We start from the raw sequence: 43,872 nt of genomic DNA, 5'->3' as shown, positions 1-43,872 counted from the left end.
CTTTTAAAACCATTTTAATTGCTTTAACTTTAAATTCATTTGAGTATTTAGTCATAAAAAAACTGCACCTCCAAAAGTTGTTTTTTGTCCAACTTTTGGGGTGCAGTTCAGTTATACTATGCTTTTTTTATTGCAAAAACTATTAAATAATGAATTTTTATTTTATAATATAAGTAAAATAAAATTCAAGGAGATAAAAATAAAATGAAAAATGCATCTCTAGAAGAACGATTTTTATCTACAAAAGGTCGCATAAATCGTAAAATATTTATCTTATATGCAGTATGTTTTATCTTATTTTGTCTATTTTTGATAATACCAACGTTTTTAGTGATTATCAGTACGACAGATGGAACAGTAGTTGATATTAGTATAAGTATAGTATCTACATTGATTGAATTAGCATTATTACCTAGTTTATTTTTAGGAATTAAACGTTTGCATGATTTAGATAAATCGGCTGTATGGATAATTTTATGTGTAATTCCATTGATAAATATGCTATTTTTGGCTTATTTATGTTTAATAAAAGGGACTGATGGTGATAATAAATATGGAAAAGACCCTTTAAGTTTGGATTTATAAGGAGTTTTTTATGAATTTAGAAGAAAAATATTTTTCTACAGAAGGTAGATTAAATCGAAAGCCATTTATTCATTATATAATCTTTTTGATTGTCATATCATTGGCTTTTATAGGGATTATTACTTTATTAGGTTTAGCTAGTGCATTATCTATTGCTATTTTAGGCGAAAATGTAAATGATTTAAATGTTTTATCACAAATAGAAGTAATTCCTATTTTGCTTATTTTAGTAGCTTCTTTAATTTTAATAATATTATTTTTACCACTTAATTTTTTGATGATACGACGTTTGCACGATTTGAATTTTAGCGGTTGGTGGATAATATTTCCTATTGTTTTTCCTTTTGGCTATTTCATTTTTATTTTGTATTTGATTTTGGCTAAAGGAACAAATGGTCCAAATAAATATGGTGAAAATCCTTTAGAATTAACAAAAAGCAGTAATGTTTAAATACATTACTGCTTTTATCATTAGTAGAAACTTTTTATCAAAAAAATAGAGTAGAGAAGACTTTCTACTCTAAAAAATATATAAATTTGTTTGAGTTTGTATTATTCAACTAAATCAAGATTTACTTCTGGATTTACGTCAGCATCATAATCTACATTATCAAAACCAAAGCCAAAGAGATTGTAGAAGTCATTCCAATAACCATCTACATCAGCATATTGAGTTAAGTTTTCAGTAGTTACTTTATCCCAGTATTCAAAAATAGTATTTTGTACATCGTCTCTCATTTCTAAATCATCAATGCGAATACGGTGTTCATCATCTACTTTTGGTTGTGGTTGAGAGAGGTATTCATGCCATAAACGATACATTTGTTCGATAGTACCTTCATGAACATTTTTATCTTTCATTACACGATACATTACCGCCACATATAAAGGAACAATAGGAATAGCAGAACTAGACTGTGTAACTAAAGCTTTATTTACAGAGATAATAGCATTAAAGCCTTCTTGACGTAAAGTTTCAGCTGTTTTATAAAGATGTTGTTTAGCAGCACCGATAGTACCTTCATAATATATTGGGTATGTAATCTTAGAACCAATATAAGAATATGCTACAGTGCAAGCATTTTCAGTTAAAACATCAGCAGCTTTTAAAGCATGCATCCAATCTGCCCAATCTTCGCCACCCATAACTTTAATAGTAGCTTCTACTTCTTCAGGAGTAGCAGGTGGTAAAGTAGCTTCAGTTAATTCATTTGTTTTTAAATTTAAAGTCTTAGCAGTGAAAGGTTCATCAACAGTTTTTAATACGGAAGAATACATAGTTCCATCAGCTGTTGTACGACGAGGAGCAGCTAAGGAATAAACGACCATATCAATTTTGCCTAAATCTTTTTTTATAAGTTCAATAGTTTTTTCTTTAATAGCTTGAGAGAAAGCATCACCATTTATTGTTTTAGCATAATAGCCATCATTTTTTGCAAATTCTTCAAAAGCAGCTGTATTATACCAACCAGCAGTTGCAGTTCTTTTACCATGTGCTGGTTTATCAAAAATAACTCCAATTGTAGAAGCACCGCTCGCGTATGTTGCACAAATACGAGATGCTAAGCCATAACCTGTAGAAGCACCTAATACTAATACACGTTTACCAAGTTCAACCTTTGGCTGACTTTTTACATATTCGATTTGACGGCGTACGTTTTCTTTACAGCCTTCAGGGTGAGAAGTTAAACAGATAAAATCTTTTACTCTTGGCTTGATAATCATAAAATATTCTCCTTTACTTAGTTATCGCTAAGTTTTATATTATATTATTTTAATTAATATATAGGATTATTAATTTGAATAATATTAATATAAATATATATATTATTTATATTATACAACTTAGACTCAATAATAACAAATGATATTTAGATTAAAAATAAATTAAGAAATAATATTTTATTATAATTAATAAATAAAATAATTATTCTCGAGGGGAGAAATAAAAAAAATAGACGCTTACAAGCGTCTATTTTCATGAATTTTTATCAAAAAATCATCTATTAACAATCTTTAATTATTTTCAGTATTATCAACAATAATATCGTTATCAGAAGATTCGACTTCATCATTGATTTTTAAATAAATGGGCGAAAATATACTTGTCTGATATACTGTTATTCTCTTTATTTTAATCAATTCTAACATAGCTAAAAAAGTAGTGATTAATTCAGATTTAGAAATCTTATGCTCACTATATTGAAATACAGTGTTAAAACAAATATTTCCGCCATGTTGTTTAAGCAAAGCCAATAAAGAAATGATTTTATCTTCAATAGTATATTTTTCTCGAGCAACATTAGCTACAAGAGGTTCATTTTCAATTTGGCTTTCTAGCACATTTTGAAATGCTTGCCACAAAAGTTTTACATCAAGCCCTTTAGGTGGCAAATGTTTTGTCGGTAGATTAGAAGCTTCACGAAAAAATCTTTTGCCAGCTTCATCTGCCATTTCACCTAAAATACTGCTGACTTCTTTATAACGACGATATTCTAATAATCGTTCGACTAATTCTTTTCGTGGGTCAACCTCATCAGTATCATCTTCATTTACTTCTTCTACCTTAGTATCAGGTAATAAAATTTTGGATTTGATTTGTAATAATGTGGCTGCCATGACTAAAAACTCACTAGCTACTTCAATATTAAACTCTTTAAATTTAGCAAGATAATCCATATATTGTTCCGTCAATAGAGCAATAGGAATATCATAAATATCAATACGATTTTTTTCAATCAAATGCAATAATAAATCTAATGGCCCTTCAAAGGATTCTAAATGTACCTTATATTGTTCTTGTTGCATAAAAAACTCATTAAATAATAATAGAAATAATAAGATTTAAAATGCTTATAATAAAGTTACTGATAGGGTGAATGATAAAACCCAATATTCCAGTAAAAACAAGAGCGATTAGAATAAAAAAGCTATAACGATTAATTACAGAAGATTGATATTTATAAGCTAATCTACCTGGTAACAGAGAAGATAAGATTTTAGAACCATCAAGTGGTGGAATAGGTACTAAATTAAAAATAGCAAAATTTACATTATAAATAATAATTAATTGTAATACCATAACAAGCCAATGAGGAGCAAAACTATACTTAAAACAAAGAGCAAAAAATATTGAAGCTACAAAAGCTGTGATTAAATTAGCTAATGGTCCTGCTAAGGAAACTTGCATTTCACCTTTACGCCAATCATCAAAATTATTTAAATTAATTGGTACAGGCTTTGCCCAACCTATTTGAGCAAAAAATAACATAATCAATCCAATAGGGTCAATATGAGCTACAGGATTTAAAGTTAATCTGCCATTCATACGAGGAGTGAAATCTCCTAAATTATCAGCAACCTTAGCATGGGCATATTCATGAACAGTCAATGCAATCAACAAACCTGGGATTGCATATATCATATCTGGACCAAAACCAAACATTAAATACCTCCTAAATTTTTAAATAACAAATATAAATAAATTATTGTTTACACAATTTTTCTGCCATTAAAATAGCAACAACAGATTTAGCATCAAAGATTTCACCTTTATTAACTAAATCGACAGCTTCGCTTAGTGGCATTTCTACTAGATTTATAAATTCATCATCATCAGTATGTTGTTTACCTTTTACTAAATCTTGTGCTAAATAAATATAAATCCATTCATTAGAGAAACCAACAGTAGTAGCTAATTTATGAATTTGTGTGTATTTATTAGCAGTATAACCTGTTTCTTCAGATAATTCACGTTTAGCACAAATTAATGGGTCTTCGTCAACACTATCTAATTTGCCAGCAGGAATTTCTAAAGTTACTTTGCCAATAGGATAACGATATTGACGCACTAAAATAATATTACCATTTGGCAATACAGGAATAACAGCAGAAGCACCTTGATGTTTTATCCATTCACGAACAGCTTTATTACCATTTGGTAATTTTACATAATCACGCTTTACATGAAGTAATACCCCATCAAAAATATCTTCGGAAGAAACTTTTTCTTCAATTAAATCTTCATACATGAAAATCCCTCTCTTTATATTATAATATTGATAACAATTATAAATTTTATATTCATAATTATATCATCTATAAAAACAATAAGCTATGAGAAAAATAATATACAAAAGTCTATTGTAAATAGATTTTTTGTGGCTATAATTTTTAAATATTTTTATCAATCCGCCAATAAGTTAACAACTTTACAAAAACTATATATCTTATATAAAGTTTTTAGTAATAATAAAATTAATGAAATTTATTATAAAATAATTGACAAAGATTATCACTAATGATAACATAAAACATAAGTAATAAAATATAGATAGAATAGGTGTCTATACAGACTTAATAGGGAATTCGGTATAAGCCGAAGCGGTCCCGCCACTGTAAAGACGAGCGATTTCACAATTATGTCACTGAGAATAAATTATCTTCTTGGGAAGGCGTGAATAGCTATGACTCTAAGCCAGGAGAACTGCCTATTTAATAATCACCGTTATTACCTGCGAGCGATGGGAAGGCGATTTTGTACGAATATAAATTTGTATAATACTGCCTAATTCTATGGAATTAGGTTTTTTTATTATATTTTATATTTGTATATAATCATATTTAAGTCTGCTTGTTAAAGCAGACTTTTTTGTTAGGGATAAACAAGAAAATAAAGAAAGGAGCTAAAAGATAATCTACTAAAAAAATAAACAAAATATAAAGGAGGCTTTTTATTTTGAAACGATTAATAAATCGTTTAATTCAATTAGTAATTACTTTAATTGGAGTCAGTTTTTTAACATTTTGTTTAACTTATTTATCACCTGGTGATCCAGCCACTATGCTCTTAGAAGCATCAGATACTATTGTTTCTCAAGAAGTAATTGAGCAAACTCGTGAAGAAATGGGACTTAACGATCCATTTCTTGTACAATATGGTAATTGGCTTTTAGGTGTAGTGCAAGGCGATATGGGAATTTCTTATTCAGCTAAAAAACCTGTTATGGAGAAATTAATAGAAGGCTTTGCAGGGACTGTTTTATTAGCATTAACTACAATTATTTTAATTATGGTCATTTCCATTCCTTTGGGAATTTTTTCTGCTACGCATCGCAATAAAATTCCTGATTTTTTAGTGAGAATATTTTCTTTTATTGGTGTATCTATGCCAAGCTTTTGGGTGGGTTTGATTTTATTATATATCTTTGGCTTAAAGCTGGGTCTAGCTCCTATTGCTACAGCAAAGGTCAGTTTTTCAGGTTTAGTATTGCCCGCACTTACTTTAGCTATTTATCAATCAGCGAAATATACTAGACAAGTGCGTACTGTCATTTTAGATGAATTACATCAAGATTATGTAATTGGCGCTAGAGCTAGAGGATTGTCTGAAAAAGCTATTTTATGGAAACATATTTTACCTAACGCCATTTTACCTTTAATAACTTTATTAGGTATGTCCATCGGTTGGTTATTAGGTGGTGTTGCTGTTATTGAAACTGTTTTTTCTTGGCCAGGTATAGGCAAAATGGCAGTTCAAGCGATTACTATGCGTGATTATCCATTAATTGAAGGGATTGTTTTATGGATTGCCACAGTATATACAGTAATTAATTTTTTAGTGGATTTATCTTATAGTTATCTCGATCCAAGAATAAAAAAGGAGAATTAATACAATATGATTTTTAATTTTATAAAACAAAATAAATTATTCTCCATATATTCTTTTTCAGTCATTTTAATAATCTGCATTGCTCTATTAGCACCAGTTTTAGTGCCACATGATCCTTATGAAGCCAATATGTTGAAAGCATTGCAAACGCCAAATAATGAATATTTTTTAGGTACAGATAAATTGGGCAGAGATATTTTTTCACGCATAATCTATGGTATGCAAATATCATTATTTATGACGATTTGCATTGTGATTTTGACAGCAACTATAGGTTCAATCATAGGTATAATTGCTGGTTATTTTGGCGGTAAAATAGAACTTATTTTAATGCGTTTGGCTGATATTATGCTTTCTTTTCCAGGAATTATTCTAGCTATCGCTATAGCTGGCATCATGGGTGGAAGTATTATAAATACGATTTTCGCCTTAGTCGTTGTAAGTTGGGCAAAATATGCTCGCTTAGTACGAAGTTTAGTTATTAAATTAAAAAATAATGATTTTATCATAGCTAGTAAAACTAGTGGAGCAACTACATTTACAATTATGTATCATCATTTACTACCTAATATTTTACCGTTGATAGTGATTACGGGAGCTATGGATATTGGCACTATGATGATGGAAATAGCGGGTCTATCTTTTTTAGGTTTTGGTGCTCAACCACCTACACCAGAATGGGGATTAATGCTCAATGAAGGTCGTCAATATATTCAAACTGCTCCATGGCTGATGATTTATCCAGGGTTAGCTATTTTTATAGTAGTAGCTATATTTAATCTTTGGGGAGATAGTTTACGTGATATTTTAGACCCTAGACAGGATTGATAGATTTTATTGATAAGAAAAGAGGTTAAATATGAAAAGTTTTAGAATGAAAAAATTATGGAAGGCTATTAGTTTAAGTCTATGTGGTATATTGACTGCAGGTATAATAGCTGGTTGTGGCTCTGAAAATACAGTAGATAAAACTACTTTAAAATTTGGAGTTACAAATTTTGCAGATACTTTAGAGCCAACACAAAATTATTTTGGCTGGGTTGTGATGCGTTATGCTATTGGTGAATGTTTGGCAAAATTTGATGAAAAAATGAATGTTCAGCCATGGCTTGCGGAAAGTTGGTCTATTAGTGATAACCATTTAACATGGACTTTTAAAATCCGTGATAATGTAAAATTTTCTAATGGCAATCCAGTAACATCTGAAGCTGTAAAAAAATCTATTGAACGTGCTTTTGCTAAAAATACTCGAGCAAAAACTTTCTTTGAATACACAGAAATGAAGGCTGATGGTCAAAATCTAATAATCACAACAAGCAAACCTCAACCTAATATGCCTGGATTTTTGGCTGACCCATTATTTATTATTGTAGATGTTAGTGCAGAGGAACAAGGTAGAGATTTTGCCAAAGAAGGTCCAATTTGTACTGGTCCATATAAAGTGGAATCTTTTGTAAAAGAAAAGGCTGTAATGGTGAGAAATGAATATTATTGGGATGGTGAAGTTCCATTCGAGCGTGTAGAAATACCATCTATTGATGATCCTAATACTCGTGCTATGGCACTTCAATCTGGTGAAGTTAATTTTGCTGTAAATATCGCAGCTGGAGATATAGATTTATTTAGAAATAATGATAAATTCTATATCGATGAAATTTCTTCATTACGTACAGTACTTGCTCGTATTAATCAAAATGGTATTTTAGGCGATGATAAAGTTCGTGCTGCCTTGATTTCTGCTTGTGATCGAGAAAATTATAATAAAATATTACTAAAAGATACTTTTATCACAGGTAAAGCACCAATACCGCCATCTATGGATTATGGCTTTGATGAGTTGACAGATCCAAATGCATATAATCCAGAAAGAGCTAAGCAATTATTAGCCGAAGCTGGTTGGAATGATAGTAATGGAGATGGTATTTTAGATAAAGATGGCAAGGACTTAAGTCTTGATTTTGTCGTGTATAATAGCCGTGCAGAGCTTCCTTTATACGCTGAAGCTGTACAAGCTGATGCTAAAAAAGTAGGAATTAAGATAAATATAAAAAGTGTAGATTATAACCTTATTGATAAAATGGGTATTGATGGCGATTATGATTTACTTATTTCTAATATTACAACTGCTAATACTGGAGATCCTGAAATTTATTTAAGTTGGTATTGGAAAACTAATGTAAATGGAGATAATCCACAAAATGGTTCTGGATATAGTAATCGTGAATATGATGAGATTTTAAATCAATTATCTGTCGAATTTGATAAAGAAAAACGTCGTCAATTAATTATTGAAGCGCAACAAATCTTATTAAATGATGGTGCAGCATTATTCTTAGGTTATCCACAGACTAATATTATCAGCACCAAAGGCTTAGAGGGTGTAGTTATGTATCCATCGGATTATTATTGGCTTACTAATAAAATAAAACCAGCTAAAGCATAAAAGGGGTAAATTAATGTTACTTGATGTATCTAATTTAACTATTCAATATAACAAAAATATAGAAGCTACAGTTAAAAATATTAATTTTTCTTTGGATAGAGGAGAAATTTTGACCATAGTTGGTGAATCTGGCTGTGGTAAAACTACAGTGATTAGAGCCATATTAGGTTGTTTACCTAATAGCGGAAAGATTATAAATGGAAAAATTCTTTTTGAAAATCAAGATTTATTGAAATACAACCATAAAGATTGGCTATCTTTAAGAGGAAAACATATTGCTATGATTTTCCAAGATAGTGGTAATATGTTAAATCCTATCCAAACTATTGGTAAACAATTTATAGAATATCTACAAATTCACGATGATCTTACTAAAAAAGAAGCATATTCTTTTGCTGTAGAAATGCTTACTCGTATGAATTTAGCTAATCCTGAAAATATCATGAAATCATATCCATTTGAATTATCTGGCGGTATGCGTCAGCGTGTTGGTATCGCTATGGCAATAAGTTTTAAACCATCTTTATTATTAGCAGATGAGCCTACTTCTGCCCTTGATGTTACTACGCAAGAACAAATAGTTAAAGAATTGATAGAAATTCCTCGCAGTTGTGGTACAGCAATGATTGTAGTAACTCATAATATTGGTGTAGCTGCGTATATGTCAGATAAAATTATGGTAATGAAACAAGGCAAAGTTGTAGAATATGGTAAAGCCGAAGATATAATTAATTCACCACAGGCAGAATATACTAAAACTTTACTTGCTTCAGTTCCACAAATAGGAGGACAGCGCTATGTCTAAAGTTATTATGCAGGTAAAAAATATAACTAAAAAATTTCCAGCTAGTAATAATAGATTTTTAACAGCTTGTGATGATGTTAGTCTTAATATTAATGCTGGAGAAACAGTAGGCATTGTTGGCGAATCTGGTTGTGGTAAATCTACACTGGTAAAAACTATTATGAATATGCACGCACCAACTTCTGGTGAAGTTATTTTTCATAATCAAGATATTACTAAATTAACAGGAGAAAAACGTCGTCAAAATTGTCGTCATATTCAAATGGTTTTTCAAGACCCTACAGCAGCGTTTAATCCTAAAATGAAAATCGGCGATATTATTTGTGAACCGCTATTAAATTTTAATTTAATAAAAAAATCACAAATGAAAGAAAAAGCTCAAGAATTATTGCGATTAGTAGAGTTGCCAGATGATTTTGTATATAAATATCCGAATAATATGAGTGGCGGTCAACGTCAACGTGTAGCTATTGCCAGAGCTTTAGCCCTAGAGCCTGAAATTATTGTTTGTGATGAAGCCACTTCTGCTCTTGACGTATCTGTTCAGGCTAAAATCATTAAATTATTAGTAAAACTTCAACGAGAAAAAAATATCACCTATATTTTTATTTGTCATGATTTAGCTTTAGTTAGTTTATTTAGTCATCGTATAGCCGTGATGTATCTAGGCAATATCGTTGAAAAAATTGATGGTGATAAATTGATCGAAGCAAAGCATCCATATACTAAAGCTTTATTAAAAGCAGTTTTTTCTCTAGATAATGAGCAAAATAAAAATATAGAAACTCTTTTTGGTGATATCCCAAGCCCTTTGGACTTGCCAAAAGGTTGTCCATTTCAAAATCGCTGTAAATACTGCAAAGATATTTGTAAACAGGAAAAGCCAAAATTAAAAGAGATATCAGTTAATCATCATGTTGCTTGTCATTTATTTTAAATAAAATAATATAAAAATTTTAATAGATGGGAGATTTTATGCTATCACAATTAACTTATAAAGAATATCTAAAAGTAACTACTCCTTTTATGTTATCCACAGCTACACAGCCTCTATTAGGAGCTGTAAATACTGCTGTTATGGGGCATATGTCAGAAGCTTTTTATATAGCTGCTGTTTCTTTGGGAGTAATTTTATTTAACAATATATATTGGCTATTTGGATTTTTGAGAGTGTCTACTACAAGTTTTTCCGCTCAAGCTTTGGGCAGTGAATCCGCCAAAGATAAATTTTTAGCTTTAGCTAGACCACTACTTATAGCTATAGTAATAAGTTTAATATTTTTAATCATTTATCCGTGGATTTTCAAATATTATGCGTTGCTAATGAAGCCTGAAAGCCAAGTTGTTGAATTGATGAAAAATTATTGTGATATCATTATATGGGGAGCACCATTTGTTTTAATCAATTATGTAACGCTAGGCTGGCTCATGGGACAGATGATAATTCGCTATACTATGTTTATGCAAATATCCATGAATGTATTGAATATCGTCTTATCTATCGTATTTGTATTTATCATGGATATGAATATTCAAGGTGTAGCCTATGCTTCTTTGATTGCTCAAATATATGGTTGTATGATAGGTTTTATCGCTATTTATAAACGAGGGAACTTAATCATTTGCAGTGAATACATTCAAAGTTTAAAAACTTTACAACCATTTTTAGCCATGATGAAGGTAAATGTGGATTTAATGTTTCGCACTGTTTGTTTATTGACGATAAATAATTTGTTTGCCATAGCTGGGGCAAGCATGGGAACTGTTACACTAGCAAGTAATGCTATTATCTTAGAAATCATTTTTATCGTGGTCTACTTTATTGATGGTATGGCAAATGGTGTGAGCGTATTTTCAGGAAAAGCAAAGGGATATAAGGATATAAATTTATTAAATTCAGTATTAAAGATAAGCTTAAGATGTTTAGCTGTATTTATAATTTTTATTTCAGTGATTATGTATATCACTAAATCGTATTTTATAAATATGATGACTGATTTGGCAATTGTGGCTAATTATGCTAACGATTATAGTATCTATCTGATTTTGCATCCAATATGTGCTTGTGTGGGATTGCTTTTATATGGTATGTATACAGGTATTGGTAATACAGCTTCTATCAGAAATATGATGTTTGTCGCTGTGATATTTTTTTATATCTGCCAAAAAATATTGATGTCTTATCTAGGTAATGATGGTATATGGCTAACATATAATTTAACGTATTTATTAGAATCAATTATTCTCATTTTGTATTTACCGTCGTTAAAGAAATATTTTAATTAAAGAAAACCTACTATAGATTACTTTTAAATAAGGTAATTTATAGTAGGTTTATTTTTATAATACGTTATATTGTTTTAAAGCATAAGCTACGCCATCATTATCTACATCTAAAGTGATGAAATCTGCTATCTGTTTTAAATTCTCATTAGCATTTCCCATAGCTATGCCATATTTTACAGCTTCAAGCATTTCCACATCGTTTCCGCCATCACCAAAAGCCATGGCTTCATTGATATCTATACCATAGTAAGCTAAAACTTTTTTGATGCCTGTGCCTTTACCGCCATCTTTAGGAATAATATCTGTAAAATATGGGCACCAACGAACAGCTTTGCAATTTGGCAAATATGGTAAGACTTCTTGTTCTTCATCTTCATTTAAGAAAATATTCAATTGATATGTTTTATGATTGGATACACGACTTACGTCATCAAATGCTCTATCAGGTGCAGTATCTCCTAAAGTTTCTTTTAATTTTGCTAAACGGTCATTATAGAGATTAAAATAAAAATAATCTATTTCCATAAAGCCACAAGCGATATCTTTATCTTTGATGTAATTTGTAAATTGGATTAAATCTTCACGATTTAAATATTCTTCGTGTAAGATTTTCCCTGTACTATCATAACAATATTGACCATTAAAAGTAATATAACCACTGAATAAATCGCCAAATTCATCAATTAAAAATTTCAAGTCATATGGCGGACGACCAGTTGCGATAAATAATTTTATTCCTTTTGCTTTTAAAGTATGTAAAGCTTGTATCGTAGATTCAGGAATTTTATGTGTTTTAAAGCTAACTAAGGTACCATCAATATCAAAGAAAATAGCTTTTATCATCATATCACCGTACTTTCATTAGAATTATAAAATATAAATCAATTATAACAAATTTTAAGCTAGTACGTATATTGTTTTTATGCTATATTATAAACAATAATTATTGACTAGATAAATATAGAAAGAGATGTGAATGATTTTCATGAATGCAACTTTAAAAAATATTACGGCTATGCTTGTTTTTGGTAGTATTGGTTTATTTGTACGCAATATAGAACTTGCAAGTTCACAAATAGCCCTAGTACGTGGTTTTGTAGGTGCTTTTATTTTATTTATTGCTATGGTATGCTTGCACAAAAAAATAAATCGAAATGCTTTGATAAGAAACTTACGCTATTTATTAATAGCTGGCGTAGCTATAGGTTTTAACTGGATTTTTTTATTTCAAGCATATAATTATACAACGATAGCTACAGCAACACTTACATATTATTTAGCACCTACTTTTGTAGTATTATTATCTCCATTTATATTAAAAGAAAGTTTATCTCTCTTTAAAATCATCTGTGTAATTTTATCTTTATTAGGTATGGCATTAGTCGCTGGCATATTCAATGATAACCAATCTGGTGTAAATGATTTTATCGGTGTACTCTATGGAATATCTGCTGCATTATTTTATGCGATTGTAGTCTTAGCAAATAAATTTTTCAAAGATATTTCTGCCATTGATAGCAGTATTGCTCAATTATTATTAGCTTCAATAATTTTATTGCCTTATGTAATCTATCAGGGAAATTCATGGAGTATGAGTGGTTTTTCGTTATTATCTTTGGCTATATTAGGTATTATACATACAGGTATAGCATATCTATTATATTTTTCTTCACTACAAGAATTACCAGCACAAAAAGTTGCTATTTTTAGCTATTTAGACCCAGTAACTGCGATTATTTTATCCACAGTTCTTTTAGCTGAGCCGATGAGTATTTCTCAATGGATTGGGGCGGTTTTGATATTAGGTTCTTTACTTGTCAGTGAGTTGTTCAAGAAAAATAATTAAACTTATTGACAAATGATAATTTATAAATTATATTGTATATATAAATTAATAACAGGGAGCTAGTAAACTGGCTGAGAGGAAGTTGTGAACTTCGACCTATGACCTGATTTGGATAATGCCAACGTAGGATAATAATTATGATGTATTTGCAATTAGAAGAGATGGCATTTTGTCATCTCTTTTTTATTTTAACACACATCTATATATTAATTTTTAAAATCACATAGAGTTGACCATGTGATTGAACAGGAGTTCATGAAGGGGTGCACCACCGCGGGTGTATCTTTTTGTGGACTCCTTTTTTAATAAAATTTCTCAAAAGATAAAAAATAAGGAGGTCTTATTTTGATAATAGTTAATGGACAAAATCAAGAAATATCTTTGCCTATGGATTTAGTTACTTATTTGCAAGAAAATAATTATCCTTTAGATAAGATAGCTATAGAGTTAAATGGTCAAATAGTCCCAAAAGCAAAATATGCGCAAACTATTTTAAATCCTAATGATAAATTAGAAATCGTAACTTTTGTTGGTGGTGGCTGATAATGGCAGACATTTTGGCAAAAGAATTAATTTATCAAACTTTAAATGACCGCCATGGCATAGTCAATCAAGAAAAATTGAACAATGCTAAAGTTGCTATAGCTGGGCTTGGTGGTTTAGGCTCTAATATCGCTGTGGCACTGGCTAGAATAGGTGTAGGTCATTTACATTTAATTGATTTTGACAAAGTAGATATCAGCAATCTCAATAGACAACATTATTTCATCTCACATCTAAATAAATATAAAACGCAAGCTCTAGCCGAGCAATTACAAATGATAAATCCTTATTTAAATATCGTTACTGATTGTATAAAAGTAACAGAAGATAATATTTTTTCATTGTTTAAAGATGAAGATATCATCTGTGAAGCTTTTGACGTTCCTGAAAATAAGGCGATGTTAGTAAATAAGATATTAGAACTTTTCCCCGAAAAATATATCATTTCTGGAAGTGGTATGGCAGGTTTTGGTCATAGCAATGAAATTCATACTCGTAAGGTGATGGGCAAATTTTATATCTGTGGTGATGAAAAAACTGCATTATCCAATGAAAATAGTTTAATGGCTCCTAGAGTAGCTATTTGTGCTGGTCATCAAGCAAATTTAATCACTCAATTGATTTTAGAAAATAATTTATAAAGAAGGTATCATATTATGTGGCAATTAGGAAAACATCAATTCAATTCAAGATTTATTTTAGGTTCTGGTAAATATTCTTTAGAATTAATTCAAGCAGCAATCAATGAAGCAAAAGCTGAAATCGTAACTTTAGCACTTCGCCGTGTAAATAATGGTGGTATGGCTAATATTTTAGATTACATTCCTAAAGATATAGCACTACTCCCTAATACTTCTGGAGCTAGAAATGCTGATGAAGCAATTCGCATAGCTCGTTTATCTAAAGAACTTTGTGGCAGTGATTTAGTAAAAATTGAAATTATGCGTGATAGTAAATATCTTTTACCTGATAATTATGAAACTATCAAAGCTACTGAAGTTTTAGCTAAAGAAGGCTTCACTGTTATGCCTTATATGTATCCAGATTTAAATGTAGCTAGAGATTTAGTAAATGCTGGTGCTAGTTGTGTAATGCCTCTTGGGGCTCCTATCGGCTCTAATAAAGGTTTATGCACAAAAGAATTTATTCAAATTCTCATAGATGAAATCGACTTACCGATTATTGTAGATGCGGGTATCGGTAGACCTTCTCAAGCTTGTGAAGCTATGGAAATGGGTGCCACTGCTATTATGGCTAATACTGCTATAGCAACAGCAGGTGATGTCGTTCGCATGGCAAAAGCTTTTAATTATGCTATTGAAGCAGGACGCCTCGCTTATGAAGCCAAATTAGGTCGTGTAAAAGCACAAGGAGCAAGTGCATCTTCTCCATTGACAGGATTTTTACAAGATTAATTATTAATTTAATCAGTAATAATTGTGAGGTAAGATGAATGAATAAAGATAATCATATTAATGAAAGTATTATTAATGATGAAGTAAGAGCTGAATTAAAAAAAGAACGTATTGACCATATGGCATATTTACCAGATATGGAAGTCATACCTAGCGATATTTTAGATAAGGTTATAGCTGATATGGATAGTTATGATTATGATAAATATACTGCTCAAGATGTACAAACTGCACTTAGTCATGACCACATTACACCAGAAGATTTTAGAGCTTTATTATCTCCAGCAGCACTCCCATTTCTTGAACAGATAGCACAGAAAGCTCAAAAAACTACTAAGAGATTTTTTGGTAATTCTATCTATATGTTCACACCAATATATATTGCCAATTACTGCGAAAATTATTGTATCTATTGTGGTTTTAATTGTCATAATAAAATTAAACGTGCTAAATTGAATTATGATGAAATCGATAAAGAAATGCAGGAAATTGCTAAATCTGGATTGCAGGAAATCTTGATTTTAACAGGTGAAAGTCGCAAACAATCCAGTATAGAATATATAGGTGAAGCTTGTAAAATAGCTAAAAAATATTTCCGTGTTATTGGACTTGAAATTTATCCATTGAATACAGATGAATATGCTTATCTACAAAAATGTGGTGCGGATTATGTAACTGTATTCCAAGAAACATATAATAGTGATAAATATGAAACACTTCATTTAGCTGGACATAAACGTATTTTCCCTTATCGTTTCTATGCTCAAGAAAGAGCAATTCGTGGCGGTATGAGAGGTGTTGGTTTTGCTGCACTTTTAGGCTTAGATGATTTTAGAAAAGACGCTTTGGCTACAGGTATGCATGCATATTATTTACAACAAAAATATCCACATGCAGAGATTGCATTTTCTTGCCCTCGCCTTCGTCCAATTATCAATAATGATAAAATCAATCCTAAAGATGTACATGAAGCACAGCTTTTACAAGTTGTATGTGCTTATCGTTTATTTATGCCATCTGCTAGTATCACTATATCTACTAGAGAATGTGCTAGAGTTCGTGATAATCTCGTAAATATCGCTACTACAAAAATTTCCGCTGGTGTAAGTACCGCCATCGGTGAACATAGCCAAGAAAGCGAAGATAAAGGCGATGCTCAATTTGAAATTGCCGACACTCGTTCTGTAGACGAAGTATATCATGATTTAATTCATAACGGCTTACAGCCAGTTATGGCAGATTATTTATACGTATAGAATATTTTATAAATTAGACACTAGACAAAACTATATTTCTAAAGTACACTTTAATCAAAGTAAATATTTCTCTTTAAGAAAATTTAGGAGGATTTGATTCGTATGCTAATATTAAAAAAGCTATCTTTGCTAGTACTTTTAATATGTTGTTTATGTTTAGTGCCAACTCCTGCTAAAGCAGCTCCTACAGATACTAGTAATTTGGCAATCAGTACGATTACTGGCTTTTTAAATCCCGAAAATGCTGCTATAAGGGATGATTTACTAGAATTATTGAAGGATTCACAGCATAGACAAGAGTTGATTGATTATATTGAAGCTACTAGACCTGTAATTGAAAAATATAAAGGCTATTTTGATACAGCTTCTAATGTAGCTATATGGTCAGAAGAAAATATACCTATTATCGGTCATTTAATAGGTAATGTAGCTATCAGTGTTACTAATTATTTTTATCAACAGGAATTGCAAGAATTAGCGACTACAGAGGTAGCACAAAAATTTGCGGAGCTTCGTCAATCAGGTATAAATATCGAGATAGATATTTTTCAGAGGGCATTATCTAATTATGTTTTAAATGATGGTATAGATTTATCTTTGATTATGAATTTACAAGAAATTATCAATGAAAGATTAGAAGTTCATAATTTTTTAAAGTCTATAATTGAAAGCTCAGATTTAGAATATAATATCATTGATGATGGTAATATCATTCCTAAATTAGATACTAGAATTAATTTCAATAAATAAAAAAATCCTATCTTTAAGTGATTTCTTAGAGATAGGATTTTTTTGTTAAATTAATTTTTCAAAACGATATTTTTGGGAAACATCAGGGTATTTTTGGCGGTCAACTTCACTCATAAACATATCTAAAGGTCTAATATAATCTTTAAAATCACCATATAAAGCTTTATAAACTACGAATTGTTCATAAGTTTCTGTATGTGTAGCTACAGTAATAATCAAATATTTTTTATCTTCACCTTTGAAGTGAACCCATATTTCTCCTGCTTTAGGTAAAGCTCTCATTATATTGTGTTCTCCTTTAATTTTTAATTATCAAATGAAATTACTAGCCATATGGCGGAGATGATATAAATCTGCATATAGATTTTCACCAGGACAAGCAGTGGCATTAAAATCACGATGACCAAATACTGTATTTTCATTTGGACTTAAACTATACATTTGACATAATAAACCAATCAATTTACTTGCAGAAGCAATTTGCATATCTGTAGGCATTTCATCATTAAAATTACCAGATAAACAAATACCAATACTACTATTATTATGTTGATAAGTATGTGCACCAATATCTTCTAATGGTCTGCCTGTTTCAATTAAACCACTTTTGCGAATAAACATATGATAACCTATACCAGACCAACCATTTTGTAGATGAATTCTATGGATATCTGCAGCTGTGATATCGTCGTTTCCGCCAATAGCAGAATGATGAACTATGATTTGTGAAGTTCTAGGTCTAGTAGATAAAGAAGTAAAATTGAAATAATTTTCAACAATTGGTAAATCAGAAGCATATAATGTATAATCAGCTGCTTTAGCTACATTATTATTAATATTTGCTATAGAATTTAAAAAAGTGGAAATATTTGCTCCTGCAAGTAATGCTCCACCTAATTTTAATCCTTTAATTATAAAATCACGTCTATTCATATAATTTGTCCTTCCCTAAGTAGTGTATCTATAATATAGCATCTTGAGTTAACTATAAGTCTAGTAGAAAATTTCTCTAATATAATATATTAATTGTATTGAAATGTATTTTCAAGTGTTTTAGAGAATATTTCTCAATTAATTGCAAAAAATAAAACTAAAAAGTATCTTATTTACTACACTTTGAAATTTGTAGTTGCTTATGATACAATAAAAATTAGTTTTTATAAAGCCTTGAAATATAAGGATTTATTTCTAATTTGGACTCATTTATAATGGATTATTTTTATGTTAAATTTTTAGGAGGAATTTTTTAATGGCACACCGTAAGACTAAACAACATACTGTAAATGTTGTAAAAGCTCAATTTTGTGCACCAGAAAACATATCATATTTGGATTTATTTGAAGGATTTAATGAATTATATACTATAAATATAGCTACTAATATAGATTTCTTAGCTAATCTTTTAGAATTATTCACCAAAGTAGAGATTATTTTTGGCAACCTTGCACTTGTACCATCTACTTTAGAAAATACATTTGCTATGCAAAAAAATACTTTGCAAGAATTATATAAAACAGAACATTATACTAATTTTAAAGAAAAATATACTCAAGGTAATTTAAATATATATTTGGCAGATGCGCCATTATATCCTGAAAAATTATTTTGCTTGAAAAATACACAGACAGGAGCAACTAGAGTAATTTTAGGCAGTAATAATCTTGACCAATTACCAGCTAATAGTGATCGCAATCAAGCTTTAGTTTATTTTGATGATGAAAATGCTTTCAATTATTATATGAACATATATAATGATTTTAAACAGAATAATAGCGAAATAGTAAATGAAAATGCATGGGAAATAACATATGAAGATACTCAAATGCTCGAAAATTTACCTATTTTGCATAAAGCTAAACAAGATAGCGAACATATCTATCCAGCAGTTAGCAAGACAACTATCGTAAAAACAGCAGAATATATTTCAGATATCGAGCGTTTAGCGAAAGATTTTGTAGATATTCCTAAGGCAGACCGTAAAGGACAGGCTAAAATCACAAACGATAAGATAGATACTATTAAACGTAAAACATTAGAAAATATTCAAGTTCGCCGTGCTAAATTTGAAAAATTTATGCCACAATTAGTTATTGAACCAGAACGCAATCGTGCTTTTTATAATGAACGCGAATTTAATTTCCGCCCTTATCGTGGCGATGTAAAACGTGATGCTGAAACTTATTTACAATATATGGAAGGATTTAATACAGCTGTACCAGCTAAAAATATTGAACCTTTAAAATTTGAGTATTTCAAATTGATGTCATGGTGCTTTTTATCTCCATTTTTAGCACGTGTGCGTACTACAATTAGAGAAGCTACTGTAACTGATGAAGTATTTACATATCCGATAGTAGCTTTATTATGTGGTCAATCAAATGCAGGAAAAACAATCTATGCTTCTTTATTAATGAAAATGATGACTGATTCTGCTTTGTATAAAGCTTTTGGTCAAAATAACTTCACGAAGACACGCATTGATTCACTTCTCTGTGATATAAAAGGTTTACCTATATTAATTGATGATATCACTCAAACTCAATTTACTAATAACAGTGGAAATATCATCAAACAAGAAGAACGCATCATTCGTGAAACTAAACCAGAAAACTTAAATTATTATTCAGCTATTTTACTTACAGCTAATAAAGATTTAAATAGCTTAAAAAATGAGCTTACTAAACGTATGGTCGTTTTCCATGTAAATGCCAGCTGGAATAACGAATTTACACGTCAACAAAAAAGTCCATGCTCCGAATTAATTCAAAAAATGAGAAATAATTTCTATAGCGAATATCTAGCAAAAATCATTCCTCATATTAATTTGTATTTAAGTCAAATTAATGATTTAGGCTCTAGTAGCATAGATTTATATAATATAAGCTCTGAAGTAATAATATCTATCTTTAAAGAATGTGGTTTAGATATTCCAAGCTATATGAGACCTCTTACTATGAAAGATTATTTTGATAGTAGAGCTGTAAATGAAATCATGATTAAATTCTTCCAAAGACAATATCGTCTAAATCGTGATTTCTTTGAAGTTAACAAGAAAAATAATCAGTTGATCTTTGAAGATAAAAGCTTATCTTCTGTAGGTAAGATGACCCCTATGCGCATTGCTGAATCACTTCCACCTGAATTGGAAGCAGATGTAGTCGGCGATAAAGTGATTATGCGATTGGATAGTGCAACTAAATTCTTTAGCACAGAATTCAAAGAGCAAGGTCTTTTGAATAAATTATTTGGTAGATAAATTAATAACAAATTAATAAAAATAAAAAAGCACACATTTATTTGTGTGCCTTTTTTTTATCTTCAGTAGTTATGTTTTCATTTAAATTAATGCCAGTAGTATAACGCTTATCCATTTTATTATAGATGTGAGCATATTTACTAGTTATATTAACATTGCTATGACGCAAAACCTGCTTTACTATTTGTAAATCTTTTGTATCTTTATAAAGTAAAGTGCCACATGTATGGCGGAGCATATGACAACTTATACCTTCTTTTTTTAATCCTGCTTTAGTCAGCCATTTATCTACATTATAGCGAATACCTCGTCTATCCATTCTTTTTCCTTTTACTTGATTAGTCAAAGTTGTAAATACTGGCTCTCCAAATTCATCAATAAAGGCAAATTCAAATGGTCGTATTTTTAAATACTCTTGTAATAAAATTAAAACATCATCACGCGGATAAATAAAATCATTATGCCCTTTACCATGAATATATATTGTCTTCATCTCCCAATTTATATCATTAACAGACATGCGATGAACTTCCACTGTTCTCAATCCTTCTAATGCCATAAGCATAATGATGATTTTATCTCTTAAATATTCAATATGTTTTTCATCGTAATCAGGTATAATATTTAATAAATCTCGTAATTGTTCTAATGTAAGAAATTTCATAGGAGAGATTTCACTTGCTTCATGTATTTTCACACCTACATCTTTAGCAGGGCTATTTTCTATCAATTTTAATTTTACAGCAATATTATAGAATTGTTTTATCGCATTTAACTTTACTTTAATGCTACCTTTTTTCATATTCATTTTTATTAAAAAATCTCGATAGTACATAAATTGATATTCTGTTATCTTTAATGGATGCACTTTATTTGTTAAACACCATTTTATATAACTATCAATAGCAGAACAATAATTTCTTAAAGTGTCTTCTGATGGTTCACCTTGAGAAAGATATCGTTTCAATAAAGTTTTATAATTCAATAATAAAGTATTTTCATTTATCTCTTCTTGTCGTAAATAATCTTTTACTAAAAAATCATTATCATCTATTTTTATTAAATTTGCCAAAAATCTCACTCCTATTCCAATATAAGATAAAATTATTTATTATATATCAATTTACCCATGCAATAAAAATAATAATAAATATTGATTTAAATTTATTTTTATTACATATAAATTATTATTTTTATATAGTTATCTATTTTATATTAATAATTTATTGATTTTAAATATTTATAAAAATTATTTATTATAATTATAGCAGTTTTGAGCATTTTATTTTTCGTTTTAATATAAATATATGCAAAAGAAAATAAAACCTCTTAAAATCGATTTTAAATAAAATTCTTATATATAATGAATTTATTTTTTCAAAAATAAGTTTGCCTTTTAAATTAACTTCCTATTTTTTATGAAATAGGAAGTTGATTTAATTATATCATCAATTTATATAATTAGTAAATAATAACAAATAAAATCCGCCAACAATATATTCAATTTTCTGTATATTTTACTTTTAGTTTATTAATAATAATTATTTAATTAATACATTTATCTAAAATGTAAAAAATATATTTAAATAACAATTATTAAAATTTAATTATTATTAATTTTAAATATATAATAAATTTATGTATTATATATGATATACCTATATAAAAATAGAGGTAATATTTTATATAATAAACAAATATGATAAAATATTTACGAGGTGATTATTATGGCAAAACGCCCTAAAATAAAAATAACATTAATCGATAGAAAAGGACCTTGCGGTTGTCATCGTGGTCATAAGATAGGTGATAGTTTTGATTTTGATACACAACGCGGCGAATTATGCCCTATGGCGATGCATGTAGCATTTCCTTATATTGATATATTGAGATATGGTGGTTCTATACCTAATCAACCAAAAGGCACAGCTGTATTTTGTTGCCCAGATATAGACACCATAAACGTCTTTAGAATAGAGAAGGAAGATATTTAATATATAAATTAATTGTAGGCATTTAACATAAGATAAATTTATATAGTTATAATAAATAAAAAAACAATAATAGAAATTAATTATATATCAAAAGGATTGATTAAAATAATACGTTTAAAATCATTAGATATTCATCAATTTAGAAACTTCCATAAAGAATTAAAATTGAATATAAATCCTAATTTAACACTAATTGTTGGTCAAAATGCAACATCGAAATCAACTTTGCTGGGTATGCTTTGTCAACCTTTCGAATTTACAGCAGAATATAAAGTTTATACTAATGTATATGATAATATAAAAAAATCTGAGGTAAAAACAATACTAGGCAAAACATTTGAATCTCAATTTTCAGATGTATTTAGAATGTCACCTATTTATGATAATCCTAAAGATAAAAAATATTTTTATGACATAGAATTAGAACTAGATGATAAAATATTAAAACTTCCAGTACAAACAAAATCAAGACCTACAACAAATAATAATGATAATAATATACGATTTGTTGTAGGAAAAACTAGACATAGAGGAGAAGGTAATTTCCCACATCCCGTAATTTATTTAGGTTTAAATAGATTATATCCATTAGCTAATAGTAAAAAAATTGAATTAGATACATCATATAAACTTACTAAAGATGAAATTAGCTTTTATTCAACATGGCAAAAAAACATTACTGTTCTTCAAGAAAATGTTTCTCCAGAATATGTATCTACTGACATTAAAGACTTTTTAGGATGTAAAACTTCTTTTTATGATGCAGAAACAAATTCTGCAGGACAAGATAATATTGGACAAATAATATCAGCTATTTTGTCGTTTAAAAGATTAAAAGAACAATTAAAAGATAATTATCAAGGTGGTATGTTATTAATTGATGAAGTAGATGCTACATTACATCAGTTAGCAAAAATAAAATTACTTGAATTTTTAATTGAAATGTCTGATATTTATTCTCTTCAAATTATTTGTACAACACATTCAACTAAAATGATAGAATTATGTAGTCAAAAATATAAAAATAAATCATCTATTATTGCATTATATAAACGAGGAAATAATATTTACGCAAATAGTAATGTTTCTTTTGATGATATTTGCGCAGAATTATCAGCAAATACCATAGAAAGAAAAATATATCTTACTACTACAATATTTGAAGATAGTACCGCTGCTCAATTTTTTAAAGCAATAACTTTTAATATGTATAATGATTTTTTAAAAATAAATAATGATGTTAAAAAGAATGATGAAACCGCATTACCATCTGATGTATGTTTAAGATTAGCTTCAAAAAAAATACCTGAATTTGAAAAGATATTATTTATCATTGATGGCGATAAAGCAAATCAAATTACCAAAAAACATCATAATATAATTGCTCTTCCTGGGAATAAAGCTTTAGAAATTGAAATGTATTATTTTTTAAAGTCATTACCTACAGATGATGAATTCTGGTCTAAGGATATAGGTAAATATAATTACCAAATGTGTTTTAAAGATTATAATTCTTTAGAAATTCAATCTAATAATATTCAAGCATTTAAAAATTGGTTTATTTCACAAAAAAAAGAATGGGGTCGTTCTAATAATAAATTGTATAAAAGATGGATAAAAGCTAATAAAAATATAGTACTAGATTTTAATGAAAAGTTTTTTAAACTGCATAATAAAATAGCTAAAATAAAATCTACTGATGAAATTTTAACTACAATAAAAAACAAAATAAATGCTTTATAAAAATTTATGGCCAAATGAAAATAAATATGTTATCTTATTTATAAGGAGGTGCATATATTATGCCTATAACTAAATCACCATTACGATATCCTGGTGGTAAAACACAAATGTCAAAGTTTGTAGAACACACAATTGAAATAAATAAATTAAATAATGTTATTTATTGTGAACCATTTTCTGGTGGAGCTGGTGTGGCCATGGAATTGTTACTTACAAATAAAGTTAATTCTATAATATTAAATGATTTAGATATTGCTATTTACTCTTTTTGGTATGCACTCCTTAATGAAACAAAAAAGTTTATAAAAACTATACAAGAATTACCAATAAATCTAAATACATGGTATGCGCAAAAAAATATTTATAATAATTTAAAAGATAGTCATCAATATAAATTTGAATTGGCCATAGCAACTTTTTTTCTAAATAGAACAAATCGTTCTGGAATAATCACAGGTGGTCCAATTGGTGGATATGAACAAAATGGAAAATATAAAATAGACTGTAGATTTAATAAAACAAAGCTTATAAAAAAATTTGAAGAAATATCTAAACATGCTAATCATATTCAATTATATAATTTAGATGCCATAAGTTTGATTAATGACATTTTATTAAAAGAACTGTATAGCAATCTATTTATTTTTTTAGATCCACCATATTATAAACAAGGAAAAAATTTATATAAAAATTCTTTTAATCATGATAAACACATTGAGTTATCTAATACTATAAAAAAGCTGAATAAATATCATTGGATAACTACTTATGATAATAATAAACATATAGAAGAAATATACCGTGATATTCATATATTAAAATATACTTTACAGTATTCTGCTAATAAAAAAAGAAAAGAACAAGAAATTTTTTTCCATAATCCTAAAACAAAAGTAGAATCTTTTGATAAAGTATTCTTTAATGATTAATAAAAAGTATAGTCATCTAACTTAATTATATATTGACAAAATAATATTTATCCTTATATAATTAAACTAGATAAATATAAAAATATAATAGTAACAAACTACATTAATCCCTAAAATACTTGCTTCTACTGACCACTTTTGTAGAAGCTTTATTTTTTATCTAAATAAAAAAAGATAGACAGAAGATCTTCTGTCTATCTTTTTTCTTTATTGAGGGATTTATTTTTTATTGATATATTCAATAATTACATCTGCAATATCTTCAAGGGATTTATGGCTAGTATTAACACTTAAATCATAATTTTTAGGATTTCCCCATTCTTTGCCTGTATAATAAGCATAATACTCAGCTCTTTTAGCATCTTCTTGATTTAATTCAATAACAGATTTTCCATCATATACTGTTCTACCGCGTTCTTCACGATATTCATCATTTGCACAAACAAATACAGAACATACATTTTCATTGCCTTGTAAAACAGCATCTGCACATCTACCAAGAATAATACAATTACCATCTTTAGCTAAACGGCGAATAATTTCAGATTCTTGTTCAAACATTTTGTGGTTCATTGGTTTAGCACCACTCATACCAAAAATGTAAAATGGCATGAATTTTAGAGAAAGTGGTGGCACATTATCTTCAAATTCTTTTAACTCTTGTTCGCTCATGCCACTAATACCTAATTGAGCAGCAGCCATATGCACGATTTGTCTATCATATAATTTATAACCTAATTTTTCAGCTAAAATATTTGCGAGTTCACGACCGCCACTACCATATTGACGACTGATTGCTATAACATTATTTTTCACAAAAAGACCCTCTTTCAAAATTATTTATTAATTAATCATTTGTTTTGCGGAAAGCTAAAGAATATCCTAAAACAACTGCAAAACATACTACAGGTAAATAGAATGCTGTTCTAATAGCTGCTTCTGCTGCGGAGAAACCACTAACCATGAAGCTTAATGCACTAGAGTCAACTAACCACCCCATGATAGGAGTGATTATTGCACCACCTAAGATAGCCATGATTAAACCTGCTGCACCGAATTTTACTTCAGCACCGAGACCACGAAGAGCAATACCATAAATTGTTGGGAACATTAAGCTCATGCAACCAGAAATTGCAATTAAACAATATACAGAAAAATCTCCTTTAATATATATTGTACCTAAACAACATAAAATACCTGCCAAAGCAAATACAGCCATCATTTTTGCAGGAACAAAATACTTCATTAAATATACACATATCCATCTAAAAATAATAAATAAAACCATTGCTACAATGAAATAATCTACAGCTTCATGTTCTACCAAACCTTTAGTAATCATTATATATTTGATAGTCCATGTCCAAACTGCAATCTGTACACCTACATAGAAGAACTGAGTGATAACACCACAATAATATCGAGGATTAGAAAATAACTTTTTAAAAGCTTCAATAACAGTCATTGCTACACGACCATCTTTTTCATTTAATTTACTTCTAAAGAAAATAACCCAAATGATGAATGCAATTAAAATCAAACCAACATAAGGAACACACACCCAGAAAAGTTCTGTATGTCGTATTTCTGCAAGTTGTTCAGATGACATAAGTAATCTTTCATCTAAATCAGCAGGATTTAAATTTGCTAATATTAAATATTTAGCTAAAAATAAGCCAGCCATTGAACCTACAGGGTTGAATGCTTGGGCAAAGTTCAATCTACGAACACTTGTTTCTGGAGCACCTAAAGATAATACGAATGGATTACATGTTGTTTCTAATACAGATAAACCACTAGCTAAGATAAAGATTGATATTAAGAATAAATTATAACTTTGTAATAAAGCTGCTGGGATATAACCAAATGCACCTATCATATAAAAACCAAGACCTACTAAAACACCAACACGATAAGAATATTTTCTAACAATAAAGGCTGCTGGCATAGCGAGTACAGCATACGCTCCATAGAAAGCAACTTGTACTAAAGAAGAATCAACTGCTTTAATCATAAAGATTTTAGCAAAAGCAGGAACTAAAGTATCATTCATGTTATTTAACATACCCCAAAGAGCAAAACAAGATACTAGTAAGAAGAAATAAATTCTATATTGGGCAGGAACTACTGGTATACTGCTGCTATTATTTGCAACATTTTTTTCACTTAATGTATTTGCATTATTTTCCATGATAAAACCTCTCTTAAATATTTATACACGAACAAAAATCACATAATTAATCTACTACAACACCTTTTTGCAACATGATATTAGCATAAAGAGCTTTTTCACTTGTAGCGATAATAGCATAAGCTGTTTTAGCTTCTTCGTAGAAAGCAAATCTTTCAATATTGCCGATAGCATTTGCTCCACGTTCATCATGTTTAGCTACGATTTCTTTATAAGTATCCCAAATAGGAGTTTCTACTGTATCACTAGGCATTACTTCCATGAGATTAACAGGTTTATCAACATAAATATCTAATGGGAAAACTTTTAAAATTGCATCTAATAATTCAGGAACACCATGTCCATCACATCTGATTACTATTGCATTTTTACCCATGGACTCTGCTGGGAAATTTCCATCAGCGATAACAATTCTATCGCTATGACCCATTTCACAAAGTACTTTTAATAATTCAGGTGATAATATTTTAGGAATATTTTTTAACATAATAGACTCTCCTTAACATTTTTATATATTTCGTTCCAATTTTCATCTTTTTGAGGTTCATAAACAGTAACATTTTCAGAATTAGCAATTATCTTGCGTGCTTCTTTAATATCTTTTATTTCACCTAAAGCCATTAACTGTAGCGCAATATTTCCCATTACTGTAGCTTCTACAGGGCCTGCCACTACTTTTCTACCACAAACATCAGCTGTTAATTGACATAATAATTTACTTTGAATACCGCCACCAATGATGTTTAATGTATCATATTTTTTGCCAGTAGCTATTTCAATCTGTTCTAAAGCAAATCTATATTTAACAGCTAAGCTCTGATCTATACAACGAACGATTTCTGCTTCATTTTGAGGAACATATTGACCTGTGCGTTTGCAATATTCTTGAATTTGTTTTGGAATATTACCTGCTGGAATAAATTCTTCACTATCTGTATCAATAAAGGAATTTATCATGCCCACTTTACTAGCCATCTGTTCGAGTTCACCGAAGCCATATTCCTTACCTTCTCTAATCCATTGACGACGACTTTCTTGAATGAGCCATAAGCCGATGATATTTTTTAAGAAGGAAGTTTTATTATCTGCTCCACCTTCATTAGTAATATTCAAACTTGCGGAAGTTTCGTTGATTATAGGTGTTTTTAATTCTGTTCCTAATAAGGACCATGTACCACAAGATAAGAATATGAAGTCATCTTCTTGAGTTGGTACTGCTACCATAGCTGATTGAGTATCATGTCCTGCTACAGCAATTACATCTATTTCATTTATTCCTAATTCTTCACTGATTTGTTTGCTCAACTTACCAATTTTTGTTCCTGGTTGAACAATTTTAGTGAATATATTTTTCGGTAAATCCAAATTTTCAATAATTTCTGAAGACCAAGTTTTGTTTTTAGCATCTAATAATTGAGTTGTGGATGCTATTGTATATTCCGTACATTTTTCATTAGATAAGAAATAATTTAATAAATCCGGCATTAATAATAAAGTTTCAGCTTTTTGCAATAATTCAGGTTGATTTTCTTTCAATGCCATCAATTGGAAAAGAGTATTTAATTCCATAAATTGGTTACCTGTAATGCTATAAACAGTATCTTTATCCAATTTATCAAAAACTTTTTCCATCATACCTTTTGTTCTAGCATCTCTATAATGAACAGGATTTTCTAAGAGTTTACCATCTTTATTTAAAAGACCAAAATCCACACCCCATGTATCTATACCTAGGCTTTTTATTTCACCTTCTTGTTTTGCTTTAATCAAACCAATTTTTATATCATGAAATAATCTTAATACGTCCCAGTACATAGTATCTAGTAAAATCACAGGATCATTTGTGAAGCGATGTATTTCTTTTAAAGAAATTTTTTCACCATCAAAACTACCAATGATAGCTCTACCACTAGAAGCTCCAAAATCTAAGGCTAAAACCTTAACATCTTTTTTCATGTTTTCACTCCTCACTGTTAACTTTTAACCTTATTATATCAACACCTAGGTATTAAATCTTGTTATATTATCACCAAAAATAGAATAATATTCACTTTTAATAAATTATTTGAAAATTTTATATAAAATCATAAAACAAAATAAATTAACAAAATAATACATAATATTTAAAGTTAATATATATAAAAAAACAGCCCAATAATATATTGGGCTGTTCGTAAATAATTAGTCTTCTTTATAATGTTTATAACCTGGGTGTCTGCCTTTTACGCCATAGTAGCTGCGTAAGTTGATGAGTTTATCAATATTTTTACGAGAAATTTCTTTTGGTCCACCTAAAAGATAAGCATTTAAGTTGATTTTAGCAAATAATTCTAATGTTTCCATTTTGTAATAAGCTTCCACCAAATTAGAACCAACAGTTAATGCACCGTGATTTTCTAATAATACAGCATCATGTTCTTGAATGTAAGGTGCAATAGCTTCAGGTACCTCGTAAGTAGAAGGTGTTCCATAAGGGGTGATAGGAATAGAACCTAATGCTACTACTGTTTCAATCATATCATATCTATCTAAAGGTACATGAGCTACAGCAAAGCCAGTAGCTGTTGGGGGATGTGCATGAAGCACTGCACCTACATCTTCACGGTCAGCATAGCAACGTAAATGCATTTTGATTTCAGAAGATGGTCTATATCCTTCATTTGCTTCTAAAATTTCGCCTTCTGCATTAATACGTACTAATTTTTCAGGAGTGATGAAACTTTTGCTAATTCCTGTTGGTGTAGCAAGGAAAGTACCATCATCTAATTTTACTGTTATATTACCATCATTAGCAGCAACCCAACCTAATTGCCACATTTTATGACAAATATCGCATATCTGTTCTTTTATTTCTTCGTAAGCCATAATAATAAGCTCCTCCAATTAATCTATATTATATTCTAATTATTTATATAAAGGACCATAGTTTTTGCAAGCTCTATAGTCTTGACCTTCTTTATCCATACCAAAAGCATTCCAAGCAGCAGGACGGAAGATTTTATCTTCAGGAACGTTATGCATGCATACAGGAATTCTGAGCATAGAGCATAATGTAATGAGGTCTGCACCGATATGACCATAGCTGATAGCACCGTGATTTGCACCCCAGTTATTCATTACATCATAAGCAGATTTGAATGCACCTTCACCCGTTAAACGTGGAGCAAACCAAGTGCAAGGCCAAGTATAGTCAGTACGTTTCCAGAGTTTATCAGATACTTCATCTGGTAATTTTACAGTCCAACCTTCTGCAATCTGTAATACAGGGCCTAAGCCTTTTACAAGATTTAAACGAACCATAGTTACAGGCATTTCGCTATTTGTTAAGAAACGGGAACTAAATCCGCCACCTCTGAAGTAACCATTATCAGCAGGGCACCATTCAGTTGCCTCAAGGCAAGCTTTTTGGTCTTTTTCAGTCATTTCCCAGAATGGTTTAATTACGCCATTACCATTTTCATCTTTTGCTTCACCACAAGCATCGATACAAGCAGCACCGGAGTTGATTAAGTGAATAAATCCTTTGGATTCTTTAGCAACGCCTTCTAATTCATAACCAGTAGCCTGTTTAACTGCTTCAGGGCTCCAGTATGTTCTAACATCAGCGAAGATTTGTGCAGTATTTGTTAATAATTTACCAAAGAGCATACCTACGCCGTTTAATGTATCATTTTCTGTAGCAAGTACATATGGTTCTCTTGCACCATTCCAGTCAAAGGAAGAATTCATCATTGCTTCTGGGAAGTCGCAGTTTGGATAAAAATCTGTCCACTGTCTTTGACCTTGGAAACCACCAGCGATTGCATTGTGACCTAATTGTTCTTCTTCGCAACCTTCTGGTAAGTTTTTATTACCATTGTAAAGGTCTTTAATGATACACATCATTTTTACAACAAATTCCCAAGCTTCTTCTTTTTCAGCATCTGTTTTACGGCAAAAATCTGGGTTTTTATCAAAGCCTTGTTTGCAGTTTTCTTTAGTCCATTTTAAAGCTTTTTCAAATTCTGCATGGTCATAAATACCTTCTGTCATACGACGGATAATTTCAACTTCATCTACAGATTCAACTCTCATACCAAGATATTCCTCAAAAAATTCTGTACTAATAATAGAACCTGCAATACCCATACAAATAGAACCAATTTGTAAGTAAGATTTGCCTCTCATTGTAGCAACAGCTACAGCTGCGCGACCAAATCTTAAAAGTTTTTCTTTAACATCTTCCGGAATTTCTGTAGCATCTGCATTTTGTACATCATGACCATAAATACCAAAAGCTGGAAGACCTTTTTGCGCATGGCTTGCAAGCACAGAAGCAAGATATACAGCACCAGGACGTTCAGTACCGTTAAAACCCCAAACGCCTTTGATTGTTTTTGGGTCCATATCCATTGTTTCAGAACCATAACACCAACAAGGAGTTACTGTTAAAGTGATATCTACACCTTCTTTTTTAAATTTTTCTGCACAAGCAGCACTTTCTGGCACACGACCAATTGTTGTATCAGCGATAACTACTTTTACTGGTTCACCATTAGAATATTTGAGGTTTTCTGTAAATAATTTAGCAGCAGCTTTTGCCATGCCCATAGTTTGTTCTTCTAAAGATTCTCTAACTTTTAAAATGCCTCTACGTCCGTCAATTGTAGGGCGAATACCAATTACAGGATAATCTCCAATTAATCTGTTTGTTGCCATTATAAAATTCCTCCTAAGAAATATTTTTAATATATTTATTTTATGTTTTGGTTTGTTGTTTATTTCATGATTAAATTATAACAACTAAATATTAATAATACTTGTTATATTATCACTAAAAATATAATAATATTCACTTTTTAAAAATTGTATGAAACTTTACATTTTTAGAAATATAAGTATAATAGTAATATAAAATCTTATTTATTAGGAGAATAGTTATGAAACATGATAGTTATAATGAACAAAGAGAACGTGGTAATTTTTCATTTCCTGTAGAATATCATTATGTAACTAATCATCATCCACGCTATAACATGCCATATCATTGGCATATTCAATATGAGATTATTCGTGTATTAGAAGGAAAAATTGTAATTTCTATAGATGAAAATGAATATACAGCTAGTGCCGGAGATATAATTTTTATCACAGATGGTTGTGTTCATGGAGGAAAAGCTTTTTTAGAAAATACTATATATGAATGTATGGTATTTGATAAGAAATTATTTGAAACAAACGTAGGCGATAAAAATATTCTTCAAAAATTTTTTGAACATCATTTAATTATCAATAGTTATTTTAATAATGAATATACCGATATTCACCGCACCATATGGACTATATTTGATGCATTGAAGACAAAATCCAGTGGATATGAATTTATCGTACTTGGCTGTTTATTTAATTTCTTTGGTTTAGTTTTAAAACATAATCTCTATACGAAATCTTTTACAAATTTTATAAGTAGTAATCAGAAAAACATTCATAAATTGAAAAAGGCATTTCATCTTATTGAAACTTCATATAGTCAACCATTAACTTTAGAAGATTTAGCTAATACTTCTGGATTATCACCGAAGTATTTTTGCCGATTTTTCCAAAGTATGACCAATAAAACACCTATTGCTTATTTAAATTATTATCGAATTGAATGTGCTTGCAGTAAATTAATCAGTGATAAAGACCAATCCATCACTGATATAGCTTATAGTTGTGGATTTAATGATTTATCTTACTTTATAAAAACATTCCGTAAATACAAAAATACAACACCAAATAAATACATCAAATCTTATTTTGAATTAACCAATAAATAGAAAAAGCTCTTATTAACCTTATAATCAAAGTTAATAAGAGCTTTTTTATTTAATAAAATCATTATTATTCGCTAACAGTTTCTGTTCTTTTATTATCTTGAAAAGAATTTTTCAATGGCTGTAAAGGGCTAATAGTAGAAATAGCATGTTTATAAACCATCATCTGTTTTCCAGCAGAATCCAAAATAACCGTGAAATTATCAAAACCTTTTACATTTCCACGTAATTGGAAGCCATTTGTTAAATGGATAATAACTCCTACATTTTCTTTTCTCACTTGATTTAAAAAAACATCTTGTAAATTTATTGTTTTGTTTGGCATCTTAAGGATCCTCCAATTAAAATATAATTCTTTTCTTAACTAATTTAATTAGTTTATTTATAGTGCTTTTATTATCTCAATAATAAAATTATATGTCAATTATTATAAGATATTAAAATGTGCCTTACAGTCATTCAATACAGTAGCTAACAATTCATTTTCACTTAATTGCTCTACATCATACCAAGAAATATATGGCATTTTCTTATACCATGTAAACTGTCGTTTAGCAAAATGACGAGTAGCTTTTTTCATTTCATAAACAGCAGTATCTAAATCAATATCTCCATTTAAATAACTAGCGATTTCTCGATAGCCAATTCCTTTCATGGATTGCCAATCAATCTTCGCGCCATTTTGTAATAGAGATTTTACTTCATCTACAAATCCACAATCCATCATAATATCAACGCGTTGATTAATTCTATCATATAGATTTTGACGACTGCGGTTCAAACCTACAATATGGGCATCATAAATTAATTCACCAGTCAATTCATAATGATTTTTTTGTGAAATCTGCTCTTTCCCTAAATGATAGACTTCTAAAGCACGAATAATGCGATTGAAATTATTAATATGCAATCTTTGAGCCGTCTGTGGGTCTACTTCTTGTAACATTTTATAAACATATTCTTTGCCATGTTCGCTTGCTAGTTTTTCTAAATGCTTCCTATATTCAACATCACCAGAAGTTTCGTTAAAAATATAGCCTTCAAGCAAAGATTTTACATATAAGCCTGTACCGCCAGCTAAAATAGGAATTTTCCCTTCATTATTTATCTGTTCAATTAAAGGTTTAACCTTATCATGAAAATCACTTACATTAAAATTTTCCCAAGGCTCTAAAATATCAATGATATGATGTTTTATTCCCTTCATTTCTTCTAATGTAGGTTTAGCCGTACCTATATCAAAACCCTTATATACTAACATACTATCGCCAGAGATTATTTCTGTGGATAACTTTTGAGCTAAAGCTATGCTAAGATTTGTTTTGCCTACAGCAGTTGGCCCTAAAATAACGATTAATTTAAATTTTTCCATCTTATTTTACTAAATCCAAAGATGAACCAACAGGCACGATATCTACACTAGCATGTGAAATACTTTCTGCATAGGATTTAAAAGTTTCAGGATTTTCAGCAATAACAGGCCATGTATTATAGTGAACAGGAATAGCATGTTTTGCATTCAATAATTGAACAGCTTTAGCTGCATCTTTAGCGTCCATAGTATAATTACTGCCAATTGGTAAAATAGCATAATCAATTTGTTGTTTTTCACCGATAAGAGCCATATCGCTAAATAAAGCTGTATCACCAGCGAAATAAACTACAGTATCATCATTGAATTTAATTACAAAACCGCAAGGTATTCCACCTTCTACGCCTGCACTATGTAATGCAGGCACCATAGTTACTATACCAAATGGGAAAGTAAACGAACCACCTAAATTCATACCATGAACATTTGCATAATCACTTGGTAATTTTGTCAAAACTTCTGGAGTGGAAATAACTTTCGCACCTGTTTTTTGTGCAATCTGTGTAGCATCTCCATAATGGTCTCCATGAGCATGAGTCAATAAAATATAATCACATTCTACTTCATCAGCAGAAATACTTGCTACTGGGTTTCCTGTCAAAAATGGGTCAAATAATAATTTTTCATTATCTGTTTCAAGCAAGAAACAAGCATGTCCATAATATTTAAATTTAATCATTTAAAATCACCTTCTCTGAATTTATTCATCAAAATGTAATAATTCTTTTCGCTTTCTAGCATTAGTCAACATTTCTTCAGCATTTTCAAGCGAAGCTTGTGTTAAATCTATGCCTGATGACATTCTAGCAATTTCAGCGAGTTTAGCATCATAATTAATTTCATCAATAGTAGTAAAGGTTTTATTATTTTTAGTCTCTTTACTGATATAAAAATGAGCATCTGCCATCGCTGCAATCTGTGGTAAATGAGTGATACATATAACTTGTCTATATAGGGCAATGCGAGCAATTTTTTCAGCCATCATTTGAGCTGTTTTCCCGCCAACACCTGTATCCACCTCATCAAATACCATCAAATCAATATCATCTTTTTTTGCGGTAATAGTTTTTAAAGCTAAAGCAATACGAGACAATTCCCCACCTGAAACAATTTTAGCTAAGGATTTTAAATCTTCGCCTAAATTAGCAGAAAATAAAATTTCCACATCATCTGCTCCATTTTCAGTGAAATCATCATTCAAGGTTAAATTTATGACGAGTTTCGCATCAGCCATAGATAAAGAAGCTAATTCTTTCATGATTGCCATTTCTAAAGCTTTGGCACTTTTTTGACGTAATTCATGCAAAATTAAGGCTTCTTGGGATACATCTTTTGCTAATAAAGATAATTCCTGTTCTAGTTTGGCAAGATTATCATCATAATTTTCAATATAGGTCAATTCCTCTTTTGCTTTAGCTAAATAATTCAATATTTCCTCAATAGTATTGCCATATTTTCTTTTCAGCTTGTCGATATCATTCAATCGAGATTGCATCATATCTAACTTTTGAGGATTATAATCTATACTTTCACCATAACTGCGGATTTCATCTGCACTATCTTGTATTTGGAAATAAGCTTCATCTAATATTTGATGAACTTTAGCCATATTTTCGTCATATTGAGCTAAGTTTTCTAAATCTTTGCGTACTTGGCTCAATGAACTTAAAATAGCAAATTTACCATTTTCACCTTCATAAAGCAATTTATATGCATCTTGTGTCAATAATGATATCTTCTCTGCATTAGCTAAGACTTTTATTTCAGACTCTAATTTCTCATCTTCATCTAAAATCAATTTAGCATTTTCAATCTCGTTGATTTGCCATTTCAGCATATCTAATCGCTGAGCCATTTCTTGTGTATTTATTTTACTATCAGCTAATTTTTGTTTTATTTGTAACCACTGATAATATTTTTCTAAATACGCTTCTTTTTGCTTTTGAATAGCGTCGCCATCATACATATCAATAAGTGATAATTGCTTTATAGGTTTTAGTAATGCCTGATTAGCATGTTGACCATGTATATCTACTAATAACTCACCTAGTTGGCGTAAAATAGCCATTGTTGTATGACAATTATTAATCTGTACGCTATTTTTACCATTTATATTTATCTGTCTAGTTATGATTAAATCATCATCTTCAACTAAGATATTATATTTAGTTAAAAAATCTTTGACTAAATTGTTATCCAAAGTAAAAACAGCTTCTACTCGCATAAATTCACAACCACTGCGAATAGCATCAATATTTGTTCTTCGTCCAATAACCATACCTAAGGCACCTAATAAAATAGATTTACCAGCACCTGTTTCACCAGTAAGTATATTAAGACCTTTATCAAAATCTATTTGTACATGCTCAATCAAAGCAAAATTCCAAATTGATAGTGTTTTTAACATGAATATCCCCCGAATTAATTAAGCATATCCTGTAATCTTTTCATTATATCTTCTACAGCAGATATAGGTTTTACTACTATAAAAATATTATCATCACCTGCTACTGTACCTATGATTTCAGGCCATTTAGCATAATCTAAAGTAGAAGCTACTGCATTAGCTGCACCAGGAAGAGTTTTTACTACAATGATATTTTCACTGAAGTTCAAACCAACTACAGAATCTCTAAATAAATTTAATAAACGATTTTTAGAATACATCAATTCCTTATCTGTAGGATAAGCATAACGATATCTTCCATCACCTGTAGGAACTTTTATTAGCATTAACTCTTTAATATCACGAGAAACAGTAGCTTGTGTTACTACTATATGTTGTTCTCTTAAAGCATTTGCTAATTCTTCTTGTGTTTCAATAACGGAGTGTTCAATAATTTCCTTAATTCTTGCATGGCGTGTAGCTTTCATGCATATTCACCAACTTTCTCAATCCAACATAATGCTGGAGCATTAAAATTATGATTTATCATTTTATACCAACCTACTGTAAAAGATTTTTTAGGTAAATCCTTTACAAATAGTTTTATAGACTGATACTCTTTTAAGCCTTCTTCATGACCTGGATACATAACAATTGCAACATAACCATTTATATTTAAATTGTTTAATATTTTATCTATGGTCTTTAATGTTGTATCGTCTTTTGTCGTGAATTTATGATCTCCACCTGGTAAATATCCCAGATTAAAGATAGCTATATCTACTTTTGTCTGTATATAGTTATCAATATTTTCATGTGAATCATGAATAAATGATATATTTTCTAGTGGTAAATTTATATTATCTTTATTTTTTATCAATAAAGCTTTTGTATTTTCTATAGCTTCTTTTTGGATATCGAATGCATATATCTGAGCATTATTTAAGGCATTTTGAGCTAGAAACAGTGTATCATTGCCATTTCCAGCTGTAGCATCAACTATTATTTTTGCTTCATTTAATCTATCTTTTAATAAGCAATGTGCTAACTGAATTGAGTTACTGAGCTTTTGCATGGAAAATTCCTCTTTTATTATAATTTAAAATAAAAATCTATCTATTATAAACATAGTTTATTCATAAATGTTTGATAGAAATTTTTATCTTCAAATCTAACTATCTGTGCTGGAAAATTCGCTTTTTCAATTATAATTTCATCATCTGGCTCAATATCAACGCCTTCTTGTCCATCTAATGTTAAATTTACGCTTCTTTTTGTCATGCTAATGATATTGATGATATTCAAAGCGACTTTTTCACTTTCATCAATAACCATAGGACGAATGAAGCAAGAATGTGGGCATATTGGTGTCAATATAATTCCTTTTACTTTAGGATTTACAATTGGTCCGCCAGCAGATAGAGAATATGCTGTTGAACCTGTAGGAGTCGATATTATCAATCCATCAGCTTTATAATTTGTTACCATATAATCATTGATAGCTACACCAAAATGTAGCATACGTGATACACCGCATTTACTTACAACTACATCATTTACAGCACTGCCAATATAGTTTATTTTCCCTTGTCTTTTTATATATGCAGACAACATTAATCTCTCTTCTATTTTATATTGTCTATTGATGATTTTTGTCAGTTTGGCTTCAATTTCTCCTGGTTCAATATCTGCTAAAAATCCTAAATGTCCAATATTAATACCACATACAGGTATACCATTTTTAGCCAGTCTTCTACAAAGACCTAATAAAGTACCATCTCCACCGATGCTAATCGCCATATCAATATATTCTTTTTCAATGTTTTGATTGATTAATTCTTCATGATAGAAAAATTTACCTTCTTTTGGCGGTAATAATAATTCAATATTATATTGATTAGCAAATTTTATTACTCTTTCTAAAATCTCCCCAGCTCCTGATTTAGTTACATTAGGATAAATAGCTATTCTCATTAAATATTGTCCCCCTATTTATCTAATTGTGCATGTGCTTTTTGTACAATATCTTTTATCAAATTGTCATCAATATTACTTTGATGTTGTTTATCTAAATCTAATAAAATTAAATATTCAATATTTCCTTCTGGCCCTTTTACTGGAGAATATGTCAATTCTCTAGGTACAAATTCTAATTGTGTACTTAAATCTACGATTTTTTTGATTACTTCTTCATGTACACTAGCTTCACGAACTACGCCTTTTTTACCTACTTTATCTTTTCCTGCTTCAAATTGAGGTTTTATCAAAGCAACTATTTTACCATCATCGCTAAGTAAAGTTTTAGCTACAGGTAAAACTTTATCTAAAGAGATAAAAGCTACGTCGATAGAAGCAAAGTTTATAGGTTCACCTATATCTTCTGGTGTAACATAGCGAATGTTTGTTCTTTCCATATTCACTACACGTTCATCTGTACGCAATGACCATGCTAATTGTCCATAGCCTACATCTATAGCAAAAACTTTTTTTGCTCCATTTTGTAAAGAACAATCTGTAAAACCACCAGTTGAAGCGCCAATATCTGCTACAACTAAATCTGTTAAATCTAATTTAAATTCTTTGATGGCTTTTGCTAATTTTAAACCTCCACGGCTTACATATCCTATGCTATCACCTAAAACACGGATAACAGCATCTTCTTTTACCATAGTTCCTGGTTTATCTATTTTTTGACCATTAACTAATACTAAGCCTGCCATTATAGTTGTTTTTGCACGTTCTCGACTAGATACTAAATTTTGTTCTGTTAACATCACATCTAAACGTTTTTTTGCCATTAACTTCACACCTATTTCTATTCTTCAAAATCTTTTATTGTTTGTATTATATCTTCACTTGTTAATTTACATTCTTTCAATAATTCATTGCGTGTACCTTGTTCTATAAATTCATCTGGTATACCCATGCGAATTACTGGTTTATATATTTTATTTTGATTTAATAATTCTAAAATAGCACTGCCAAAACCGCCAGCTAAAATACCTTCTTCAATCGTTACTACGTATTTTACTTTTTTAGCTATATTTAAAATTAATTCTTCATCTAATGGTTTTATAAAGCGAGCATTAATAACGCTACAATTTATATTTTCTAATGATAATTTTTCACTAGCTACCATAGCTTCTTTTACCATTGAACCAACAGCGATTATTGCTACTGTAGCATTTTCCTTATCTTGTAAAATTTCGCCTTTGCCTAAAGGTAAAATCTCTACATCTTCTTCAATTGGAACACCACAAGCGTTACCTCGTGGATAACGTATGCTACATGGACAATTATATTCCACTGCACTAAATACCATTTGACGAAGTTCATTTTCATCTTTTGGTGCCATAACTACCATATTTGGTATTTGACGCATATATGCTATATCAAATACACCATGATGAGTTGGGCCATCTTCACCAACAAGCCCTGCCCTATCTAAACAAAATACTACTGGTAATTTTTGTAAACATATATCATGTATAACCTGGTCATAAGCACGTTGAGCAAAAGTTGAATATAATGCTACAAATGGACGTTTACCGATACAAGCTTGACCGCCAGCAAATGTTACAGCATGTTCTTCTGCGATACCTACATCAAAAAATCTCTTAGGGTAAACATCAGCAAATTTTTGTAAGCCTGTGCCTGATGGCATAGCTGCTGTAATCGCTGTTATATTTTTATTTTTGGCGGCTAAATCTATCAATGCTCTACTAAAAACAGCAGTATACGTAGGTACAATGCTATTAGAAGCTATAGGTAGTCCTGTCAATACATCAAATTTACCAATACCATGGAATTTAGATGGATTATTTTCTGCTGGTAAATAGCCATGACCTTTTTTAGTCTGCACATGAATGAGTACTGGGCCATCAATATTTGCTTTAACTTTTTCAAAAACATTTATCAAATCAGTTAAACTATGACCATTTAATGCTCCAATATAATTAAAACCTAAAGCTTCAAAAATACCACCAGGAACAATGGCATTTTTTACACCATCTTTTACATAATTAGCTGTTTTTAAAACAGAACCACCTATTTTCGGTATATTACCCAAAATACGCTGAATATCTTTTTTGGCACGTTTATACTTTTCATCAATGCGAATAAGTGATAAATACTCTGATAACGCACCTACATTTTGTGAAATAGACATTTCATTATCATTTAAAATGACTATTAGTTTACGCTTAGACATTCCTGCATTATTCAAGCCTTCAAATGCTTCGCCACCAGTCAGAGCGCCATCACCAATAATAGCAATTACATTATAATCTTCATTGTCTAAATCACGAGCAACTGCCATACCTAATGCCGCTGAAATTGATGTACTAGCATGACCTACACCAAATGCATCATATTCACTTTCAAAACGATTTGGAAAACCTGTTATGCCATCTTTTTGTCGCAATGTGGAAAATTTTTCTAATCTGCCAGTTAAAATTTTATGTGCATATGCCTGATGACCAACGTCCCAAACAAATTTATCTCGTGGACAAGAAAAGACTTTATGCAAAGCTAAAGTAAGTTCTACTGTTCCTAAACAAGGAGCTAAATGACCGCCATTTTGAGCTACTGTTTTTATAATCAATTCTCTAATTTGCGTGGCTACAATTTCTAACTGAGTTTCAGATAAATATTTTAGCTCTGCCGGAGAATGTATTTGCTCTAAAATATTCATATATAACACTCTTTCTTTAGTTTATTTATTTCTAGTAATTAAATAATCTACTAAAGCTCTTAAAAATTCAGCATTCTCGCCAAAATCTACTAAAGACGCTTTTGCTTTATCCACAGCTTCTTGCGCTAAAGCTTTTGCACTTTCTAATGAACCCAAAGTAACATATGTGGATTTATGATTTTTTTCATCACTACCTACAGGTTTCCCTATAGTTTTTTCATCACCAACAACATCTAAAATATCATCAGTAATTTGAAAAGCCAATCCAAATTGACGAGCATATTCTGTCAAATTAGCTAATTGTTTTTCATCAGCACCAGCCAAAATAGCACCAGAACGAATAGCAGCACAAAATAATGCACCTGTTTTGGCAGCATGCATTTGTTTTAAAGTCTGTATATCTATTTTTTTATTTTCTGATTGCATATCTATTACTTGACCGCCGACCATACCTTCTGCACCAGCAGCCTTGCTCATTTCAGTAATAATTTTTACTTTAGTTTCTGCATCTACATTTTTATCAGTGGCAATTATTTCAAATGCCATAGTGAGAAGCGCATCACCTGCTAAAATAGCTAAAGCTTCACCAAAAACTTTATGATTAGTGAGTTTTCCTCTGCGATAATCATCATTATCCATTGCTGGCAAATCATCATGTATTAAAGAATACGTATGAATAAACTCTATTGATGTCGATAATCTCAAGAATTTTTCACCATCAACGCCTAAAGCATCAGCAGCAGCCATTATTAAAATAGGACGAAGTCTTTTTCCACCAGCCATTAAACTGTAATTCATAGCTTTAGCTAAATCTTTATTGAGTGCCATATTTTCTGTATAAATTTCATTTAATTGCTGATTTATTAAATCCATTTTTCTTTGCATGTAGGATTTCATCATTTAATAATCACCTTCTATATCTAATTTCTTTTCAATTATTTTATTATCTTTTACATCAACTTCTGCATATATAGCATCTTTCGCTCTATTTAATTCATCTAAACAGAAAGCTGATAATTTCATACCTTCATTATATTTATCTATTAATTCATTTAATGGAATGTCTCCAGCTTCTAATTGATTTACAATTTCTTCTAAAGTTTCCATAGCATTTTCAAAAGTTAATTTTTTTCTAGCCATGAGAAAAACCTCATTTTTCTTTTATTTGTACAATTTTAGTTTCAATAGTACCATCACTAAGTTCAATATTTAGTGATTTATTCATATCTATATCTTTTATATTTTTTATATATTTATCATCTTGTTTTACGATACTAAAACCTCTTTGCAATACATTTAGAGGATTTAATACTTTTAATTTTTCGGCAATAACTTCCATTTGATGAAATTTATTCACGTATTTATCAGTTACTACTTTATTTAAACGCTCATTTAAAAAATCTAATTCTTGTTGTCTACTTTGCAATAAACGTTCTTTATCGCTAAAAATACTATGTTTCCATAATAAATTAAATTTATTTTCTTTGATTGAAAAAAGATTATATGCTTTATATCTACAATCTCTTTTTAAACTTTCAATATAATTTACTAATGCATCTTTTTCTACAACAGCTAATTCCGCTGCTTGAGAAGGTGTTGCTGCTCTTACATCACTTACTAAATCAGATAAAGTATAATCTGTTTCATGACCTACTGCTGAAATTATAGGAATTTTTGAAGCAAATATCGCACGAATTACATTTTCTTCATTAAATGCCCATAAATCCTCAAGAGAGCCACCACCTCGTCCAATGATAATCACATCAACTGGACATTTTTTATTAAAAAATTCTATTCCTTGAACAATTTCTTTACTTGCATTTTCGCCTTGTACCAAAACAGAATATAAAAGGATCTTCACCAAAGGATTTCTTCTTTTAGCTACATGGCAAATATCTTTAATAACTGCTCCC

Annotated in this window: 45 protein-coding genes and 2 riboswitches (1 of these 47 cut by a window edge); of the genes, 19 read left to right on the top strand and 26 right to left on the bottom strand. The window is 29.9% G+C overall.

Annotated features, from left to right (window positions below; all coding sequences use genetic code 11):
• Positions 1–204: 204 nt before the first annotated feature.
• Together AC5LAX_RS09340 and AC5LAX_RS09335 are read left to right on the top strand one after the other, a co-directional pair.
• Positions 205–585 carry a DUF805 domain-containing protein gene (locus AC5LAX_RS09340; protein WP_015562181.1) on the top strand — a complete coding sequence of 127 codons (381 nt, stop codon included), beginning with the start codon at positions 205–207 and terminating at the stop codon, positions 583–585.
• Positions 586–595: 10 nt separating this feature from the next.
• On the top strand, positions 596–1,036 hold the full coding sequence (locus AC5LAX_RS09335) for a DUF805 domain-containing protein (protein WP_022228196.1): 441 nt from the start codon (positions 596–598) through the stop codon (positions 1,034–1,036).
• A 101-nt stretch (positions 1,037–1,137) separates the two neighbouring features.
• On the opposite strand, the gene fabV is transcribed toward AC5LAX_RS09335, so the two are convergent.
• The 4 genes from fabV to AC5LAX_RS09315 form a co-directional block, all read right to left on the bottom strand.
• Positions 1,138–2,310, bottom strand: a complete 1,173-nt coding sequence (gene fabV / locus AC5LAX_RS09330; RefSeq protein WP_117585591.1) for an enoyl-ACP reductase FabV — start codon at positions 2,308–2,310, stop codon at positions 1,138–1,140.
• A 291-nt stretch (positions 2,311–2,601) separates the two neighbouring features.
• A complete protein-coding gene (locus tag AC5LAX_RS09325; RefSeq protein WP_117585592.1) occupies positions 2,602–3,393 on the bottom strand; it encodes a segregation and condensation protein A in 792 nt (263 codons plus the stop codon).
• A gap of 10 nt (positions 3,394–3,403) precedes the next feature.
• On the bottom strand, positions 3,404–4,030 hold the full coding sequence (locus tag AC5LAX_RS09320) for a site-2 protease family protein (protein WP_008537902.1): 627 nt from the start codon (positions 4,028–4,030) through the stop codon (positions 3,404–3,406).
• A 40-nt stretch (positions 4,031–4,070) separates the two neighbouring features.
• Entirely contained in the window at positions 4,071–4,616 is a 546-nt protein-coding gene (locus tag AC5LAX_RS09315; protein ID WP_008537901.1) for an NUDIX domain-containing protein, read from the bottom strand.
• Positions 4,617–4,908: 292 nt separating this feature from the next.
• Positions 4,909–5,093, top strand: a riboswitch (cobalamin riboswitch).
• Positions 5,094–5,323: 230 nt separating this feature from the next.
• Here AC5LAX_RS09315 and nikB point away from each other — a divergent pair.
• From nikB to AC5LAX_RS09285, 6 genes are read left to right on the top strand one after another with little or no spacing between them, the layout of a single operon-like run.
• Positions 5,324–6,256: a nickel ABC transporter permease gene (nikB, locus tag AC5LAX_RS09310; protein WP_117585593.1), complete on the top strand. Its 933-nt coding sequence runs from the start codon at positions 5,324–5,326 to the stop codon at positions 6,254–6,256.
• A 6-nt stretch (positions 6,257–6,262) separates the two neighbouring features.
• A complete protein-coding gene (nikC, locus tag AC5LAX_RS09305; protein ID WP_220450534.1) occupies positions 6,263–7,084 on the top strand; it encodes a nickel transporter permease in 822 nt (273 codons plus the stop codon).
• A 46-nt stretch (positions 7,085–7,130) separates the two neighbouring features.
• Positions 7,131–8,699 (top strand): ABC transporter substrate-binding protein, encoded by a 1,569-nt coding sequence (locus AC5LAX_RS09300; protein ID WP_288909637.1) that lies wholly within the window; start codon positions 7,131–7,133, stop codon positions 8,697–8,699.
• A gap of 13 nt (positions 8,700–8,712) precedes the next feature.
• On the top strand, positions 8,713–9,504 hold the full coding sequence (locus tag AC5LAX_RS09295) for an ABC transporter ATP-binding protein (protein WP_288909604.1): 792 nt from the start codon (positions 8,713–8,715) through the stop codon (positions 9,502–9,504).
• Complete coding sequence (locus tag AC5LAX_RS09290) at positions 9,497–10,441, top strand: ABC transporter ATP-binding protein (protein ID WP_117585596.1); 945 nt, start codon at positions 9,497–9,499, stop codon at positions 10,439–10,441. Before AC5LAX_RS09295 ends, AC5LAX_RS09290 begins: the two co-directional genes overlap by 8 nt.
• 38 nt (positions 10,442–10,479) lie before the next feature.
• Positions 10,480–11,790, top strand: coding sequence for an MATE family efflux transporter (locus tag AC5LAX_RS09285; protein WP_117585597.1), 1,311 nt, complete (start codon positions 10,480–10,482; stop codon positions 11,788–11,790).
• A gap of 54 nt (positions 11,791–11,844) precedes the next feature.
• Here the strand turns inward: AC5LAX_RS09285 and AC5LAX_RS09280 are convergent, their stop codons facing one another.
• Entirely contained in the window at positions 11,845–12,636 is a 792-nt protein-coding gene (locus tag AC5LAX_RS09280; RefSeq protein WP_117585598.1) for a Cof-type HAD-IIB family hydrolase, read from the bottom strand.
• Between the two features lie 130 nt (positions 12,637–12,766).
• On the opposite strand from AC5LAX_RS09280, the gene AC5LAX_RS09275 reads away from it, so the two are divergent.
• The 6 genes from AC5LAX_RS09275 (at position 12,767) to AC5LAX_RS09250 (ending at position 17,600) form a co-directional block, all read left to right on the top strand.
• Positions 12,767–13,636, top strand: a complete 870-nt coding sequence (locus AC5LAX_RS09275) for a DMT family transporter (protein WP_117585599.1) — start codon at positions 12,767–12,769, stop codon at positions 13,634–13,636.
• A 42-nt stretch (positions 13,637–13,678) separates the two neighbouring features.
• A riboswitch (TPP riboswitch) is annotated at positions 13,679–13,782 on the top strand.
• 199 nt (positions 13,783–13,981) lie between these two features.
• On the top strand, positions 13,982–14,179 hold the full coding sequence (gene thiS, locus AC5LAX_RS09270; protein WP_018999352.1) for a sulfur carrier protein ThiS: 198 nt from the start codon (positions 13,982–13,984) through the stop codon (positions 14,177–14,179).
• A 2-nt stretch (positions 14,180–14,181) separates the two neighbouring features.
• Positions 14,182–14,820: a sulfur carrier protein ThiS adenylyltransferase ThiF gene (gene thiF / locus AC5LAX_RS09265; RefSeq protein ID WP_117585600.1), complete on the top strand. Its 639-nt coding sequence runs from the start codon at positions 14,182–14,184 to the stop codon at positions 14,818–14,820.
• Between the two features lie 15 nt (positions 14,821–14,835).
• Entirely contained in the window at positions 14,836–15,594 is a 759-nt protein-coding gene (locus tag AC5LAX_RS09260) for a thiazole synthase (RefSeq protein ID WP_115151419.1), read from the top strand.
• 38 nt (positions 15,595–15,632) lie between these two features.
• The gene (thiH, locus tag AC5LAX_RS09255) at positions 15,633–16,850 is read left to right on the top strand and encodes a 2-iminoacetate synthase ThiH (protein ID WP_018999350.1); all 1,218 of its coding nucleotides are present in this window, start codon (positions 15,633–15,635) and stop codon (positions 16,848–16,850) included.
• 102 nt (positions 16,851–16,952) lie between these two features.
• Positions 16,953–17,600: a hypothetical protein gene (locus AC5LAX_RS09250; RefSeq protein ID WP_008537883.1), complete on the top strand. Its 648-nt coding sequence runs from the start codon at positions 16,953–16,955 to the stop codon at positions 17,598–17,600.
• A gap of 45 nt (positions 17,601–17,645) precedes the next feature.
• On the opposite strand, the gene AC5LAX_RS09245 is transcribed toward AC5LAX_RS09250, so the two are convergent.
• Positions 17,646–17,882 (bottom strand): DUF1653 domain-containing protein, encoded by a 237-nt coding sequence (locus tag AC5LAX_RS09245; protein WP_288909606.1) that lies wholly within the window; start codon positions 17,880–17,882, stop codon positions 17,646–17,648.
• A gap of 30 nt (positions 17,883–17,912) precedes the next feature.
• Entirely contained in the window at positions 17,913–18,533 is a 621-nt protein-coding gene (locus AC5LAX_RS09240; RefSeq protein WP_008537881.1) for an N-acetylmuramoyl-L-alanine amidase, read from the bottom strand.
• Between the two features lie 316 nt (positions 18,534–18,849).
• Here AC5LAX_RS09240 and AC5LAX_RS09235 point away from each other — a divergent pair, with 316 nt between their 5' ends.
• Entirely contained in the window at positions 18,850–20,856 is a 2,007-nt protein-coding gene (locus AC5LAX_RS09235; RefSeq protein ID WP_288909607.1) for a phospholipase D family protein, read from the top strand.
• A gap of 37 nt (positions 20,857–20,893) precedes the next feature.
• On the opposite strand, the gene AC5LAX_RS09230 is transcribed toward AC5LAX_RS09235, so the two are convergent.
• Entirely contained in the window at positions 20,894–21,937 is a 1,044-nt protein-coding gene (locus AC5LAX_RS09230) for a tyrosine-type recombinase/integrase (protein ID WP_493263821.1), read from the bottom strand.
• Positions 21,938–22,583: 646 nt separating this feature from the next.
• Here AC5LAX_RS09230 and AC5LAX_RS09225 point away from each other — a divergent pair.
• The 3 genes from AC5LAX_RS09225 to AC5LAX_RS09215 all read left to right on the top strand — a co-directional run bounded on the left by AC5LAX_RS09225 (position 22,584) and on the right by AC5LAX_RS09215 (position 25,522).
• Positions 22,584–22,850, top strand: coding sequence for a TIGR04076 family protein (locus AC5LAX_RS09225; RefSeq protein ID WP_288909609.1), 267 nt, complete (start codon positions 22,584–22,586; stop codon positions 22,848–22,850).
• Positions 22,851–22,946: 96 nt separating this feature from the next.
• Positions 22,947–24,593: an AAA family ATPase gene (locus AC5LAX_RS09220; protein ID WP_288909610.1), complete on the top strand. Its 1,647-nt coding sequence runs from the start codon at positions 22,947–22,949 to the stop codon at positions 24,591–24,593.
• A gap of 59 nt (positions 24,594–24,652) precedes the next feature.
• Complete coding sequence (locus tag AC5LAX_RS09215; RefSeq protein ID WP_225091621.1) at positions 24,653–25,522, top strand: DNA adenine methylase; 870 nt, start codon at positions 24,653–24,655, stop codon at positions 25,520–25,522.
• Between the two features lie 219 nt (positions 25,523–25,741).
• Here AC5LAX_RS09215 and AC5LAX_RS09210 read toward each other — a convergent pair whose 3' ends face one another.
• From AC5LAX_RS09210 to AC5LAX_RS09185, 6 genes are all read right to left on the bottom strand, one after another.
• Positions 25,742–26,338 (bottom strand): cytidylate kinase-like family protein, encoded by a 597-nt coding sequence (locus tag AC5LAX_RS09210; protein ID WP_288909611.1) that lies wholly within the window; start codon positions 26,336–26,338, stop codon positions 25,742–25,744.
• A gap of 31 nt (positions 26,339–26,369) precedes the next feature.
• Complete coding sequence (fucP, locus tag AC5LAX_RS09205; protein WP_204965295.1) at positions 26,370–27,713, bottom strand: L-fucose:H+ symporter permease; 1,344 nt, start codon at positions 27,711–27,713, stop codon at positions 26,370–26,372.
• Positions 27,714–27,759: 46 nt separating this feature from the next.
• Positions 27,760–28,200: an RbsD/FucU family protein gene (locus tag AC5LAX_RS09200; RefSeq protein WP_288909612.1), complete on the bottom strand. Its 441-nt coding sequence runs from the start codon at positions 28,198–28,200 to the stop codon at positions 27,760–27,762.
• Positions 28,194–29,669 carry a rhamnulokinase gene (locus tag AC5LAX_RS09195; RefSeq protein ID WP_288909613.1) on the bottom strand — a complete coding sequence of 492 codons (1,476 nt, stop codon included), beginning with the start codon at positions 29,667–29,669 and terminating at the stop codon, positions 28,194–28,196. Before AC5LAX_RS09195 ends, AC5LAX_RS09200 begins: the two co-directional genes overlap by 7 nt.
• A gap of 225 nt (positions 29,670–29,894) precedes the next feature.
• The gene (locus AC5LAX_RS09190) at positions 29,895–30,578 is read right to left on the bottom strand and encodes a class II aldolase/adducin family protein (RefSeq protein WP_117585513.1); all 684 of its coding nucleotides are present in this window, start codon (positions 30,576–30,578) and stop codon (positions 29,895–29,897) included.
• 39 nt (positions 30,579–30,617) lie between these two features.
• Positions 30,618–32,411, bottom strand: a complete 1,794-nt coding sequence (locus AC5LAX_RS09185; RefSeq protein ID WP_204965293.1) for an L-fucose isomerase — start codon at positions 32,409–32,411, stop codon at positions 30,618–30,620.
• Between the two features lie 221 nt (positions 32,412–32,632).
• Here AC5LAX_RS09185 and AC5LAX_RS09180 point away from each other — a divergent pair, with 221 nt between their 5' ends.
• Positions 32,633–33,511: an AraC family transcriptional regulator gene (locus AC5LAX_RS09180; RefSeq protein ID WP_015562217.1), complete on the top strand. Its 879-nt coding sequence runs from the start codon at positions 32,633–32,635 to the stop codon at positions 33,509–33,511.
• 64 nt (positions 33,512–33,575) lie between these two features.
• Here AC5LAX_RS09180 and hfq read toward each other — a convergent pair whose 3' ends face one another.
• The 12 genes from hfq to xseA form a co-directional block, all read right to left on the bottom strand.
• Positions 33,576–33,833 carry an RNA chaperone Hfq gene (gene hfq, locus AC5LAX_RS09175; RefSeq protein ID WP_008537868.1) on the bottom strand — a complete coding sequence of 86 codons (258 nt, stop codon included), beginning with the start codon at positions 33,831–33,833 and terminating at the stop codon, positions 33,576–33,578.
• Positions 33,834–33,935: 102 nt separating this feature from the next.
• Positions 33,936–34,880, bottom strand: coding sequence for a tRNA (adenosine(37)-N6)-dimethylallyltransferase MiaA (gene miaA / locus AC5LAX_RS09170; protein ID WP_288909614.1), 945 nt, complete (start codon positions 34,878–34,880; stop codon positions 33,936–33,938).
• A 1-nt stretch (position 34,881) separates the two neighbouring features.
• A complete protein-coding gene (locus AC5LAX_RS09165; protein ID WP_288909615.1) occupies positions 34,882–35,559 on the bottom strand; it encodes a metal-dependent hydrolase in 678 nt (225 codons plus the stop codon).
• A 21-nt stretch (positions 35,560–35,580) separates the two neighbouring features.
• Complete coding sequence (gene recN / locus AC5LAX_RS09160) at positions 35,581–37,287, bottom strand: DNA repair protein RecN (protein ID WP_288909616.1); 1,707 nt, start codon at positions 37,285–37,287, stop codon at positions 35,581–35,583.
• 14 nt (positions 37,288–37,301) lie between these two features.
• Positions 37,302–37,754, bottom strand: coding sequence for an arginine repressor (gene argR / locus AC5LAX_RS09155; RefSeq protein ID WP_008537864.1), 453 nt, complete (start codon positions 37,752–37,754; stop codon positions 37,302–37,304).
• The gene (mnmM, locus tag AC5LAX_RS09150; protein ID WP_288909617.1) at positions 37,751–38,341 is read right to left on the bottom strand and encodes a tRNA 5-(aminomethyl)-2-thiouridylate-methyltransferase MnmM; all 591 of its coding nucleotides are present in this window, start codon (positions 38,339–38,341) and stop codon (positions 37,751–37,753) included. Before mnmM ends, argR begins: the two co-directional genes overlap by 4 nt.
• A gap of 44 nt (positions 38,342–38,385) precedes the next feature.
• The gene (locus AC5LAX_RS09145; protein WP_015562223.1) at positions 38,386–39,240 is read right to left on the bottom strand and encodes an NAD(+)/NADH kinase; all 855 of its coding nucleotides are present in this window, start codon (positions 39,238–39,240) and stop codon (positions 38,386–38,388) included.
• A gap of 14 nt (positions 39,241–39,254) precedes the next feature.
• Positions 39,255–40,064 carry a TlyA family RNA methyltransferase gene (locus AC5LAX_RS09140; protein ID WP_022228405.1) on the bottom strand — a complete coding sequence of 270 codons (810 nt, stop codon included), beginning with the start codon at positions 40,062–40,064 and terminating at the stop codon, positions 39,255–39,257.
• A gap of 17 nt (positions 40,065–40,081) precedes the next feature.
• Positions 40,082–41,959 carry a 1-deoxy-D-xylulose-5-phosphate synthase gene (gene dxs, locus AC5LAX_RS09135; protein WP_117585519.1) on the bottom strand — a complete coding sequence of 626 codons (1,878 nt, stop codon included), beginning with the start codon at positions 41,957–41,959 and terminating at the stop codon, positions 40,082–40,084.
• Between the two features lie 21 nt (positions 41,960–41,980).
• On the bottom strand, positions 41,981–42,859 hold the full coding sequence (locus tag AC5LAX_RS09130) for a polyprenyl synthetase family protein (protein WP_018999326.1): 879 nt from the start codon (positions 42,857–42,859) through the stop codon (positions 41,981–41,983).
• Complete coding sequence (gene xseB / locus AC5LAX_RS09125) at positions 42,860–43,099, bottom strand: exodeoxyribonuclease VII small subunit (protein WP_008537857.1); 240 nt, start codon at positions 43,097–43,099, stop codon at positions 42,860–42,862. It abuts the gene before it with no gap.
• Positions 43,100–43,109: 10 nt separating this feature from the next.
• Positions 43,110–43,872, bottom strand: partial view of an exodeoxyribonuclease VII large subunit gene (gene xseA / locus AC5LAX_RS09120; protein WP_288909619.1) — the 3' portion only. It continues 440 nt past the right edge of the window; only the last 763 of its 1,203 coding nucleotides appear in the window; its start codon lies off the right edge, out of view; the stop codon is at positions 43,110–43,112.

The organism is Megamonas sp. (genome assembly GCF_986095205.1).
Note: the sequence above shows the minus strand (reverse complement) of the source record. Positions and strands in the feature narration are given on the sequence as shown.

Excerpts from the sequence above, each read along its gene's own strand:
- AC5LAX_RS09235 (WP_288909607.1), top strand. The coding sequence starts at position 18,850 with ATGGCACACCGTAAGACTAAACAACATACTGTAAATGTTGTAAAAGCT.
- AC5LAX_RS09165 (WP_288909615.1), bottom strand. The coding sequence starts at position 35,559 with ATGATTAAATTTAAATATTATGGACATGCTTGTTTCTTGCTTGAAACA.
- AC5LAX_RS09130 (WP_018999326.1), bottom strand. The coding sequence starts at position 42,859 with ATGATGAAATCCTACATGCAAAGAAAAATGGATTTAATAAATCAGCAA.
- fucP (WP_204965295.1), bottom strand. The coding sequence starts at position 27,713 with ATGGAAAATAATGCAAATACATTAAGTGAAAAAAATGTTGCAAATAAT.
- AC5LAX_RS09200 (WP_288909612.1), bottom strand. The coding sequence starts at position 28,200 with ATGTTAAAAAATATTCCTAAAATATTATCACCTGAATTATTAAAAGTA.
- recN (WP_288909616.1), bottom strand. The coding sequence starts at position 37,287 with ATGTTAAAAACACTATCAATTTGGAATTTTGCTTTGATTGAGCATGTA.
- AC5LAX_RS09300 (WP_288909637.1), top strand. The coding sequence starts at position 7,131 with ATGAAAAAATTATGGAAGGCTATTAGTTTAAGTCTATGTGGTATATTG.
- thiF (WP_117585600.1), top strand. The coding sequence starts at position 14,182 with ATGGCAGACATTTTGGCAAAAGAATTAATTTATCAAACTTTAAATGAC.
- dxs (WP_117585519.1), bottom strand. The coding sequence starts at position 41,959 with ATGAATATTTTAGAGCAAATACATTCTCCGGCAGAGCTAAAATATTTA.
- AC5LAX_RS09140 (WP_022228405.1), bottom strand. The coding sequence starts at position 40,064 with ATGGCAAAAAAACGTTTAGATGTGATGTTAACAGAACAAAATTTAGTA.
- AC5LAX_RS09340 (WP_015562181.1), top strand. The coding sequence starts at position 205 with ATGAAAAATGCATCTCTAGAAGAACGATTTTTATCTACAAAAGGTCGC.
- AC5LAX_RS09190 (WP_117585513.1), bottom strand. The coding sequence starts at position 30,578 with ATGGCTTACGAAGAAATAAAAGAACAGATATGCGATATTTGTCATAAA.
- argR (WP_008537864.1), bottom strand. The coding sequence starts at position 37,754 with ATGAAAGCTACACGCCATGCAAGAATTAAGGAAATTATTGAACACTCC.
- xseB (WP_008537857.1), bottom strand. The coding sequence starts at position 43,099 with ATGGCTAGAAAAAAATTAACTTTTGAAAATGCTATGGAAACTTTAGAA.
- miaA (WP_288909614.1), bottom strand. The coding sequence starts at position 34,880 with ATGGAAAAATTTAAATTAATCGTTATTTTAGGGCCAACTGCTGTAGGC.
- mnmM (WP_288909617.1), bottom strand. The coding sequence starts at position 38,341 with ATGCAAAAGCTCAGTAACTCAATTCAGTTAGCACATTGCTTATTAAAA.
- AC5LAX_RS09320 (WP_008537902.1), bottom strand. The coding sequence starts at position 4,030 with ATGTTTGGTTTTGGTCCAGATATGATATATGCAATCCCAGGTTTGTTG.
- AC5LAX_RS09250 (WP_008537883.1), top strand. The coding sequence starts at position 16,953 with ATGCTAATATTAAAAAAGCTATCTTTGCTAGTACTTTTAATATGTTGT.
- fabV (WP_117585591.1), bottom strand. The coding sequence starts at position 2,310 with ATGATTATCAAGCCAAGAGTAAAAGATTTTATCTGTTTAACTTCTCAC.
- AC5LAX_RS09280 (WP_117585598.1), bottom strand. The coding sequence starts at position 12,636 with ATGATGATAAAAGCTATTTTCTTTGATATTGATGGTACCTTAGTTAGC.
- AC5LAX_RS09290 (WP_117585596.1), top strand. The coding sequence starts at position 9,497 with ATGTCTAAAGTTATTATGCAGGTAAAAAATATAACTAAAAAATTTCCA.
- AC5LAX_RS09275 (WP_117585599.1), top strand. The coding sequence starts at position 12,767 with ATGATTTTCATGAATGCAACTTTAAAAAATATTACGGCTATGCTTGTT.
- AC5LAX_RS09185 (WP_204965293.1), bottom strand. The coding sequence starts at position 32,411 with ATGGCAACAAACAGATTAATTGGAGATTATCCTGTAATTGGTATTCGC.
- nikC (WP_220450534.1), top strand. The coding sequence starts at position 6,263 with ATGATTTTTAATTTTATAAAACAAAATAAATTATTCTCCATATATTCT.
- thiH (WP_018999350.1), top strand. The coding sequence starts at position 15,633 with ATGAATAAAGATAATCATATTAATGAAAGTATTATTAATGATGAAGTA.
- AC5LAX_RS09215 (WP_225091621.1), top strand. The coding sequence starts at position 24,653 with ATGCCTATAACTAAATCACCATTACGATATCCTGGTGGTAAAACACAA.
- AC5LAX_RS09145 (WP_015562223.1), bottom strand. The coding sequence starts at position 39,240 with ATGAGAATAGCTATTTATCCTAATGTAACTAAATCAGGAGCTGGGGAG.
- AC5LAX_RS09245 (WP_288909606.1), bottom strand. The coding sequence starts at position 17,882 with ATGAGAGCTTTACCTAAAGCAGGAGAAATATGGGTTCACTTCAAAGGT.
- hfq (WP_008537868.1), bottom strand. The coding sequence starts at position 33,833 with ATGCCAAACAAAACAATAAATTTACAAGATGTTTTTTTAAATCAAGTG.
- AC5LAX_RS09195 (WP_288909613.1), bottom strand. The coding sequence starts at position 29,669 with ATGAAAAAAGATGTTAAGGTTTTAGCCTTAGATTTTGGAGCTTCTAGT.
- AC5LAX_RS09335 (WP_022228196.1), top strand. The coding sequence starts at position 596 with ATGAATTTAGAAGAAAAATATTTTTCTACAGAAGGTAGATTAAATCGA.
- AC5LAX_RS09295 (WP_288909604.1), top strand. The coding sequence starts at position 8,713 with ATGTTACTTGATGTATCTAATTTAACTATTCAATATAACAAAAATATA.
- AC5LAX_RS09285 (WP_117585597.1), top strand. The coding sequence starts at position 10,480 with ATGCTATCACAATTAACTTATAAAGAATATCTAAAAGTAACTACTCCT.
- AC5LAX_RS09315 (WP_008537901.1), bottom strand. The coding sequence starts at position 4,616 with ATGTATGAAGATTTAATTGAAGAAAAAGTTTCTTCCGAAGATATTTTT.
- AC5LAX_RS09260 (WP_115151419.1), top strand. The coding sequence starts at position 14,836 with ATGTGGCAATTAGGAAAACATCAATTCAATTCAAGATTTATTTTAGGT.
- AC5LAX_RS09325 (WP_117585592.1), bottom strand. The coding sequence starts at position 3,393 with ATGCAACAAGAACAATATAAGGTACATTTAGAATCCTTTGAAGGGCCA.
- AC5LAX_RS09180 (WP_015562217.1), top strand. The coding sequence starts at position 32,633 with ATGAAACATGATAGTTATAATGAACAAAGAGAACGTGGTAATTTTTCA.
- AC5LAX_RS09225 (WP_288909609.1), top strand. The coding sequence starts at position 22,584 with ATGGCAAAACGCCCTAAAATAAAAATAACATTAATCGATAGAAAAGGA.
- AC5LAX_RS09240 (WP_008537881.1), bottom strand. The coding sequence starts at position 18,533 with ATGAATAGACGTGATTTTATAATTAAAGGATTAAAATTAGGTGGAGCA.